At 69.9% G+C, this 55,755-nt stretch carries 59 protein-coding genes and 1 pseudogene (1 of these 60 only partly in view); 22 read left to right on the top strand and 38 right to left on the bottom strand.

Annotated features, from left to right (window positions below; genetic code table 11):
- The 6 genes and pseudogenes from MBA17_RS46405 to MBA17_RS46380 all read right to left on the bottom strand — a co-directional run.
- Positions 1-975 carry the 5' portion of an NADH-quinone oxidoreductase subunit N gene (locus MBA17_RS46405; RefSeq protein WP_238505236.1) on the bottom strand. It extends 759 nt beyond the left edge of the window, so 975 of the gene's 1,734 nt are visible here — the first part of the coding sequence; its start codon is at positions 973-975; its stop codon lies off the left edge, out of view.
- Entirely contained in the window at positions 972-2,477 is a 1,506-nt protein-coding gene (locus MBA17_RS46400; protein ID WP_238505235.1) for a complex I subunit 4 family protein, read from the bottom strand. The genes MBA17_RS46405 and MBA17_RS46400 overlap by 4 nt, the downstream gene beginning before the upstream one ends.
- Positions 2,474-4,354 (bottom strand): NADH-quinone oxidoreductase subunit 5 family protein, encoded by a 1,881-nt coding sequence (locus tag MBA17_RS46395; protein WP_238505234.1) that lies wholly within the window; start codon positions 4,352-4,354, stop codon positions 2,474-2,476. The genes MBA17_RS46400 and MBA17_RS46395 overlap by 4 nt, the downstream gene beginning before the upstream one ends.
- Positions 4,355-4,476: 122 nt before the next feature.
- A pseudogene (nuoK, locus tag MBA17_RS46390) lies at positions 4,477-4,758 on the bottom strand (NADH-quinone oxidoreductase subunit NuoK); the annotation flags it as partial.
- The gene (locus MBA17_RS46385) at positions 4,758-5,291 is read right to left on the bottom strand and encodes an NADH-quinone oxidoreductase subunit J family protein (RefSeq protein ID WP_238505232.1); all 534 of its coding nucleotides are present in this window, start codon (positions 5,289-5,291) and stop codon (positions 4,758-4,760) included. The pseudogene nuoK and the gene MBA17_RS46385, both read right to left, overlap by 1 nt.
- Positions 5,291-6,067, bottom strand: a complete 777-nt coding sequence (locus MBA17_RS46380; protein ID WP_238505231.1) for a NuoI/complex I 23 kDa subunit family protein — start codon at positions 6,065-6,067, stop codon at positions 5,291-5,293. The genes MBA17_RS46385 and MBA17_RS46380 overlap by 1 nt, the downstream gene beginning before the upstream one ends.
- Positions 6,068-6,264: 197 nt before the next feature.
- On the opposite strand from MBA17_RS46380, the gene MBA17_RS46375 reads away from it, so the two are divergent.
- Positions 6,265-7,620: a serine/threonine-protein kinase gene (locus MBA17_RS46375; RefSeq protein ID WP_238505230.1), complete on the top strand. Its 1,356-nt coding sequence runs from the start codon at positions 6,265-6,267 to the stop codon at positions 7,618-7,620.
- Positions 7,621-7,988: 368 nt separating this feature from the next.
- On the opposite strand, the gene nuoH is transcribed toward MBA17_RS46375, so the two are convergent.
- From nuoH to MBA17_RS46355, 4 genes are read right to left on the bottom strand one after another with little or no spacing between them, the layout of a single operon-like run.
- Entirely contained in the window at positions 7,989-8,942 is a 954-nt protein-coding gene (gene nuoH / locus MBA17_RS46370) for an NADH-quinone oxidoreductase subunit NuoH (protein WP_238505229.1), read from the bottom strand.
- The gene (locus tag MBA17_RS46365) at positions 8,935-9,471 is read right to left on the bottom strand and encodes an NADH-quinone oxidoreductase subunit C (protein ID WP_238505228.1); all 537 of its coding nucleotides are present in this window, start codon (positions 9,469-9,471) and stop codon (positions 8,935-8,937) included. Before MBA17_RS46365 ends, nuoH begins: the two co-directional genes overlap by 8 nt.
- Positions 9,468-9,992 (bottom strand): NADH-quinone oxidoreductase subunit B, encoded by a 525-nt coding sequence (locus MBA17_RS46360; protein WP_455432984.1) that lies wholly within the window; start codon positions 9,990-9,992, stop codon positions 9,468-9,470. Before MBA17_RS46360 ends, MBA17_RS46365 begins: the two co-directional genes overlap by 4 nt.
- A 22-nt stretch (positions 9,993-10,014) precedes the next feature.
- Positions 10,015-10,386 carry an NADH-quinone oxidoreductase subunit A gene (locus MBA17_RS46355; protein ID WP_238505226.1) on the bottom strand — a complete coding sequence of 124 codons (372 nt, stop codon included), beginning with the start codon at positions 10,384-10,386 and terminating at the stop codon, positions 10,015-10,017.
- A 108-nt stretch (positions 10,387-10,494) separates the two neighbouring features.
- On the opposite strand from MBA17_RS46355, the gene MBA17_RS46350 reads away from it, so the two are divergent.
- The 8 genes from MBA17_RS46350 to MBA17_RS46320 all read left to right on the top strand — a co-directional run bounded on the left by MBA17_RS46350 (position 10,495) and on the right by MBA17_RS46320 (position 19,806).
- Positions 10,495-11,952 (top strand): polysaccharide deacetylase family protein, encoded by a 1,458-nt coding sequence (locus MBA17_RS46350; RefSeq protein ID WP_238505224.1) that lies wholly within the window; start codon positions 10,495-10,497, stop codon positions 11,950-11,952.
- 35 nt (positions 11,953-11,987) lie between these two features.
- On the top strand, positions 11,988-12,077 hold the full coding sequence (locus MBA17_RS50865; protein ID WP_455432983.1) for a hypothetical protein: 90 nt from the start codon (positions 11,988-11,990) through the stop codon (positions 12,075-12,077).
- A gap of 246 nt (positions 12,078-12,323) precedes the next feature.
- The gene (locus MBA17_RS46345) at positions 12,324-14,165 is read left to right on the top strand and encodes a 2-oxoacid:acceptor oxidoreductase subunit alpha (protein ID WP_238505222.1); all 1,842 of its coding nucleotides are present in this window, start codon (positions 12,324-12,326) and stop codon (positions 14,163-14,165) included.
- 55 nt (positions 14,166-14,220) lie between these two features.
- Positions 14,221-15,201: a 2-oxoacid:ferredoxin oxidoreductase subunit beta gene (locus tag MBA17_RS46340; protein ID WP_455432985.1), complete on the top strand. Its 981-nt coding sequence runs from the start codon at positions 14,221-14,223 to the stop codon at positions 15,199-15,201.
- Between the two features lie 124 nt (positions 15,202-15,325).
- Positions 15,326-16,261, top strand: a complete 936-nt coding sequence (locus tag MBA17_RS46335) for an NAD-dependent epimerase/dehydratase family protein (RefSeq protein WP_238505217.1) — start codon at positions 15,326-15,328, stop codon at positions 16,259-16,261.
- An 89-nt stretch (positions 16,262-16,350) separates the two neighbouring features.
- The gene (locus MBA17_RS46330) at positions 16,351-17,274 is read left to right on the top strand and encodes a glycosyltransferase family 2 protein (RefSeq protein ID WP_238505215.1); all 924 of its coding nucleotides are present in this window, start codon (positions 16,351-16,353) and stop codon (positions 17,272-17,274) included.
- Between the two features lie 26 nt (positions 17,275-17,300).
- Positions 17,301-18,617, top strand: a complete 1,317-nt coding sequence (locus tag MBA17_RS46325; RefSeq protein WP_238505213.1) for a nucleotide sugar dehydrogenase — start codon at positions 17,301-17,303, stop codon at positions 18,615-18,617.
- Complete coding sequence (locus MBA17_RS46320; protein ID WP_238505211.1) at positions 18,607-19,806, top strand: glycosyltransferase family 4 protein; 1,200 nt, start codon at positions 18,607-18,609, stop codon at positions 19,804-19,806. Before MBA17_RS46325 ends, MBA17_RS46320 begins: the two co-directional genes overlap by 11 nt.
- Positions 19,807-19,816: 10 nt before the next feature.
- Here the strand turns inward: MBA17_RS46320 and MBA17_RS46315 are convergent, their stop codons facing one another.
- Complete coding sequence (locus tag MBA17_RS46315; protein ID WP_238505209.1) at positions 19,817-20,659, bottom strand: glycosyltransferase family 2 protein; 843 nt, start codon at positions 20,657-20,659, stop codon at positions 19,817-19,819.
- A gap of 65 nt (positions 20,660-20,724) precedes the next feature.
- On the opposite strand from MBA17_RS46315, the gene MBA17_RS46310 reads away from it, so the two are divergent.
- The 3 genes from MBA17_RS46310 (at position 20,725) to MBA17_RS46300 (ending at position 24,115) form a co-directional block, all read left to right on the top strand.
- Positions 20,725-21,282, top strand: a complete 558-nt coding sequence (locus MBA17_RS46310; protein ID WP_238505207.1) for a dTDP-4-dehydrorhamnose 3,5-epimerase family protein — start codon at positions 20,725-20,727, stop codon at positions 21,280-21,282.
- Positions 21,283-21,346: 64 nt separating this feature from the next.
- The gene (locus MBA17_RS46305; protein WP_238505205.1) at positions 21,347-22,207 is read left to right on the top strand and encodes a right-handed parallel beta-helix repeat-containing protein; all 861 of its coding nucleotides are present in this window, start codon (positions 21,347-21,349) and stop codon (positions 22,205-22,207) included.
- A gap of 174 nt (positions 22,208-22,381) precedes the next feature.
- A complete protein-coding gene (locus MBA17_RS46300) occupies positions 22,382-24,115 on the top strand; it encodes a DUF4082 domain-containing protein (RefSeq protein ID WP_238505203.1) in 1,734 nt (577 codons plus the stop codon).
- Here the strand turns inward: MBA17_RS46300 and MBA17_RS46295 are convergent.
- Positions 24,073-25,398 carry an O-antigen ligase family protein gene (locus MBA17_RS46295; RefSeq protein WP_238505201.1) on the bottom strand — a complete coding sequence of 442 codons (1,326 nt, stop codon included), beginning with the start codon at positions 25,396-25,398 and terminating at the stop codon, positions 24,073-24,075. The two genes, MBA17_RS46300 and MBA17_RS46295, sit on opposite strands and share 43 nt — an antisense overlap.
- A gap of 15 nt (positions 25,399-25,413) precedes the next feature.
- Positions 25,414-26,169 (bottom strand): hypothetical protein, encoded by a 756-nt coding sequence (locus MBA17_RS46290; protein ID WP_238505199.1) that lies wholly within the window; start codon positions 26,167-26,169, stop codon positions 25,414-25,416.
- Positions 26,170-26,336: 167 nt separating this feature from the next.
- Here MBA17_RS46290 and MBA17_RS46285 point away from each other — a divergent pair, with 167 nt between their 5' ends.
- The gene (locus tag MBA17_RS46285; protein WP_238505193.1) at positions 26,337-27,215 is read left to right on the top strand and encodes a DUF6492 family protein; all 879 of its coding nucleotides are present in this window, start codon (positions 26,337-26,339) and stop codon (positions 27,213-27,215) included.
- 257 nt (positions 27,216-27,472) lie between these two features.
- Here MBA17_RS46285 and MBA17_RS46280 read toward each other — a convergent pair whose 3' ends face one another.
- The 10 genes from MBA17_RS46280 to MBA17_RS46235 form a co-directional block, all read right to left on the bottom strand.
- A complete protein-coding gene (locus MBA17_RS46280; protein WP_238505191.1) occupies positions 27,473-28,321 on the bottom strand; it encodes a hypothetical protein in 849 nt (282 codons plus the stop codon).
- A 197-nt stretch (positions 28,322-28,518) separates the two neighbouring features.
- Positions 28,519-29,409 carry a glycosyltransferase family 2 protein gene (locus MBA17_RS46275; protein ID WP_238505190.1) on the bottom strand — a complete coding sequence of 297 codons (891 nt, stop codon included), beginning with the start codon at positions 29,407-29,409 and terminating at the stop codon, positions 28,519-28,521.
- A gap of 16 nt (positions 29,410-29,425) precedes the next feature.
- Complete coding sequence (locus MBA17_RS46270) at positions 29,426-30,916, bottom strand: oligosaccharide flippase family protein (RefSeq protein ID WP_238505187.1); 1,491 nt, start codon at positions 30,914-30,916, stop codon at positions 29,426-29,428.
- Positions 30,917-30,927: 11 nt separating this feature from the next.
- A complete protein-coding gene (locus tag MBA17_RS46265; protein ID WP_238505185.1) occupies positions 30,928-31,908 on the bottom strand; it encodes a hypothetical protein in 981 nt (326 codons plus the stop codon).
- A 6-nt stretch (positions 31,909-31,914) separates the two neighbouring features.
- Positions 31,915-33,213 carry a DUF4910 domain-containing protein gene (locus MBA17_RS46260; RefSeq protein WP_238505183.1) on the bottom strand — a complete coding sequence of 433 codons (1,299 nt, stop codon included), beginning with the start codon at positions 33,211-33,213 and terminating at the stop codon, positions 31,915-31,917.
- Positions 33,210-34,247: an NAD-dependent epimerase/dehydratase family protein gene (locus tag MBA17_RS46255; RefSeq protein WP_238505178.1), complete on the bottom strand. Its 1,038-nt coding sequence runs from the start codon at positions 34,245-34,247 to the stop codon at positions 33,210-33,212. The genes MBA17_RS46260 and MBA17_RS46255 overlap by 4 nt, the downstream gene beginning before the upstream one ends.
- 5 nt (positions 34,248-34,252) lie before the next feature.
- Positions 34,253-34,903: a PIG-L deacetylase family protein gene (locus MBA17_RS50085; RefSeq protein WP_455432982.1), complete on the bottom strand. Its 651-nt coding sequence runs from the start codon at positions 34,901-34,903 to the stop codon at positions 34,253-34,255.
- Complete coding sequence (locus tag MBA17_RS46245; protein WP_238505176.1) at positions 34,900-35,694, bottom strand: sugar phosphate nucleotidyltransferase; 795 nt, start codon at positions 35,692-35,694, stop codon at positions 34,900-34,902. Before MBA17_RS46245 ends, MBA17_RS50085 begins: the two co-directional genes overlap by 4 nt.
- Positions 35,691-36,896, bottom strand: a complete 1,206-nt coding sequence (locus MBA17_RS46240; protein ID WP_238505174.1) for a methyltransferase domain-containing protein — start codon at positions 36,894-36,896, stop codon at positions 35,691-35,693. Before MBA17_RS46240 ends, MBA17_RS46245 begins: the two co-directional genes overlap by 4 nt.
- Before the next feature lie 5 nt (positions 36,897-36,901).
- Positions 36,902-37,795 carry a phytanoyl-CoA dioxygenase family protein gene (locus MBA17_RS46235; protein WP_238505173.1) on the bottom strand — a complete coding sequence of 298 codons (894 nt, stop codon included), beginning with the start codon at positions 37,793-37,795 and terminating at the stop codon, positions 36,902-36,904.
- A gap of 59 nt (positions 37,796-37,854) precedes the next feature.
- On the opposite strand from MBA17_RS46235, the gene rfbC reads away from it, so the two are divergent.
- Positions 37,855-38,448: a dTDP-4-dehydrorhamnose 3,5-epimerase gene (gene rfbC / locus MBA17_RS46230; RefSeq protein ID WP_238505171.1), complete on the top strand. Its 594-nt coding sequence runs from the start codon at positions 37,855-37,857 to the stop codon at positions 38,446-38,448.
- Here rfbC and rfbD read toward each other — a convergent pair.
- From rfbD to MBA17_RS46210, 4 genes are read right to left on the bottom strand one after another with little or no spacing between them, the layout of a single operon-like run.
- Entirely contained in the window at positions 38,442-39,293 is an 852-nt protein-coding gene (rfbD, locus tag MBA17_RS46225; protein WP_238505169.1) for a dTDP-4-dehydrorhamnose reductase, read from the bottom strand. The genes rfbC and rfbD overlap by 7 nt on opposite strands.
- Positions 39,290-40,273: a dTDP-glucose 4,6-dehydratase gene (gene rfbB / locus MBA17_RS46220; protein ID WP_238505167.1), complete on the bottom strand. Its 984-nt coding sequence runs from the start codon at positions 40,271-40,273 to the stop codon at positions 39,290-39,292. Before rfbB ends, rfbD begins: the two co-directional genes overlap by 4 nt.
- A complete protein-coding gene (locus MBA17_RS46215) occupies positions 40,270-41,337 on the bottom strand; it encodes a glucose-1-phosphate thymidylyltransferase (RefSeq protein ID WP_238505165.1) in 1,068 nt (355 codons plus the stop codon). The genes rfbB and MBA17_RS46215 overlap by 4 nt, the downstream gene beginning before the upstream one ends.
- Before the next feature lie 2 nt (positions 41,338-41,339).
- Positions 41,340-42,791, bottom strand: coding sequence for a sugar transferase (locus tag MBA17_RS46210; RefSeq protein ID WP_238505251.1), 1,452 nt, complete (start codon positions 42,789-42,791; stop codon positions 41,340-41,342).
- A 212-nt stretch (positions 42,792-43,003) separates the two neighbouring features.
- On the opposite strand from MBA17_RS46210, the gene MBA17_RS46205 reads away from it, so the two are divergent.
- The 3 genes from MBA17_RS46205 (at position 43,004) to MBA17_RS46195 (ending at position 44,915) form a co-directional block, all read left to right on the top strand.
- Positions 43,004-43,768 (top strand): crotonase/enoyl-CoA hydratase family protein, encoded by a 765-nt coding sequence (locus MBA17_RS46205; RefSeq protein ID WP_238505163.1) that lies wholly within the window; start codon positions 43,004-43,006, stop codon positions 43,766-43,768.
- Positions 43,769-43,896: 128 nt separating this feature from the next.
- Positions 43,897-44,361 (top strand): excisionase family DNA-binding protein, encoded by a 465-nt coding sequence (locus tag MBA17_RS46200; RefSeq protein WP_238505161.1) that lies wholly within the window; start codon positions 43,897-43,899, stop codon positions 44,359-44,361.
- Between the two features lie 2 nt (positions 44,362-44,363).
- Positions 44,364-44,915: a PIN domain-containing protein gene (locus tag MBA17_RS46195; RefSeq protein WP_238505160.1), complete on the top strand. Its 552-nt coding sequence runs from the start codon at positions 44,364-44,366 to the stop codon at positions 44,913-44,915.
- 28 nt (positions 44,916-44,943) lie between these two features.
- Here MBA17_RS46195 and MBA17_RS46190 read toward each other — a convergent pair whose 3' ends face one another.
- The 5 genes from MBA17_RS46190 to MBA17_RS46170 all read right to left on the bottom strand — a co-directional run bounded on the left by MBA17_RS46190 (position 44,944) and on the right by MBA17_RS46170 (position 47,648).
- The gene (locus MBA17_RS46190) at positions 44,944-45,294 is read right to left on the bottom strand and encodes a hypothetical protein (protein WP_238505159.1); all 351 of its coding nucleotides are present in this window, start codon (positions 45,292-45,294) and stop codon (positions 44,944-44,946) included.
- 46 nt (positions 45,295-45,340) lie between these two features.
- Positions 45,341-45,964: a GntR family transcriptional regulator gene (locus tag MBA17_RS46185; RefSeq protein WP_238505157.1), complete on the bottom strand. Its 624-nt coding sequence runs from the start codon at positions 45,962-45,964 to the stop codon at positions 45,341-45,343.
- Complete coding sequence (locus tag MBA17_RS46180) at positions 45,961-46,875, bottom strand: EamA family transporter (RefSeq protein ID WP_238505155.1); 915 nt, start codon at positions 46,873-46,875, stop codon at positions 45,961-45,963. Before MBA17_RS46180 ends, MBA17_RS46185 begins: the two co-directional genes overlap by 4 nt.
- Positions 46,876-47,005: 130 nt before the next feature.
- Positions 47,006-47,293 carry a hypothetical protein gene (locus MBA17_RS46175; RefSeq protein WP_238505144.1) on the bottom strand — a complete coding sequence of 96 codons (288 nt, stop codon included), beginning with the start codon at positions 47,291-47,293 and terminating at the stop codon, positions 47,006-47,008.
- Between the two features lie 127 nt (positions 47,294-47,420).
- The gene (locus MBA17_RS46170) at positions 47,421-47,648 is read right to left on the bottom strand and encodes a hypothetical protein (protein ID WP_238505143.1); all 228 of its coding nucleotides are present in this window, start codon (positions 47,646-47,648) and stop codon (positions 47,421-47,423) included.
- A 192-nt stretch (positions 47,649-47,840) separates the two neighbouring features.
- Between MBA17_RS46170 and MBA17_RS46165 the strand changes: the two genes are divergently transcribed.
- Together MBA17_RS46165 and MBA17_RS46160 are read left to right on the top strand one after the other, a co-directional pair.
- Entirely contained in the window at positions 47,841-49,952 is a 2,112-nt protein-coding gene (locus MBA17_RS46165; protein WP_238505141.1) for a sensor histidine kinase, read from the top strand.
- Positions 49,949-50,308, top strand: a complete 360-nt coding sequence (locus tag MBA17_RS46160) for a DUF742 domain-containing protein (RefSeq protein WP_238505137.1) — start codon at positions 49,949-49,951, stop codon at positions 50,306-50,308. The genes MBA17_RS46165 and MBA17_RS46160 overlap by 4 nt, the downstream gene beginning before the upstream one ends.
- 138 nt (positions 50,309-50,446) lie before the next feature.
- Here the strand turns inward: MBA17_RS46160 and MBA17_RS46155 are convergent, their stop codons facing one another.
- Positions 50,447-50,695, bottom strand: coding sequence for an HGxxPAAW family protein (locus tag MBA17_RS46155; RefSeq protein ID WP_238505135.1), 249 nt, complete (start codon positions 50,693-50,695; stop codon positions 50,447-50,449).
- A 156-nt stretch (positions 50,696-50,851) separates the two neighbouring features.
- Here MBA17_RS46155 and MBA17_RS46150 point away from each other — a divergent pair, with 156 nt between their 5' ends.
- A complete protein-coding gene (locus MBA17_RS46150) occupies positions 50,852-51,034 on the top strand; it encodes a hypothetical protein (protein WP_238505133.1) in 183 nt (60 codons plus the stop codon).
- A 43-nt stretch (positions 51,035-51,077) separates the two neighbouring features.
- Here the strand turns inward: MBA17_RS46150 and MBA17_RS46145 are convergent, their stop codons facing one another.
- The 5 genes from MBA17_RS46145 to MBA17_RS46125 all read right to left on the bottom strand — a co-directional run bounded on the left by MBA17_RS46145 (position 51,078) and on the right by MBA17_RS46125 (position 54,529).
- Positions 51,078-51,905, bottom strand: a complete 828-nt coding sequence (locus MBA17_RS46145; protein ID WP_238505132.1) for a GNAT family N-acetyltransferase — start codon at positions 51,903-51,905, stop codon at positions 51,078-51,080.
- Between the two features lie 106 nt (positions 51,906-52,011).
- The gene (locus tag MBA17_RS46140; RefSeq protein ID WP_238505130.1) at positions 52,012-53,280 is read right to left on the bottom strand and encodes an RNA polymerase sigma factor; all 1,269 of its coding nucleotides are present in this window, start codon (positions 53,278-53,280) and stop codon (positions 52,012-52,014) included.
- Positions 53,277-53,675 (bottom strand): YciI family protein, encoded by a 399-nt coding sequence (locus tag MBA17_RS46135; protein WP_238505128.1) that lies wholly within the window; start codon positions 53,673-53,675, stop codon positions 53,277-53,279. Before MBA17_RS46135 ends, MBA17_RS46140 begins: the two co-directional genes overlap by 4 nt.
- An 87-nt stretch (positions 53,676-53,762) precedes the next feature.
- Positions 53,763-54,146: a YbaB/EbfC family nucleoid-associated protein gene (locus tag MBA17_RS46130; protein ID WP_238505125.1), complete on the bottom strand. Its 384-nt coding sequence runs from the start codon at positions 54,144-54,146 to the stop codon at positions 53,763-53,765.
- A 14-nt stretch (positions 54,147-54,160) separates the two neighbouring features.
- Positions 54,161-54,529, bottom strand: coding sequence for a YbaB/EbfC family nucleoid-associated protein (locus tag MBA17_RS46125; protein WP_238505124.1), 369 nt, complete (start codon positions 54,527-54,529; stop codon positions 54,161-54,163).
- A gap of 117 nt (positions 54,530-54,646) precedes the next feature.
- Between MBA17_RS46125 and MBA17_RS46120 the strand changes: the two genes are divergently transcribed.
- Together MBA17_RS46120 and MBA17_RS46115 are read left to right on the top strand one after the other, a co-directional pair.
- Entirely contained in the window at positions 54,647-54,973 is a 327-nt protein-coding gene (locus tag MBA17_RS46120; protein WP_238505123.1) for a hypothetical protein, read from the top strand.
- Positions 54,964-55,755 (top strand): WXG100-like domain-containing protein (locus MBA17_RS46115; protein WP_238505118.1); only part of this gene is annotated, 792 nt, incomplete at its 3' end. The genes MBA17_RS46120 and MBA17_RS46115, both read left to right, overlap by 10 nt.

Here is a 55,755-nt window from a genome sequence, read left to right as displayed (position 1 = left end):
CCACGAGTGGAAGGGCACCGCGGCCACCTTGAACGCGAAACCCGCTATCACCAGCACGATCGCGACGACGGCGACCGGCCGCAGCTCGGGGCCGACCGTGAGCCGGTCAAGGTAGATCGACCCGGACAGGCCGTACAGCAGGGAGACGCCGAACAGCATCACCGCCGTGGACACCACCGAGACGAGGAACAGCTTGAGCGCGGCCTCCGAGGAGGCCGCGTCGTAGCGTTTGAGCCCGGTCAGCGCGAAGACCGGGAGCGAGACGAGCTCCAGGGCCACCACGAGCATGATCAGGTCGCGCGAGGCCGGCAGGGCGACCGCCCCGACGAGCGTGCACAGCAGCAGGAAGTACCACTCCCCGACGGGGATCGCGCCACCGGCGAGCTCCGCCATCGACAGCAGCACCACGACCAGCGCCGCGACCAGCACCAGCCCCCCGATCACCAGGGTGAACGGGTCGATGACGTAGGAGCAGGGCGGTTCCCCGCCGGTCACCAGGTCGCGCGGAACGCAGAACGTGCGCCGCACCCCGCCGCTCACCGCCTGCGCCACCAGGGCCCCCAGCGCCACGAGCACCCCGGCCAGCGTCACCAGCCCCAGCACGCCGCGCCCACCGGCCCGCCACAGTCCGGCGGCCGCCGGACTGCCAGAGGCGGACCGCGCAGGCTCCGCGTCGGCGTCCCCAGCGGCGGGAAGGCCCCCGGTGGCGGCCCGCACATCCGCCGGGACGCCCGACACCGTCCCCACGCCGCCCGGGACGCCCGCCTTCACCGGCACGCCGTCCGGGTCCGAAGCCGCCATCGCGCCGGCCACGGCCGCCGGGGCCGCGCGCCCGTTGGACCGGGCCCCCGCGGCTGCCCGCGGGTCGGGCTCCGGCGCGCGTGGCAGGAAGGCGTCCAGCAGCAGGACAAGGGCCGCCGTGACCGCGAGGATCAGGGCGGGTGCGAGCGCGGCGTAGTCGATCGACTGGATCACGGCGCCCCCAGCAGGGTCTGGACGGCGGGCGTGGTGATCAGCAGGAGGGCCTTGGGCCACAGCCCGAAGAGCAGGATCAGCGCCACCAACGGCACCCAGGCGGCGAGCTCGTAGCCGCGGACGTCGGCCATGAGCCCACCGGACGTCTTGGCGGGCGGGCCGTGGGTGACCTTGGAGAGCATCACCAGGAAGTAGGCCGCGGTCAGCACGGTACCGATGCCTCCGATGGCCATGAACGTGAGATACAGCGGGCGGGACAGGCCGGCTCCCGGCTCGTAGGCGCCGAGCAGGGCGAGCATCTCTCCCCAGAAACCGGCGAGGCCGGGCAGCCCCAGGGAGGCGACGCAGGCGAAGGTGAGCAGGGAGCCCATGCGGGGCAGGCGGCCGAGCATGCCGCCGCCGAGCGTGGGCATGTCGGCCGTGCCGTACCGCTCCTTGACGGCGCCAGCGAGGAAGAACAGCAGCCCGGTGATCAGGCCGTGGGCGACGTTCCCGAACAGGGCCGCGTTGATGCCCACCGGGGTGAGCGTCGCGAAGCCGAGCAGCACGAAGCCCATGTGGCCGACCGAGGAGTAGGCGATCATGCGTTTCAGGTCGCGCTGGGCCAGGCAGGCGAGCGCGCCGTAGATGATGCCGACGACGGCGAAGGCGCCCAGCCAGGGGGCGACCGCGGCGGCCCCCTCGGGAAGCACCGGAATGGCGATCCGGGCGAAGCCGTAGGTGCCCATCTTGAGCAGTACACCCGCGAGCAGGACCGACCCGACCGTGGGGGCCTCGGTGTGCGCGTCGGGGAGCCAGGTGTGCAGCGGCCACATGGGAGTCTTGACGGCCAGGCCGATGCCGATCGCGACGAAGGCCACGATCTGCACCGAGCGCGCCATCCCGGAGCCGTGCGCCTGGGCGAGGGCGACCATGTCGAGCGTGCCGGTCTGGGCCCAGATCAGCAGCAGGCCGAGCAGGAGCACCACCGAGCCGAGCACCGTGTAGAGGATGAACTTGATCGCGGCGGCCCGGCGGCCCTGACCACCCCAGATCGCGATCACGAAGTACATCGGGATGAGCACGACCTCGAAGAACACGAAGAACAGCAGCAGGTCGAGCGCGAGGAAGGTGCCGATCATGCCGACTTCGAGCACGAGCAGCGTGCAGGACAACGCGCGTGGCCGCTCGTTCCTGGTGCCGGTCAGGTAGACGAAGCAGAGCAGGGTCAGCAGCGTGGTCAGCACGATCAGCGGGAGCGAGATGCCGTCGACGCCGAGGTGGAAGCGGAGGTCGAGACCCGGGATCCACGACTGGTCGGTGGTGAACTGCATGCGCCCGGCGTCGCCGTAGTCGAAGGTGAGGGCGAGCACCAGGGCGAGCACGAACGTGATCCCCGACACGCCCAGCCCGTACGCCCGGAGCAGCCGGGCTCGCGTCTCCGGGCGGGTGGGCCCCGGCGCGAGCAGCAGGAGCGCGCCCGCCAGCGGGACCGTGAGCAGCGCGATGGGAATCCAGCTCATCCGAACATCACCGCCCCGACCGCGATCAGCAGGACTCCGGCCAGCAGGCCGCTGACGTAGAGCTGAACATTGCCGTTCTGCGCGAATCTGAGCAGGCCGGCCGCGCCTAGGGTCAACCGGCCGGAGCCGCGCACGGCCCCGTCGACGACCCCGTCGTCGGTGCCGACGACGACGCGGGCGAGCCGGAGCACCGGTCTGACGAAGATCGCGTGGTAGGCGGTGTCGACGTAGAACGCCTGCTCGCAGGGGACCCGGAACGGGCCCAGCAGGCGCGCGGGGTCGGCGAGCGGGTCGCTGCGCCAGGCCGAGTAGGTGATCCCCGCACCGAGCAGGGCCAGGGCCACGCTGACCGCGGCCGTGCCCCAGTGCATGTCTCCCAGGCCGACGAAGCCGAACAGCAGCGCGGGCACCGCGAGCACCACGAGGGGGACGCGCATCGACAGCGGCGCCTCGTGCGCGGTGAACACGTGTGCCGTGCCCGGCTCGGGCTCGGGCAGCGCGACCACCCGTCGCTCGCCGAAGAACGTGCGCAGCCAGGCGCGGGTCGCGTAGGCCCCGGTGACGGCGACGGTCGCGAGCGCGCACGCGTAGAGCAGCCAGGCGGCGGCGTCGGTGAGCGGGCCCTCGGCGCTCGCCTGCTCGACGGCGACCAGCACCGCGTCCTTGCTGAAGAAGCCGCTCGCCGGAGGCAGGCCGACGAGCGCGGCGAAGCCGATGGTCATGGTCACGAAGGTGATCGGCATGATGCGCCGGAGGCCGCCCATGTCGCTCATCAGGTTGGAGCCGACCGCGTGGATCACGGCGCCCGCGCAGAGGAACAGCAGCGCCTTGAACGCGCCGTGGCTGACCAGGTGGAAGATCGCGGCCTCGTCGTCCCCGGCGGCCAGCGCGGCGGCCATGTAGGCGAGCTGGCTGATCGTGGAGTAGGCGAGGACCCGCTTGAGGTCGTCCTGGGCGAGCGCGGCGAGAGCGGCGCCGAGCATGCCGAGCGCGGCCAGCACCGCGAGCACGTCGAGGGTGGGACCGGCGGCCTCGAAGACCGGGAAGAGCCTGGCCACCATGAAGATGCCGGCCGCGACCATGGTGGCCGCGTGGATGAGCGCGCTGATCGGCGTCGGGCCGGCCATCGCGTCGGGCAGCCAGGTGTGCAGCGGCACCTGGGCGCTCTTGCCCGCCACCCCGGCGAGCAGCAGCAGCGTCGCCACGATCAGGGTCGCGGTGGACATCTGGGGGAACCTGGCGAGGACGTCGGCGATCCGGAAGCTGCCGGCCCCGACGCCGAGAACGAAGATCCCGAAGAGGAAGCCCACGTCGCCGAGGCGGGTGACGAGGAACGCCTTGATGGCCGCCCGCGAGTTGCCCAGGTCTTCCCACCAGTGCCCGATGAGCAGGTAGGAACACAGGCCCATGATCTCCCAGCCCGCATAGAGCACCAGGAGGTCGCCCGCGTAGATCACCAGCAGCATGGCGCTGGTGAACAGGCTGATGAACGCGCTGTAGGACGGGTAGCGCCGGTCGTCGCCGAGATAGCCGACCGAGTAGACCTGGACGGCCAGCGCCACCACCGTGACGAGCAGCCCGACCAGCACGGACAGCTCGGTGACCTCCAACCCGACCGAGATCGGCAACCCGCCCGTGTCGATGATCGTGAGCGTGCCCGCCGTCGTGTCCCGCGCCCCGCCCCACCAACGAAGGGCCAGCCACCCGGCCAGCACGGCCGAGACCGCGGCGGGCAGGATCGCGATCCAGGCCGCACGGCGGGCCGCCGCCTTGTCGGGGGTGCCGGGGGCGCCGCGCGGCCACCGCGAGCCGAGCAGGCCGGCGGCCGAGGCGAGGAAGGGCAGCAGCGTGATCGCGGCGGCCAGTGTGACGGTCACGGCTTCGCCTCCCCGCTCCTGGCGGCGGCCTCCGCGGCCACCGGGGTCGTGGCGCTCTCGGCCGCCGCGTCGCCCGGGATCCCGGCCGGCTCCGTGCCCGGGTCGGCGAGGTCGCGCATGCCGTCGAGGTCGACGCTCCGCCGGTTGCGGTAGACGCCCAGCACGATCGCCAGCCCGACGCCCAGCTCGGCGGCGGCGATGACGATCACGAACAGGGTGAGCACCTGCCCGCTGTGCAGCCGGTCTCTCAGCCACACGTCGAAGGCGACGAGGTTGAGGTTGACGGCGTTGAGCATGAGCTCGACCGACATCAGCACCAGGATCGTGTTGCGCCGGGCGAGCACGCCGTACACGCCGATGGAGAACAGCAGGGCGGAGACCACGGCCGGGTAGACGATGTGCACTACCGCCCCCTGATGTCGGTGCGAGACAGCACGATCGCCCCGATCAGGGCGGCGAGCAGGAGCACGGACAGCGCCTCGAAGGGCAGCACCCAGTTGCGGAAGATGCTGCTTCCGAGCTCCTTCGCGGCGCCTCTGCCGGGGGTCAGGTCGGCGTAGGCGGTGCGGAAGCCGTCGATCACCACGGTCACCAGCAGCGCGGCGGTCGCCAGGGCGACGAGCGCCGCCACCGGGCGGTTACCGCTGTCGAGGTCGGCCGAGCGGCCGATCGGAGCGCGGGTGAGCATGAGGCCGAAGAGGAGCAGCGCCACGACGGCGCCCACGTAGATCAGCACCTGGACCCAGGCGACGAACTCGGCGGTCAGCACGAGGTAGCAGCCGGCCAGGGCGCCGAAGCAGACGACCAGCCAGAGCGCGGCGTGGACGAGCTGTCTCGTGGTCACGACCAACAGCGCCGCCCCAACGGCCACCGCGCCGAGCAACAGGAAGACGATCTCCTGCCCGGTCGGCGACAGATAGGACGGCACCTCGGCCATCACGGCTCCTCCTCAGGCTCCCGTGGCTCGCTGGATTCCTGCGGGCGACTCTTCCTCGGCGCGGGGTCGGGCGCCGAACCCGAACGAGATTCTGTGGATAACGGGTCGTCCGCCGGCCGGCCTGTGGACGACTCCTTCTTCGGCAGCGCGCCCGGCGGCTTGATCGCCCGCACGGCCGCGTGGCCGGCGGACGGCCCCGCCGTACTGCGCGGCCGCTCCTTGGGCGGCGGGGGCTCCTCGGCGGCGGGGTCGCGCGGGGCGGCGGGCGCGGGGCGAGGCGGGCGGGCGGCCGCGGCGAGTTCCTTGGGCGGGTCGGCGGCGGCGTCGTGGGCGGGCGGCGGCGGGACGGTCTCGACCCATTCGCGCAGCCGGTCCTTCTCGTGGAGAAGGTTGCGGATGTCGTGCTCCGCGTACTCGAACTCGGGTGACCAGAACAGCGCGTCGAACGGGCACACCTCGATGCAGATCCCGCAGTACATGCACAGGGAGAAGTCGATCGCGAACCGGTCGAGCGCGTTGCGGGCACGGGGCCGGCCGCCCTCGGGCGCGGGCAGCGTCTCCTTGTGGGAGTCGATGTAGATGCACCAGTCGGGGCACTCACGGGCGCACAGCATGCAGACCGTGCAGTTCTCCTCCACGAGCGCGATCACGCCACGGCTGCGCGCGGGCAGGTCGGGGTGAACCTCGGGGTACTGCTGGGTCACCGATCTGCTCAGCATGTGCCGCAGGGTGACCGACAGCCCCTTGGCCAGTCCGACTCCTGGTATGTGCGCCACGATTCAACATCATGACGCACCTTGCCCAGAAGGTGAATGTGCGCGAGCACTTGTCCCCAGCTTTTCCACAGAATCAAGAGGTTATCCACACCCCTGTGGACACAGGTCGCCGAGTTATCCACAGGCTCGGAGATCCTTGTCCACATCGATACCGCAGCCATATGCGCAGCGGACCTGGGATCCGTATCCTTCGCGCCATGGCATCTGCGAGCGGGCCACCGGGCGGGCCGGGGCGATACCCCCCACCCGGCGCGCCGTCGCTCCCCGGCCACCCCCCGCCGACCTACCCGCCCGTCCCCACCGGGGCCTATCCGATCGCCCACCCGCCGCCCGGCACGCCGATCGTCCTGACCGTCATGTGGGCCATGGTGCCCCTGCTCACCTGCGGCGTGGGCACGCCGTTCATCATGGGCCACGCCGCCGCCCGGCTGAAGAGCGCGTCACTCGTCGCCGGCGCGGTCCTGTACGGCGCGGGCACCGTGGTCTTCTGGGGGGCCATCGCCGGATACGAGAAGGTCGAAGACGCCCCCGGCTGGCTCAACGCGCTCATGATGGTGGGCATTCTGGGCTCGGTCATCGGCGGCACGGTGCACGCCCTGCTGATCCGGTCGAGGGTCTTCCGCCCCGTGCGTCCGGCGCCCGCCCCCCTGGGCGTGCCGTACGGACCGACGGCCTCGCATGCCCCCCGCACCGCCCCGACGCTGCCGCGCGGCCCCCAGGGCGGGCCCCAGCGCGGGCCCCGTGCGGCGGGCGGGGCCGTGCAGCCGCTGCGTGCCACCGATCCCGGCCGGCTCGGTCCCTACCGCCTGGTCGGGCAGCTCGGCAGGGGCGGCCAGGGCGTCGTCTACCTGGGCGTCGCGCCCGACGGCATGAAGGTGGCGGTGAAGGTCCTGCACGACTGGTTCAGCGGTGACCCGGTCGCCAAGAGCCGGTTCGTCCGCGAGGTCGACGCGGCGCGCAAGGTCGCGCCGTTCTCCACCGCGCGGGTGCTCGACGTGCGGATGGACGACGACTCCGCCTACATCGTCAGCGAGTACGTCGAGGGCAGGTCCCTGGAGCGGCTCGTCCAGGAGGAGGGCCCGCGCGCCGCGGACGGGCTGACCCGGCTGGCCCTGGCCACCGCGGGCGCCCTGGCGGCCATCCACCGCGCCGGGATCGTGCACCGCGACTTCAAACCGGCCAACGTGCTGATCGGCCCGGACGGCCCCCGGGTCATCGACTTCGGCATCGCCCGCGCCCTCGACCAGAACAGCGCCACCTCCGGCAAGATCGTCGGCACGCCCTCCTACATGTCACCCGAGCAGTTCGCCGGGGGCGACGTGTCACCGCAGTCCGACGTGTTCAGCTGGGCGGCCACGATGATCTTCGCCGCCTCGGGACGGCCCGCGTTCGGGGACGACTCCATGCCCGCCATCGTCAACCGCGTGCTCAACCACCACCCCGACCTGGCCTGCCTCCCCCCGCCCATCCGCCCCCTCATCGCCTCCTGCCTCGACAAGCGCCCGCACCGCCGTCCCGACGCCTCCGACATCATGCTCGGCATCGTGCACTGACGGCCGGCTCTCGACCCTGCACGGCGTCCTGTCGGGATCCGCGTCCTGGGCGGCCACCGGCACCCGCCCGCCGGGCGCCGGTCACGACGGCGCAGTACGGCCCAGGCGAGGCCAGGGCCGCGGCCTGCGGTCCACCCGTCAGACGACGCCCGCGGAACGCCCACAGCCGCGTCCGTCGCGTCCGGAAGGGCGAAGTACGGCCCAGGCCAAGGGCGCGGCCTGCGAGCGCACGTCAGGCAACACCCGCAGAACGCCCCCAGCCGCGCCCGTCGCGCCCGGAAGGGCGAAGTACGACCCAGCCCAAGGGCGCGGCCTGCGAGCGCACGTCAGGCGACACCTGAGGAACGCCCCCAGCCGCGTCCGTCGGGTCAGGGGAGAAGGACGCGGACCACCCCGGTGAGGGCGAGCTGGGCGAGGGCGAGCGGGACGAGGCCCATCCAGGCGAGCTTCTGGAGCTGGTCCTCGCGCAGGCGGGGGTAGCTGACGCGGAGCCAGATGACCACGAAGGCCAGCGCGAAGACCTTGATCAGCATCCACACCGGGCCGGGCAGCAGCGGGCCGTGCCAGCCGCCGAGGAACAGCACGGCGGTCAGCGCGGAGAGCACCACGATGCCGACGTACTCGGCCAGCATGAAGAGGGCGAAACGCATGCCGGTGTACTCGGTCATCGGGCCCATGATCAGCTCCGACTCGGCGATCGGCATGTCGAACGGCGGGCGGCGCAGCTCCGCGAGCCCGGCGACGAAGAAGACGACGCCGCCGATCGCCTGCCACGGAAGCCACCACCACTGCCATGCCTCCACGATGCCGGGCAGCGACAGCGTGCCCGCGGCCATCGCGACGGAGGAGGCCGCCAGGACCAGCGGCAGCTCGTACGACATGAGCTGAGCGGCCGAGCGCATGCCGCCGAGCACGGAGTACTTGTTGCCGGAGGACCAGCCCGCCATGATCGAGCCGAGCACGCCGATCCCCATCACGGCGAGCACGTAGAACAGTCCGGCGTCGAGGTCGGCGCCGATGAGGCCGGGGCCGATCGGGATGACGACCAGCACCAGGAGGTAGGGCACCAGGGCGACGCCGGGAGCCAGGGCGAAGACGCGGCGGTCGGCCGCGGTGGGGATCACGTCCTCCTTCTGCATGAACTTCACGCCGTCGGCGATGAGCTGGGCCCAGCCGTGGAAGCCGCCCGCGTACATCGGGCCGAGGCGGGCCTGCATGTGGGCCATGACCTTGTGCTCGGTCTGTCCGACGATCAGGGGCAGGACCAGAAAGACGGCGACGATCGCCACGATCCTGATCAGGACGTCGAGCACCTCAGGCATCGCGACCCCAATCAGCGGGAACTCCGGGCGGCAGGGTCTTGCGGCGGCTCGGGGAGCCGTGGTCGGACTCGCCGGGCTCCTTCGCGCCGGGCCACGCCTTGGCGACCCTCGCGGCGAGCACGAAGTCCTTGCGCAGCGGATGCCCCTCGAAACCGTCGGGCAGCAGCAGCGGAACCAGGTGGGGATGCCCCTCGAAGATCACGCCGAACATCTCGAAGGTCTCCCGCTCGTGCCAGTCGGCTCCCCGGAAGACGCCCACGGCACTGGCCAGCCTGGGGTCGGCCAGGGGTACGGCGGTGCGGAGCAGGAGGTGCTCCCGGGTGTCCGGGTTGAAGACGTGGGCCACCACGGAGAAGCCCTCGGGCGGGTCGTCGACCCCGGTCAGCCAGTCGAAGAACGCGCAGCCCAACTCGTCGCGGGCGTAGCCGAGCAGGTCGAGCCAGGAGCCGGGCTCGACGTCAACGGTGAGCTGGCCGAAGGACTCGGAGACCCGCTGCTCGCCGTACCGGCTGGTCAGGGCGTCCTTCATGAGTCGCCGCCCTGGGAGCGGGACCAGACGTAGCGGTCGCTCAGCGTCTCGGCGGCGATCTGCTCCTGGAGTTTCATGATGCCGTGCAGGAGCGCCTCGGGTCTGGGCGGGCAGCCGGGGATGTAGACGTCGACGGGGATGATCTGGTCGACGCCCTTGGTCACGCAGTAGGAGTCCCAGTAGGGGCCGCCGCTGTTGGAGCACGCTCCGAAGGAGATGACGTACTTGGGGTCGGGCATCTGCTCGTAGAGCCGTTTCACGGCGGGGGCCATCTTGTCGGTGACCGTGCCTGAGACGATCATCAGGTCGGCCTGCCGGGGCCCGTTCGCGAACGGGATCACGCCGAAACGGATGAAGTCGTGCCTGCTCATCGAGGTGGCGATGAACTCGATCGCGCAGCACGCCAGCCCGAAGTTGAACACCCACAGGGAGTATCTGCGTCCCCAGTTGAGGATGAACCGCATGGGTTTGGGCGCTAGCCGGGAGACCGGTCCAACGGTGGGCATCGGGAGATCCGCCATGTCACGCATTCTCCATGCAGACTCACGTCCAGGCGAGTACGCGTTTGCGCCAGGCGTAGACGATGCCCAGCGCGATGAAGCCGAGGAAGAGGAACATCTCCACCAGCGTGGTCATCCCGAAGCCCGGCGCGGCGTAGACGGTGGCCCAGGGGAAGAGGAAGACGGCGTCCACCGCGAAGACGACGTAGAGGTAGGTGAAGACGTAGTAGCGCACCTGGGACTGGGCCCAGCCCTCCCCCACCGGATCGACCCCGCACTCGTAGGTGAGCAGCTTCTCGGGCGTGGGCCGGGTGGGCCGGAGCAGCCGGTTGACGAACAGCGCCCCGGCGACCACGGCCACGCCGATCGCCAGGAACACGGCGACCAGCGCGTAAGCGCCGAAGTATCCGCTCATCTCGCCACCATAACCCGCAAGCACGGGTTCCAAAAGCTCCCTCCCCATCCCCCCAAATCACCGCAAAGCCCCGTTTAAACCGATATTTCGACCCATAACCTGGCCTGCATGCTCAAACTGCGATTCACCAGCGGAATCGCGTTGCTGGCCGCCACCGTCACCGCCTGCGGCCTGGGCAACCCCCCCACCCACGACGCCCCGCTGCCCGCCGAACCCACGATGATCGGCTTCGCCGACCCCTCCCGGGTGGGCGGCCTGAGCACCCGCACGATCACCGCTAAGGCCCCCAGCCGCCGGGTCCACATCACCTACCCCACGCTCGCGGCCGATCCCGCGCTGTCGCACCAACTGCACGCCGAGGTGACCGCCCAGCTCCGCGCCTTCACCCGGGCGACCCGCGCCGCCGGCCCCACTCCTGAGCTCAACATCGACTGGCAGCTCTCCGCCGTCTCCGAAAAGATCATCGGCGTCCGGCTGCGGACCGGCGAGTTCGACGGCTCCGGTTGGAGCGACTCTCAGCGCACCGTGTGGCACGACCGGCCCGCCAACCGCCCGCTGAGCTCCACCGGCCTGCTCAACGGGCAGGCCGGCCTGACCACCCTGGCCGGTCTGGTCAAGGCCCGGCTCAAGGACAGGAAGCACGGCGTGGACGTGGACGCCGTGACGGCCGACCCGAACCTCTTCGACTCCCTCGCCTTCAACCGCAAGGGCGACCTGGTCGCCGAGTTCGACGACTTCCAGGTGGGAGCGGGTTCGCTGGGCCGGGTGGCCGTCGCCGTACCCCGGGCGCAGGCCGCGCCGCTGCTGTCGGCGGCGGGGGTCGCGGCGCGTGCCGCGGCCGAGACCCCGGCCGTCGCGGACGTGCCGCCCGTCCAGGTCCTCACCAGCAAGCGGGAGCACACGCGGAGCACAGACTTCGGTGAGACGGACTGTGCCCCGAGGAAGTGTGTCGCCCTGACGTTCAACGACGGCCCGGGCGCCCACACCCCCCGTTTGCTGTCCGCGCTGGCCGCGCGCGGTGCACGGGCGACCTTCTTCGTCACGGGCAGCAACGCCATCGCCCAGCCCGACCTGCTGCGCCGGATGCGCGACGAAGGACATGTGATCGGCAACCACTCCTGGTCGCACCGGAACCTGGCCGCGCTGTCCGCCAACCGGATCGCCGACCAGCTCGGCCGTACCCAGAACGCCGTGCACGCCGCCGTCGGCCAGACCCCGACGCTGGCCCGCGCCCCCTACGGATCCGCAGGTCCCGAGGTCGCCATGGTCGCCGAGCGGATGGGCCTCTCACTCGTACGGTGGAACGTCGACCCCGGCGACGAGTATCTCAGGGACCCGGCCGACGTCGTCCGCAGAACGGTCAAGGGCGCCAGGCCCGGCGCGATCATCGCGCTGCACGGCGTCTCCGGTTCCACCGTCGACGCGATGCCCACCGTGCTCGACGAGCTCACCAGGCGCGGCTACATCTTCGTGACCGTCCCCGAGCTGTACGGCACGCAGCCCATGATGCCCGGACAGACGTACCACGCGGGCGGCCCGACCGCCACTACGGCACGACTCCGATAACCTTCCGATTGCACGGGGACATATAGTTAGACCTCGTGACCCGAACCATCCTCTTCCAGCGCCTGCACGTGGACCTGTGCCGGCTGGCTGCGGGGCTGTGTCGCGCCTACCACGTACGGTCGTGAACACACCGCCCGGCGTGGCGCGGCACCCGTACTCACGATGGACTGAATCCCGTCCTGCCCAGCCCCCAGCCGGACACCACCGGGGTTTCATAAGCTGCCCGCAGCCCCGCGAGGATCTGCGACGGACGTCACACTCCTCCGCAGAGTGGAACGCGAACACGTACGCGTCACCCCCGAGGATCTAGCATGGAATTGAGAAACATGTCACGAGCAACGGCGCCTCAGCGCGTCGAGGAGGACTGAGCTGTGGCCAAGCAGGTTCAGCAACTCGACCGCGTGATCATCCGGTTCGCCGGCGACTCCGGCGACGGCATGCAGCTGACCGGTGACCGCTTCACGGCGGAGACCGCGGAGTTCGGCAACGACCTGTCCACGCTTCCCAACTTCCCGGCTGAGATCCGAGCTCCCGCGGGCACCCTGCCCGGCGTCTCGAGTTTCCAGCTGCACTTCGCCGACCACGACATCCTCACGCCGGGCGACGCCCCGAACGTGCTGGTCGCGATGAACCCCGCAGCCCTGAAGGCCAACCTCGGCGACCTGCCCCGCGGGGCGGACATCATCGCCAACACCGACGAGTTCACCAAGCGAAACCTGTCGAAGGTCGGCTACTCCGTGAGCCCCATCGACGACGACTCGCTGAGCGAGTGGCGGGTGCACGCCGTGCCGCTCACCTCGCTGACCGTACGGGCCCTCGACGGCCTCGGCATCTCGAAGAAGGACGCCGAGCGGGCGAAGAACATGTTCGCCCTCGGCTTGCTCTCCTGGCTCTACCACCGGCCGACCGAGGCGACGATCAAGTTCCTCGAAAGCAAGTTCGCCAAGAAGCCCGACATCGCCAAGGCCAACATCGTCGCCTTCCAGGCGGGGTGGAACTACGGCGAGACCACCGAGTCGTTCTCGGTCTCCTACGAGATCAAGCCGGCCCGGCTGGCCCCCGGCATCTACCGCAACATCTCGGGCAATCAGGCGCTCGCGTACGGCCTGATCGCGGCGTCCGTGCAGTCGAAGCTGCCGCTGTTCCTCGGGTCCTACCCGATCACACCGGCCTCCGACATCCTGCACGAGCTGTCCAAGCACAAGCGGTTCGGCATCAGGACCTTCCAGGCGGAGGACGAGATCGCCGGCGTGGCCGCGGCACTGGGCGCGTCCTTCGGCGGCGCGCTCGGCGTGACCACGACGAGCGGCCCCGGCGTCCTGCTGAAGGCCGAGACGGTGGGCCTCGCGGTCGCCACCGAGTTGCCGCTGATCCTGGTCGACGTGCAGCGCGCCGGGCCGAGCACCGGCATGCCCACCAAGACCGAGCAGACCGACCTGCTGATGGCCATGTTCGGCCGCAACGGCGAGTCCCCGGTGCCGATCGTGGCCCCGTCCACCCCGAGCGACTGCTTCCACTCGGCGATCGAGGCCGCGCGGATCGCGGTGAAGTACCGCACCCCGGTCATCCTGCTGTCCGACGGCTACCTGGCGAACGGCTCGGAGCCGTGGCAGCTCCCCGACGTCGCGGACCTGCCGGACATCTCCACCGAGTTCGCGTCGGGCCCGAACGACGGGGAGAACTTCCTGCCGTTCAAGCGCGACCCGGCGACCCTCGCCCGCCCCTGGGCGGTCCCCGGTACAGCGGGCCTGGAGCACCGGATCGGCGGCATCGAGAAGGCCGACGGCACCGGCAACATCTCCTACGACCCGAACAACCACGACCTCATGGTCCGGCTCCGCCAGGCCAAGATCGACGGGGTCGACGTGCCGGATCTGGAGGTGGACGACCCCGACGGCGACGCCAGGGTGCTGGTGCTCGGCTGGGGATCGACCTACGGTCCGATCGCCGCCGCCGCCCGCCGGGTGCGCCGGGCGGGGGGGAAGGTCGCCCAGGCTCACCTGCGGCACCTCAACCCGCTGCCCGCCAACACCGGCGAGGTGCTGCGGTCCTACGACAAGGTGCTCCTCCCCGAGATCAACCTCGGCCAGCTGGCCCTGCTGCTGCGTGCCCGCTTCCTGGTCGACATCATCAGCTACAACCGCGTGCGCGGCCTGCCGTTCAAGGCGGAGGAACTGGCCGGCGTGATCCAGGACGTGATCGAGAGTGAATGACATCGTCAACGGCAGGGGCCTGACCCTCGTCCCCAAGAGCGACACCAAGCTGGGCATGAAGGACTTCAAGTCCGACCAGGAGGTCCGCTGGTGCCCCGGATGCGGTGACTACGCGATCCTCGCGGCGGTGCAGAGCTTCGTCCCGGAGCTCGGCCTCAAGCGCGAGAACATGGTCTTCGTCTCCGGCATCGGCTGCTCCTCCCGGTTCCCCTACTACATGGACACCTACGGGTTCCACTCGATCCACGGCCGCGCCCCGGCGATCGCCACCGGTCTGGCCGCCTCGCGTCCCGACCTGAGCGTGTGGGTGATCACCGGCGACGGCGACGCGCTGTCGATCGGCGGCAACCACCTGATCCACGCGCTGCGCCGTAACGTCAACCTGAACATCCTGTTGTTCAACAACCGGATCTACGGTCTGACCAAGGGCCAGTACTCCCCCACCAGCGAGATCGGCAAGATCACCAAGTCGACGCCGATGGGGTCGCTCGACAAGCCGTTCAACCCGATCTCGCTGGCGATCGGCGCGGAGGCCTCGTTCGTCGCCCGCACCATCGACTCCGACCGTAAGCACCTCCAGTCGGTGCTCCGTGAGGCCGCCGAGCACCAGGGCACCTCGCTGGTCGAGATCTACCAGAACTGCAACATCTTCAACGACAACGCCTTCGAGCAACTCAAGGACCCCGAGGTCCGCGACGACATCACCCTCCGCCTGGAGCACGGCCAGCCCATCGCCTCGGCCTCCAAGGCGGTACGGCAGGGCCCGCGCGGCCTGGAGGTCGTCCCGCGCGCGTCGGTGCGCGAGGAGGAGATCCTCGTTCACGACATCCACAACCCCGATCCCTCGCTGGCCTTCGCGCTGTCCCGGCTCGACGAGCCCGCCTTCGAGCATGTCCCGATCGGCATCTTCCGCAGTGTCGACCGGCCCTCCTACGACGCGCTGATGGCCGACCAGCTCGACCAGGCCACCACCGACCGCGGACCGGGCGACCTGGCCGATCTGCTCTACGGCGGAGACACCTGGCGCATCGGCTGACCCGACCGAAACCCGAGGGCCGCCCGTCCTGATGACGGGCGGCTCTTCGCATGCTGAAACGAACCGGCTCACCGGCCAGATGTTCCGATAGACGTTTCCGCCGGCCGGAGAAGGAGAACCGCGGATGCCCCTGCCCGACGGCACGGACGGATCGCTGCGGAAGGACTGGCGCGAGACCCGCGTGCTGGTGACCGGCGCGGGCGGCTTCATCGGCTCGCATCTGCTCCGGAGGCTGCGTCTGCTCGACGCGGAGGTCCACGCGACCAGCCGCCGGGCGCGGACTCGGGCGACGCAAGGCGTGACCTGGCACGTCAGCGACCTCGGCGATCCCGACGCGGTCGGGGAGTTGCTCCGCCGTACCCGTCCCGACGTGGTCTTCCACCTCGCCAGCGAGGTCACCGGCAGCAGGGACGTGCGGATCGTGCCGGCCACCCTGCGCGCCAACCTGACGAGCGTGGTCAACCTGCTCACGGCGGTGACCGAGACTCCGGAGACCCGGGTGGTCCTGGCCGGCTCGCTGGAGGAGCCCCGGGAGGGCGAGCCGACCCCCTCCTCCCCCTACGCGGTGGCCAAGTGGGCCGCGAGCGGTTACGCGCGGATGTTCCACCGCCTGTACGGCGTGCCGGTCAGCACGCTGCGGATCGCGATGGTCTACGGACCCGGCCAGCCGGACACGTCGAAGCTGGTGCCCTATGTCACGTTGGCGCTGCTGCGCGGGGAGGAGCCGGCCATCGGCAGCGGTACCCGGCTGCTCGACTGGATCCACGTGGACGACGTGGTCGACGCCTTCGTCTGCGCGGCCGAGCGGGAGCGGGCGGCCGGGGGGAGCTTCGAGATCGGCTCGGGGGTGGGCACGTCCATCCGGGAGACCGTGGAGATGCTCCACCGCATCGTCGGCGGCGCGTCCCTGCCGCGTTTCGGCGCGCTCTCCGACCGGCCGCTGGACAGTGCCAGAATCGCCGACCTCCAGCTCGCCGACGAGATCCTCGGATGGCGGCCGGCCACCAAACTCGAACAGGGTCTCAGTCAAACCGTCGCCTGGTATTCGGGCCGTCTTTAATTAAATCTTTCCCGTAATACGGCCATAAGACTCACTGAAGGAGGACTAAAAGAGGTAACGGGGCTGGATACCCGTGCGATATCGAACATATGACGTCTGACAGTCCGCGAATCGCGATCGTCCTGGTGACGTATAACAGCACCAAAGTATTGGGCGACTGCCTGCGCTCACTTTCCGCCGGATCGCGGGGAGTACGGCTCGCGCAGGTGGTCGTGGCCGACAACGCCTCCAAGGACGGGTCGGTCGAGCTGGCCGAGGAGTTCACCGACCTCCCCCTGTCCGTCGTACGGCTGGGCCGCAACGCCGGGTACGCCGCCGCGATCAACGCCGGTATCGCGGCGATGGACCTCGACCGGCTCGACGCCGTCTTCGTCGCGAATCCCGACTGCCGGCTGCGGACCGGAGCGCTCGCCGAGCTGGCCGCCGCGTTGCGGGAGCCCGGCCACGGCATCGCCGTACCTCGTCTGCTGGCTCCCGATGGCACGCTCCAACCCTCGCTGCGCCGGATGCCCACCGTGGGCAGGGCGGTCGCCGAGGCGGTGATCGGCGGGCGCCTCGCGGGCCGGATCCGCACGCTGGGCGAGGTGATCACCGACCCCCGGCACTACGAGCGGCCGGGCCCGGCGACCTGGGCGACCGGCGCGGCCATGCTCATCTCGGTGGCGGCGCTGCGCGACGTCGGGCCGTGGGACGAGTCGTTCCTGCTCTACAGCGAGGAGACCGAGTTCGCGCTGCGCGCCGGCGACCGGGGCTGGACGCTGTGGTACGAGCCGGCGGCCGTGGTGGAGCACATCGGCGGCGAGTCGGGTGTCAGCCCGATGCTGGCCGCGCTGCTCGTCGTGAACAAGGTGCGGCTGTTCCGCCGTCGTCGCGGGTCGGTGGCCTCGCTCGCCTACTACCTCGCGACCGTCCTCGGCCAGACCGTGCGCGCGCTCGTCGGCAGCCGCACCTCCAGAGCCTCACTCATCGCGCTGGTCAGACCATCCCGCCGGCTCCAGACACTGCCGGGCTAGGTCCCACCCATGGAGGGAAACGCCATATGAAGATCAGCGTCTTCGGGCTCGGCTACGTGGGCTGCGTGTCCGCGGCCTGCCTGGCGACCCGCGGGCACGAGGTCGTCGGGGTGGACGTCAACCCCGTGAAGATCGACCTCATCACCCGGGGCCGCGCGCCGGTCGTCGAGGAACGGATCGGCGAGCTCACCGCCGAGGTGGTTCGCACGGGGGCGCTGCGGGCCACCGCCGACGTCGGGGAGGCGATCGCCGCCACGGAGGTCTCGCTGATCTGCGTCGGCACGCCGTCCGCCCCGAACGGCAGCCTGTCCACGGCCTTCCTGGAACGCGTGGCGGAGCAGATCGGCCACGCGCTCGCCGGGCTGAGCCACCGGCACACGATCGTCTTCCGCAGCACGATGCTGCCGGGCACCTGCGCCGACCTGCTCATCCCGATCCTGGAGCGGGCCTCCGGGCTGCGCGCGGGGGTCGGGTTCGGCGTCGCGGTCAACCCGGAGTTCCTGCGCGAGGGGACGAGCATCCGCGACTTCTTCGAGCCGCCCAAGACGGTGATCGGGGAGTTCGACCCGGAGAGCGGCGACGTGGTGGCCGCGCTGTACGAAGGGCTGCCGGGCGAGGTGTTCCGGGTGCCCCTAGAAGTAGCCGAGATGACGAAATATGCGGATAACGCGTTTCATGGGGTGAAGATCAGCTTCGCCAATGAGCTGGGGGCGATCTGCCAGGCGCTCGGCCTCGACTCCCACCAGGTCATGGACGTCTTCCTCGCCGACCGCAAGCTGAACATCTCCCCCGCCTACCTGCGGCCCGGCTTCGCGTTCGGCGGCTCCTGCCTGCCGAAGGACCTGCGCGGCCTGGTCTACGCCGCGCGGCGGGCCGACGTCTCGGTGCCGCTGCTCTCGCACGTGCTGCCCTCCAACGACGAACACCTGCGGCGCGCCTTCGACCTGGTCACCGCCAGCGGCCGGCGCCGGATCGGGCTGTTCGGGCTGTCCTTCAAGCCCGGCACCGACGACCTCAGGGAGAGCCCCCTGGTCGAACTGGCGGAGCGTCTCATCGGCAAGGGCTACGACCTGCGCATCTATGACGCGAACGTGACGATGTCCCGCCTGATGGGCGCCAACCGCGACTACATCGAGAGCAGGCTGCCGCACCTGGGCGACCTGCTGAGCAACTCCGCCGACGACGTGCTCGCGCACGCCGAGGTGTGCGTCGTCGGCTGCAAGGACACCGCCGTGCTGGACGCGCTCGACGGCGCCGGCGACCGCACGATCATCGACCTCGTCCGACTCCCCGACGCCGCGGCGCGCCGGACCGACCCGGGATACGTGGGCCTTGGCTGGTAACGCAGGTAACAGGCGCAGAAGAGCGCTGATCCTCGTCGAGAACCTCTCGGTGCCCTTCGACCGGCGGGTGTGGCAGGAGAGCACCACGCTGCGCGACGCCGGCTGGGAGGTCCACGTCATCTGCCCGCAGGGCACGAAACGGGACACCGAGCGCGAGGCCGTGATCGACGGCATCAAGATCCACCGCTACCCGCTGCGCCCCGCGACCGGCGGCCCGCTCGGCTACGCCAAGGAGTACGGCTCGGCGTTGTGGCACACCTTCCGGATCGCCCGCCGGATCGGACCCGTCGACGTCGTGCACGCCTGCAACCCGCCCGACCTGTTCTTCCTGGTCGCCAGGATGCTACGACGACGCGGCGCCCGGTTCGTCTTCGACCAGCACGACCTGGTGCCCGAGCTCTACCTCTCCCGCTTCGACCGGGGGCAGGACTTCCTCTACCGCGCCGTGTGCCGCCTCGAACGGCTCACCTACCAGGCGGCCGACGTGGTCATCGCGACCAACGAGAGCTACCGGGAGGTCGCGCTGGGCAGGGGGCGCAAGCGGCCGGACAAGGTGTTCGTGGTGCGGAGCGCGCCGGTCGTCGAGCGGTTCCACGAGGTTCCCGCCGAGGAACCGCTCCGGCGCGGCAAGCCGTACCTGCTGTGCTATCTGGGGGTGATGGGGCCGCAGGACGGGGTGGACTACGCGCTGCGGGCGCTGGCCAAGCTGCGGGACGAGCTGGGGCGTGACGACTGGCACGCGGTGTTCGTCGGGGGCGGGGACACGTTCGACGACATGGTGGCGTTGTCGCGGCGGCTGGGGCTGGCCGACGTGGTGGAGTTCACCGGGCGGATCCCCGACGAGGATCTGCTGCGCTACCTGTCCACGGCCACGGTCTGCCTGTCGCCCGATCCGCTGAACCCGCTCAACGACGTCTCCACGATGAACAAGATCATGGAGTACATGGCGATGGCCCGCCCGGTCGTCTCCTTCGACCTGCGCGAGGCCAGGGTGTCGGCCGGGGAGGCCGCGCTCTACGCGCCGGCCAACGACGAGTCGGCGTTCGCGAAGCTGGTCTCCCGGCTGCTCGACGATCCCGACGAGCGCCGCCGGATGGGCGAGATCGGCCAGGCCCGGGTCAGCGGGCCGCTGTCGTGGGAGCACTCGAGGACCGCGCTGCTCGCCGCCTACGAGGCCGCGTGCTCCTGACAGGTCGTGGTCAACCGTGCTGATCCGCTCGGCTGCCCGCGTCGCGTCCCCAGCCGACCTGGTCGCCGCGCAGCGTCCTGAACCGGGTCACCACCCGGTCCAGGGCGAGGACGGCCAGGTAGCACGCCGCGTCGAGCGGGCTCACCCGGCGTCGCCGCAGCAGGGCGCCGAGCGAGCCCAGCCGCAGCCGGCTCCCGGCCGCGGGCCTGCCGAGCGCCACGAGTTGCCTGTTGCCCCGCCGTACCCTGACCCGGCGGTCGAGGTGGGCCGCGACGGTCCGGGCCGGGCGGACCGTCGACGTGGCCTCACGCACCACGACGCGCTCGCCGGCGGTGAAACTGCCCTGCACCCAGCCGTCGTCGGAGATCAGGTCCGGCAGGGGGAACACCCGGCCGTGGCCCTCCTCGTTGAGCACGTAGACGCCCACCCCGGCCAGACTGCGGACCGGGGCGATGAGCTGCTCGTGCACGTGGTGCAGCCGTCTGGCGACCCGGCCCGCCCCGCCGAGGTCCAGCACCGGGACGGGCGCGCAGGCGAGCACCCCGGGACGGCCGCAGGCCGCGACCAGCCGCCGCACCGACTCCGCGGTCAACTCCACGTCCGCGTCGAGATAGACCCGCGGAAACGTACGGCAGGCGGCGTCGCCGAGGCGCAGGGCGTTGGCCTTGCCCGGCACCGGCGTCTCGATCACGCGCACCCCGGCCCGCTCGGCCACCTTCGCGGTGCCGTCGGAGCAGGCGTTGGCGACCACCACCACGTCGAACTCCCCCGGCGCGGTCCCGGCCAGCAACCGGCCCAGTCCCGCGCCGATCACCGCCTCCTCGTCGTGTGCCGGAATCACGACACTGACCATCGGCCACCTGACCGAGACTGGGAAATCCTGGCCCATTGGACCGCCCTCATGAGAGAAATGACGAAATGAGAGTAGAACGTGCCGCGCTCGATGGAGTGCTGTTGTTCATTCCGACTCCGCACCGTGACGATCGTGGCCTGTTCACCCGGACCTTCGACGCGGCCGTCTTCACGGCGGCCGGGTTGGACCCGACCTCGTTCATCCAGGACAGCCAGTCCCGCTCGCGGGCGGGCACCGTGCGCGGGATGCACGGGCGGTCCGGCAGGGGCGAGGCCAAACTGGTGCGCTGCGCCCGGGGAGCGGTCCACGATGTGCTGGTGGACGCCCGGCCGGGTTCGGCGACATTCGGGGAGTGGATGTCGGTGGTTCTCGACGATGAAAAATTCGTCACACTATACGTGCCGCAAGGCATATTGCATGGGTTTCAGGCGCTGACCGAACAGACAGATGTTTGTTATCGCATCGACAGAGAGCATGATGCCTCAGAGGATCTGTCTGTCCGTTTCGACGATCCTGAATTGAACATCCACTGGCCGTCACCCGTCACGGCGATCAGCGACCGCGACCTCGCGGCCGGGTCCTGGGCCCGGCTGAGGACCCGCCTCGCCGACCGGACCGGCTGAGCACGAGAGAGTTTCGGGGGCGACCGCGATGCGGCGATGGGTTCGGACGGCATTACCGCCGACGATGGCAGGCGTACTGGCGGCCTCCCTGGCCGCCTGCACCCAGACACCACCACCACCCGTGAAGACGGCGGCGCCGACTCTTACCGCCGCCGTCGCCGAGTGCCACGACCACCCCACCCCGGCGTGCACCGGGGTCCCGCCGGGGACGAAGCTGACCAAGCTCAAGACGAACTTCTACACCTCCTACCGGATCACCGAGCCGGACACCGTGCTCGACGGCGTGCACGTGCCCGGCGACCTGCTGATCACCGCGAAGAACGTGACCATCAAGAACAGCCAGATCGACGGCACCGTGATCGATTTCTACGACGGCAAGACGTACTCCTTCACGATCACCGACTCGACGGTCGGCCCGGAGAAGGGCTGCATCTCGGTCCCCGGCATCTCGACCGCGCAGTTCACCGCCACCCGGGTGCACGTCCGGGGCCATGGCGACGGGTTCAGCGTGTCCGGCGACAACGTGAAGATCCAGGACTCCTACGTGATGCTCTGCTCGAACCCCGGCGACCACTCCGACGGCATCCAGACGTACGGCCCCGGCCGGGGCCTGACCTTCCACCACAACACCGTCGACCAGCGCTACGCCAAGGACATCACCGCGCCGATCTTCCTCGTCGACAAGGGAAGCGTCGACGTGATCGTGACGAACAATCTGGTGATGGGCGGCACTTACAGCATCCGGGTGCGCAACGCCAAGGGAAAGCAGATCGTTCGCGACAATAGGGTCGTTGACAAAACCTGGGTTTATGGTCCGATCGAAGCCGACTGCTCGGCCATCGACTGGTCAGGGAACACGATCGTGACCATCGACGCCGACTATCGCATCACCTCGACCGTAGCCCCGCTGCCCTGCGATGTCTGAGCATTACTTGCGGCGTTCACCGGGTTGACGCCGGTGGGATAAACCCAGTTGATATCAAGAAATATCGTTCAAATTCATGCATACCGGCAGCCACATCCGTCACAATTGCCTGCGCACCATGGGATCGGTCAGGAAAGCGATTAAGCCAGGCGCGGAAGCGCGGAGGTCGCCACTATGACTCGCAGGCACCACTCACACCGTGGCACGAACGCCGGACAGTTCCGCGCGCGCCGCCTCCACAGGCGCCTGATCCCGGTGCTCACCGCCGCCGTCGTGGCGGCGGTGCTACCGGTGGCCTGGCTGTCGGTCCGGAACCAGCCCGCCCCTGTGACCCCGGCCGCGGCCGAGCCGGAGTTCACCACCGAGATGAAGGAGGTGAGCTTCTGGACCCCGGCCACCAAGGTCTCCGCGCGGTCGCACGCCGACCGGGCCCCGATCGAGCTGGGCGTACGGTTCACCGCCACGGAGAACGGGTGGATCGACGGGGTCAGGTTCTACAAGGCCAAGGGCGAGAAGGGGCGGCACACCGGCACGCTCTGGAACGCCGCGGGCCGGAAGCTGGCCACGGTCTCCTTCCGCGGAGAGACGGCCTCCGGCTGGCAGGAGGCCCGTTTCGCAAAGCCGGTCCGGGTCCTCGCGGGACGCGGCTACACGGTCTCCTACCACAGCCGCCACGGCACCTACGTCGGGCAGCCGAACGCCCCCGAACTGCGCTCCGGCCCACTGCGGACCTCGTCCACCAGGACCGGCGTCTACTCCTACGGCGAGAGCAGGTTCCCACAGCGGTGGAACTCCCGTAACTACAACTACTACGTGGATCCCATGTACCGCTGGCTGCACCGTTTCCTCCGGACGAAGCCGACCCCGAAGCCGCCGATCACCCCGAAGCCGGCCTCCCCCACACCGACCTCCCCGAAGCCGACACCGACGAGCCCGTCCACCAGTCCCACGCCGCGCGTGACCCTCACCCCGACCCCGTCCGCCACCCAGCCCACCCTGGAGCCGACGAAGTCCCCCACACCGACGCCCACGCCGACCACCACCCCGAGCCCCAAGCCGACGCCGACACCCACCCCCACTCCGACGCCCACGCCGACCCCCACCGTGTCGACGTCCCAACCCGGCTCCGACCCCGGCGACCGTAAGTGCGCGGACCACCCCACTCCCGACTGCACCGGAGTCCCGCCCGGCGTCAAGCTCAAAGAGCTGAAGACCAACCTCGGCGGCGACACCTACCGGGTGACCGAGCCGGGAACGGTGCTGGACGGCGTGCACATCCCGGGCAACCTGCTGATCACCGCGCATGACGTGGTCGTCAGGAACAGCCAGATCGACGGCACCGTGCTGGACGAGTACGAGCGGAAGACGTACTCCTTCACCATCACCGACTCGACGGTCGGCCCCGAGGACGACTGCATCACCGACCCGGGCATCTCCAACTCCGACTTCACCGCCACCCGGGTGCACGTCCGGGGGCACGGCGACGGGTTCAGCGTGTCCGGCGACAACGTGAAGATCCAGGACTCCTACGTGATGCTCTGCTCGAACCCCGGCGACCACTCCGACGGCATCCAGACCTACAACGCCGGCCGGGGCCTGACCTTCCACCACAACACCGTCGACCAGCGGCACGCCAAGCACATCACCGCGCCGATCTTCCTGGTGGACGAGGGCAGCGTGGACGTCGTCGTCACCGACAACCTCGTGATGGGCGGGACCTACAGCATCCGGGTGCGCAACGCCAAGGGCAAGCAGGTCGTGCGGGGCAACAGCGTGGTCGACAAGTCGTGGGTCTACGGCCCGATCGAGGCCGACTGCTCGGCCATCGACTGGTCGGGGAACACCCTGGTGACCATCGACGCGGACTACCGCGTCACCTCGACCGTGGGGCCGCTGCCCTGCAAGTGACGTTCCTCCCGGGCGATGCGCAGCAACGCGCCGACCGCGCCGACCAGGAGGAACGTCAACCCGGTGACCATCGTGAAGGACAGCAGGTCGAAGGTGGCGGCGCCGATCAGCGGGATGACCAGGCAGCCGCCCAGGGTCAGGGCGAGGTCGCGGGTGACGGGGTCGGTGCTCAGGTAACGCGCGCGGATCGCGGCGTAGAACACGCACAGGAAGATGCCGACGAACGCCACCAGGCCGACGATCCCGGCCTCCACCAGCGTCAGGAGGTACTGGTTGTCGAAGATCTGGTGCTTCGGGGCGTACCATGTGCCGACGCCGCGGCCGAACCACGGGTGCATCGAGATCTCCAGCACGGCGTTGTCGTAGTCGTGGGTGCGGTAGCGGATGCTGTCGTCGGAGCCGAGGTTGGAGAAGAGGCCGTAGAACGTGCCGAGCAGGCCGGGGGCCACCAGCCGCATCCCGATCAGGAACGCGACGGCGGCACCCAGCGCCTGCAACCGCCGCCTGGCCGGCCAGCCGAGGAGCAGTACCAGGCCGACGCCGGCCATCCCGAGTACGGCCGAGCGCGAGACCGAGAACATCAGCCCGGCGCCGATCAGCCCCGTGCACAGCCACCAGCGGCCGGCGGGCTGCCCGCGATCACGCGCGTGGAACCCGAAGTGCGCCGCGATCGGCAGCGTCATCGAGCACAGCACGCCGAACTCGATGGGATGACCGGTGGTCGCGCCCACCCGCCGCAGGGTGGAACGCTCCAGCACGAACATCTCCTCCGAGCTGTAGCGCAGCCCGGGGAACACCATGTACTCGGTGAGATCGAAGTCGACCAGGAACTGCAGCGCGCCGATGACCGCCAGGATCGCCCCGGCGACCACCACGGCCTTCAGCACGAATTCGAGCCGCTCACGGCCACGGACCCCGTCGCACATCGCGAGGGCCACCCCGACGTGCGCCACGATCAGCACCGCCGAGTGGTCGGCGAGGTTGAGCTCGTCCGACGGCAGGTAGGCGTAGGTCGTGTAGCCGTAGACGATCAGCATCACGATCGCGTAGACGAAGATCCCGGTGCGTACGGCGTTCGGCCCCTTCGCCATCCCCAGGGAGTTGGTGAAGTGGGCGCACAGCCAGCACAGGGCGATGGCGAGCCCGACCACGTCCGCGGCGGTGAGCGACAACGGCAGCCCGCGCAGGACGAGCCGGGCCGGGATGATGAACAGCGCGCACAGGAAGATCGCCACCAGCGTGGCGCCGTCGGCCCGCCGCGGCGGCCGGAGTTGATCGATCATCGTCACCATGGCCGCTCAGCGGGGCAGCGGCGACGTGGGCGCCGCCGCCGGGGTCGGGAGGGACGCCGCGGCCGTGCCGGGCTCCAGGGACGCCGGCGGGGCCGTGGACGGCCCCCGGCGGCGGGCCCGACGGCCGTTGACGACGCTCTCGAAGGCGAAGGCCGAGCCGAGGCTCATGATGAAGCCGATGCCGACGGCCGCGGCGGCGGCCCTGAGTTTGCTGCCGCGCTTGGCCTCGGGCGTGGTCGGCGGCATCAGCCGGGTTATCGCGATGTAGGTCTTCACCGGCGCCCCCACCATCCGCTGGCGCCGGGTCAGCTCCTTCTGGGCCTGGGCGGCGACCCGCGTCACGATGTCGCGGGCCTGCTCGGCCGTACGGGCCTCGCCCTCGATGAACACGAACGGGCCGCTCATCAGCAGCTCGGGGTTGGTGCTTCCGTTGGTCACCTTGTAGGTCGTCTCGCTGCCGGCCGGCGCGCCCAGTTCCGCGGCCGTCTCAGCGGTGCCGAGCGCCTGGATGACGATCGAGGCCGACATGCTCAGCCCGTCGTTGAAGTTCAGCAGGGGGTTGACCGGCCAGTTGGGCGCTTCCTTGTCGAGCGGAAGGGTGCCGCCGCTGGGCGGGATCGTCAGCACGAGGACGGACCTGGACACGTAGGTCAGCGGGACCGAGGTGTAGATCGCCGCCACCCCGCCGAGTGCGAGCAGGAACGCCGGAACCGCGACATACCACCGCCGGAAGAGAACGAGGACCGTCCCCCAGAAGTCCATGCGTTCCCCTCCCCGGCGCGTCGGCGGACAAGCCCCCAGCCGGTGTCTCCCCTTGGGAATCGCCCCATCACCTGCCCGCGTTACGCCCCGGCGCGTAACGCTCCGGGAGGTACGGGCCGATACAGAAGTTGCGTCGGTAGTGCGCACGACTGGAGGGGGCACCGGCCATGACTGAACTCGCGGTCGTCACACCGACCTACGGGCCGGACGCCGAACTGTTCGCCGGGCTGCACCGCTCGGTGCTGGAATACACATCCGACGACACCGTCCACCACGTCATCGTGCCCGCCGCGCACAAGGCGGCGTTCGCCCGGTACCGGAGCCGCCGCTGCCGTATCTGGACGCACCCCGAGCTGATCCCCCGCAGATACGTGCGGCTCCCGTTGCCGGGGGGCATCTGGGTCAACGGCCTGCGCCCGTGGCCGCCGGTCCGCGGCTGGGTCATGCAGCAGGCCGCCAAGATCGCCGCCGCGACCGTGGTGGACGCCGACGCGGTCCTGCTCGCCGACTCCGACGTGGTGCTCGTACGGCCGGTCGCCGCTGAGAACTTCACCGTGGACGGACGGCTGACCCTGCTCCGCGAGGAGGGCGCGGTGACCGCCTCGATGGAGCGGCACGTCCGCTGGCACCAGGTGGCCCGCGACCTGCTCGGCCTCCCGCCGTCGCCGCCGCCTCCGCTGCCCGACTACGTCGGCCCCCTCGTCCTCTGGGACCCGGTGATCGTCGCGGCCATGCGCGACCGGATCGCCGAGACGACCGGCCGGAGCTGGCTGGAGGCGTTCACCACCCAGCTCCACGTCTCGGAGTTCATCGTCTACGGCGTGTTCGCCGACGGCGTCCTCGACGACGACACCCGTCCGGCGACGAGCCCGCCGATCTGCCACAATAACTACGACCGGACCGCGATGGACCACGACGCGGCCATCGCCTTCGCCGAGCGCCTCGACCCCGGCGCGGTCGGCATGATGATCTCCTCCCACTCCGGCACCCCCCCGGAGGTACGGCAGGCGGCCATCGACCGCTGCGTCCGGCTCGCCGCGGAGTGAACCGGCTGCCCCAGGGCAGCCACCACCCTCATCCACCTCCAGCCGGCCCGCCCGAAGCGAGCCGGCGTCACTCGCGGGCGCCCGCCACGACGGACCACCGCGTCCACCGCGCCAAGGGACGATGCCGCAGCCACAAGCGGGCACCACGCGTCTATCCCGCCGGGAGGGCCGCACCCACGACCGACCACCACGTCAGACGGAAAGCCGCACCAACGAGCGGCCACCACGACCGCCACCACGCCAAGGGTGAGCCGGCGTCACTCGCGGGCGGGCGTCGCGCCGTTCCGGGAGGCCGGGATGGTCCTGACCTCCCAGGTGACCACGTCGTGGCCGCCGGGATCAGGCCGGTCCTCCTCCCCGCCCGGGTCGTCGCCGCGGCGGGCCGGGCCGGGCGGCGGCCGGTCCTCGGGGTCCTCGTCCGGCCCGGCCGTACTCGTGTACGGGGGGTAGGTGCCGCCCGCGACGACGAGGATCTTCTGCACCGGGGTGTCCGGGAAGGGCACCGGCGCGGCCAGGACCGCCGCCCGGTGCCGCCGGACGATGCGGGAGCGCTCCCTGGCGTACGCGAGGGCGAAACCGGCGATGAGGGCCAGCACGAACGTCACCCCGGCCGCCTGGTATCTGTCGCTCTGCACCGCCACGGGACGTGACCCGGGGACCACGTCGGCGAGCATGATGAAGGTCTCGACGGGCGCGCCGAGCGCCTTCTGGCGGCGTACCAGCTCCTGGCGGACCCGTTGCTGGGCGCGGATGACGACGGAGTACGCCTCGGCGGCGGTCCTGCTGTCCGCCTCGATGTAGACGAAGGGACCGCCGAGGTCGATCAGGGTGGTGCTGCTCCTGCCGTCGTCGATGACGAGCGTGGTCGTGCCGCCCTCCTGGACGCCCAGCTCCTTCAGCGCCTGCGGAGTGGTCATCGACTGGATCAGGATGGCGGCCGTGGTCTTGAGGCCGTCGTTGAACGCGAGCAGCGGGTTGGTCAGCCCGGCCGGCTTCTCCGGGTCCTGCGCCACCTCCCCACCCCGGACCGAGGTGGTCAGCACCATGAAGGCGCTGGACGTGTAATGCACCGGGACCAGGAAGAACGTGGTCACGGCTCCGGCCAAGGCAAGAATGATCAACGGTGGCCCGATGAACCTCTGACGGAGGAGGCTGAGGATGACCTTCCAGAATTCCATGAACTTCCCGCCCATTACTGTGCGCACCGGAGCGTCTCGGGCGGCCCCGACCTACATATGGGCATCGCAGGGCACGCGTGGACCGTTACAGCTGTCCCGTCGGATGACCGACGGCGAAAGGCGCGTCACCGGCGCAGGACGTGCCCCGCCACCAGCCGCGTCAGCTTGCGGCCACGGTGCGCCGCGGTGACCCGATGCCGCCGAAGATACATCCCGAGTACGGCGAGCCGGGCCCGGCGGTGCTGGTCGGCGGTGAGACCGGCGTGGGGCAGCCAGCTCAGAATCTCGCGATACTGCAGGAACGTGGCGAACCGGGCCTGCCAGGGGGCCACTCCGAGGCTGCGGGCCAGGGCGGGGAGCCGGCGCTGGGCCAGGCTCCGGTGACCGAGCACCTCCGGCACGTGGCCCCACGGCCCGGCCAGCGCGAGCTTGGCCGCGAACACCTCGTCCTCGCGGAGCATGTTGCGGCGCGAGATGGCGGTCAGCGGGGCACGGCGGATCATGCTGTAGAGCGGGTCGATCCGCAGGCCCGTCTCGGTGAGCAGCCGCAGCATCTCGGTGAGCCGCTCCACCGGGTCGTCCGAGCGCAGCGCGTCGCCCTCGTACGCGCCGGTCAGCGGCTCGCCGTCGACACCGGTGTACGCCATGTGGGAGCCGACCAGGAAGAGCCGGTCATCGGCCGTGAACTCCGCGAGCGTCCTGGTGACGTAGGTGGGGGCGAGCCAGTCGTCGTCGCCGATCCAGCGGAAGTAGTCGCCGCCGGCGAGCCGCATGGCGTGCACGAAGTTGTTGAGGATGCCGACGTTCTCCGGCTGCCGGTGGTAGACGATCCGGCCGTCGGCGGCGGCCAGCCCGCGGCAGAGCTCCTCGGTGTCGTCCGTGGAGGCGTTGTCGCAGATCACCAGTTCCAGCCGTTCGTGGTCCTGGGCCAGCACCGCGCGCACGACGTCTTCCATCCGCCCCACGCCGTTGCGTACGGGGAGCCCGATGGACACCAGCGTGTCCTTCGTCGGCATCAGGTCCTCCACAATCTCAACGCGAACGGATGGGAAGCAGTGCGCCGGCCCGCGCGCTCAGCATCTTGAGCTGCGCCGCCGGAACCACGACCGAAACGAAGGTGACCAGGCCCGCGGTGCCGCCGAACAGGAGCTGCAGGAACGGGGTTCCCGCGAACAGGGTGGACACCCCCCAGGTGACCCCGCAGGCCAGGACGCCGCCCACACTGGGCCGCACCAGGGCGGGCAGCAGCGGGGCCAGCCGTACACCGGAGTGGCGCAGGGCCAGTACGGCCAGCGGGAGGGCGACCAGCAGGGCGGCCAGGGCGTGACCGGTCGCCGCGCCGCGGATGCCGCCGAGGTGGGTGCCGATGATCACCATGGGGAAGAGCGCCACGCCGTAGCCGACGTTCATCCACATGGTGGCCTTGGTGGCTCCCTGCGAGGTCAGGATGTCGAGCGCGATCGAGGTCAGCATGCGTACGACCATCAGCGGCATGAGGAGGCGGAGCACCCCGGCGGCCTGGTCCCAGCGCTCGCCGTACAGGACCGCCACGAGCGGGTGCGCGAGCGTGCCGATCAGGATCGCGATGGGCAGCACGAAGGCGTAGAGCAGCGGGACCGAGCGCTGGACGCCGAGCGACAGCGCCTCGCCCTTCTCCTCCGCGAGCCGCGAGAAGCTGGGCAGGGAGACGTAGCGTACGGCGGTGCCGATCAGGCCGGGCACCCAGCTCGACACGTTGAACGCGAGCAGGTAGAAGCCGAGCGCGACGGTGCCCATGATGTTGCCGACGATGATGTAGCCGGCGTTGAGGAGCACGGTCTCCAGGCCGATGCCGACGGCCGACGGCAGCCCGAAGCGCAGCAGCTTGCCGGCGATCTCCCGGTTCAGGCCCAGCCGTACGGGGACCTTCGCGGAGAAGAACACGATCACGCCGGTGACCACCGCGGCCGAGACCTGCCCCCAGGCGAAGCTGTAGGGGCCCGCGCCGTTCATCGCCAGGGTGATCGCCACCAGCGCGTTGACCGCGAAACCGGCCAGCAGCGCCTTCGTCAGCTTGTCGTGCTCGAACCTGCGCAGCAGCGCCGCCGCGCGCACGGCGGTGAGCGCCTCGACCAGGATCACGGCGGTGAGCAGCCGGACCACCGGTGTGGCGGTGGTGCTGCCCGCCAGTTCGGAGAACCACGGGGCGCCGAACCAGAACACCGCGTAGAGGCCGACCGCCGAGCTGAGCGCCAGCAGCGAGGCGGTCGGCGACATCTCTTCCAGCTTGCCGCGCCACTGCACGGTGGCGGCCATGACGCCCAGGTCCTTCATGACCATGACGAACTGGGTGGCCGCCAGCGCGATCGCGTAGATGCCGAAGTCGGTCGACGTGAGGAGTCGTGCGAGCACGAGGCCCATCACGAACGAGCCTGCCTTGGTCACCAGATTTCCGAGCAGGCTCCAGCGAAGCCCGCGGCCGGCTTTCTTGCCGATCGAATCGATGTTCGCCGCCGCCGCCGAGCTCGCCGTTTCCTCTGTCAAAAGGGGGCCTCCTAGACCCTTTCCAACCAGATCTCACGCCAGAACGGTACGAACTCGCGAGGACAGTTGGCTTTGTACACGCCGGAGCACACGATGTCCTCCAGGATGATGCAGGAGTTCTTCATTTCAAGTAGCCGGCCGGTCTTCTCGTCGATGCACCGGTCGACGCGGGCGCGCACGCGCCCGGTCTGGCCGCAGTAGCGGGCCATTTCTTCCTCAAAGCCCATACCCCGGTTGAGCAGGTCCTGGTTGAGCGTGTTGAGGATCTCATCTTTGGACTTGATCCGGACGAGTTCTCCGGGTTTCAGATCCAATTTCGTTACCGGAGTCGGCCCGGTGACACGGCCTTTGACGAATCCCCAGGCGAGGCCCTCCTTGATGCGCAGCCGGGGCGGCAGTAATCGCTTACTCGCGTGCTGGAAACGATTGAACAGCCCGAAGAGGACCGTGCGCAGCGTGGCGAACACGCCCGCGTTCCCGGAGCGCACGTCCGTGACGAACTGCCCGGTGGAGCGCAGCGGCAGGCAGGTCGGCGCCGCGCGCAGCAGTTCGGTGGCCTGGCAGCGAAAGCGTTCCTCACCGTCCGGCCCCGGCTCGCGCCGGGTGCTGATCTGGAGCAGGAGCGGAGTCGCGCCCTTGTGGGGGTCGCCGTCGCCGCCGCCGGGCTTGACCTTTCTGAGCCAGGCCTCCTTCCAGTAGAGCGAGCAGGCGGTCTGGCAGCCGCCGTGCGCCCCTCCGTCGCAGCGCGCCCCCGTGAGGTGCACCGCTCGTTCCATCCGCCGCAGGCCGGTGCGCGTCTGCGTGTCGCAGAGCTTGTGCGCCACCTTGTGCACGGTCATCCGCCGCCCGCAGTAGCGCAGCATCTCCGGCATGAACGGCAGGTTGTCCAGTTCTCCCTTCTCGTCGAGCGTGGCCATGATCTCCTCTGCATCGAGGACTTGCACGAGGTCTCCGACACGCAGGGTGGGCGTGCCGTTGATGGAGATCGTCATGCGGATCTACTCCCTGATGAGGTGGGCGGTGTGAAGGGCCTGTGCGACGTCCGCCACCACGGCGAACGGCAGACCTGATCGCTCGGCGATGTCGAGGAGGGTGTGGGAGCCGTCCGAGAGGTTCAGCACCCACAGCATCGCCATCTGGGTTTGTTCGGTGTCGCTGCGTCCGCCCAGTGAGCCGTAGAGCCCGCGCCTGCCGAGCTGCGGCTCGCCGTACGGGCTCTGGTTCACGTATGGGCGGTTGCGTTCCAGCACCCTGGTGACCTCCCAGCAGGTCGATAAGGTGTCGGCCATCGCCTCGGGTGAGACGAAGTCGGGGTTGTCCGCCGAGGTGTGATACTCGGGGTAGCCGGCGTACGGGGTCCTGGTCAGGGAGCCGACCGGGAGGTCGAAGCCGGGTGAGCAGAACTGCCGTTCGTCGTAGCCGTACGGGGAGAAGTCCACGAGGGTGTGGTCGCGGCCGGAGGATCGCAGGACGTGGGCGACGGCCCGGTCGATCTCGGCGTCGCCGCGCCTGCTGCGCTTGTAGGTCAGCGCGCCGGAGTCTCCCGCGCAGGCCAGCACCAGCCCGTGCCTGATCCGGTCGGCCCGCGCCGCGTCCAGCTCGGAGCCGCGCATGAGGTTGCGGGCGAGCCAGGTGATGGAGCCGATGGTGCCGGGCGCGAACAGGAAGCGGTAGGTGAACCGGGGCTCGGTCGCCGCGAGCCGCCGCGCCAGCGAGACGGCCACGGCGACGCCCGCGAGGTTGTCGTTGGCGAGCGAGGGGTGGCACACGTGACAGGAGACGAGCACCTCCTCACTGGTCCGCCCCGGCACGACGTACTCGCCGTAGGTCAGGTGCCCGTCGGCCAGCGTGGAGTCGATCAGCACCTCGTACCGTTCGTCGGGCAGCTCCGCCAGCGTGTCGGCGCGCAGGCAGAAGCCCCAGGTCTCGCGGTAGTAGCTGGTCCGGTAAGGGATCAGGTCCGGCTGCTCGGGGAGCGTGTGCAGGTGGCCGCGCAGCTCGTCGAGGGTCATGGTGGCCGACACCGGCACGCTGTAGCCCACCACGTGCAGGTTGGAGTCGGCGAAGTCGACCACCCGCTTGCCCTGGGAGTCCTTGATGTAGGCGTCGCGGATGTTCCATTCCCTCGGCACGTTCCAGTCGAGGACCTCGGTCCCCGTCGGCACCTCGTGGATCTCCAGCGGGACACTCTCCCCGATGATCTCCAGTGTGCGGCGCACCCCGTCCCCGGTGATGCTGCGGCACAGCGGGTAGAGGCGTTTCACCAGAGCGTGCATCTCGGCGCCGGCATCGGTCATCGGGTGGCCGCCCCGGTGGGACGCAGGGAGCCGTCGAGGCCGCCCGACGCGCGGTGGTCCGACAGCCAGGCGAGCCGGGTGAACCGGCGCTCGAAGTCGTGCTTGGTCAGCCCGTGCAGCCGGTACGCCTCGACCAGCTCGACCGCGCCCGCCTGCACGCTCCACCGGGCGTGGAAGTCGGGCAGCGCAGCGCGGATCCGGGAGAAGTCGACCCGGTAGGAGCGCGGGTCGCCGCCGGACTCGCCGGTGATCAGCAGCTCGGACCCGGGAACCGCCGCGAGGACCTCGGCGGCGATCTCCGCCACGGTCACGTTGTTCCGCTCGGTCCCGACGTTGAACGCCCGCGCGTGCACGGCTTCGCGGGGTGCGGTGAGCACGGCGGCGAAGGCGGCGGCGATGTCCCCCGCGTGGACCAGCGGACGCCACGGGGTGCCGTCGGAGAGCACCCGCACCTGGCCCGCCAGGTAGGCGTGGCCGACCAGGTTGTTCAGCACGATGTCCGCGCGCAGCCGGGGCGAGAAGCCGAACGCCGTGGCGTTGCGCAGGAACACGGGGGTGAACCAGTCGTCCGCCAGCGCGAGCAACTCGTCCTCGACGCGCACCTTCGACTCGGCGTACGGCGTGACGGGCCGCAGCGGGGCGTCCTCGTCGAGCAGGTCGTCTCCGCCGGAGGCGCCGTAGACCGAGCAGGTGGAGGCGTAGAGGAACCGGCGCACACCGGCCTCGCGGGCCAGGCGGGCCAGCCGTACGGAGGCGTGGTGGTTGATGTCGTAGGTCAGTTGCGGGGCCAGCGCGCCGAGCGGGTCGTTCGACAGGGCGGCGAGGTGGACCACCGCGTCGAAGCCCGCGAGGTGCTCGGCCTCGACGTCGCGCAGGTCGATCCGATGGCCCTCGGGGTCGTCCGGCGGCGGGCCGAGCACGCAGTGGGCGAACAGCCCGTGATCCAGGCCGACCACCTCGTGACCCGCGTCGACGAGCACGGGGGCCATCACGGTGCCCAGATATCCCTGGTGCCCGGTCAGCAGCACGCGCATCCGGTTCATCCTCCAGCCAAGTCGAGAGTCAGCTTGTTCACGTGGAACGCCTCGGCGTAGCGCGCCTGGCATTCGATGCCGCGGATCCGGGCGAGCCCGAGGAACGCCTCGCGGTCGTACCAGGGGCGGTGCCGTTGCGAGGGGTAGTGCTGTTGCAGCAGGGACACCTTCGCCTCGGCGACGCCGGGCGCGAGGGGCTGGTAGACCGACGGGCGGGCCAGGTCGCCGTCCCATTTGACGATCTCGTAGCCGAGGGTCAGGTGGTCGCGGAAGGCGGTCGGCACCAGCTTCGCCAGGCCGCGGTGGTCCTGGTGGGCGTCGCCGGGGTGCGGCGCGAACAGCAGGTCGGGGTCGGTCCGGGCACGGAGGTCCTGCAGTGCGTCCTTCGCCTCGTCCCAGTGCGCGGGCAGCCGTCCGTCGGGCAGCTTGAGGACGGTGAGCCGCAGGTCCGCGCCGGGGCAGAAGGCGGTGAGCGCGGCGTGCTCCTCGTCCTCCCGATCGGTGCCGCCGCCGGCGAGCACCAGCGCGTCGACCTGGGTGCCGGGGTGGGCCGAGCAGATGGTCAGCAGGGCCCCTCCCGCGCCGATCGCGATGTCGTCACAGTGCGCGCCGAGGACCACGATCCGGTTGATCCCGCCCGGTGAGAGCCCGATCACGCGGCTCCGGCCTTCGCCGCCGTCTCCCACAGCGCCCACGGCCGTTCGCCTCGCGCGTACGCCTCGTCGAGCGCCACCCGCTCCTTGACCGTGTCGGTGGGCCGCCAGTATCCGCGGTAGGGGTAGGACAGCAGCCGGCCTTGTTTGGCCAGCTCGGCGCAGCCGTCGGCGACGAGGTCGCCGTTCTCCGGGATGTGGTCGAAAATCTCCTGGCGTAAGACGAAATATCCGCCGTTGACCCACAGGGGCATCTGACTCACCGGAGTGATCCCCCCGACCAGGCCCTTCTCGCCCAGCTCGATGCAGTGGAAGGTCTCGGCCGGCGGGACGACCATCATCGACGCGCCCGCGCCCGAACTCGCGAACCGGTCGACGATGTCGTCCAGCGGCGCGTCGGTGAGCACGTCGGCGTAGTTGGCCAGGAACACCTCGTCGCCGTCGAGATGGTCACGGACCCGGCGTAACCTCTCCCCGATCGGCGACGCCGTCCCGGTGTGCACGAACGAGATCGACCAGTCGGAGATGTCGGTCGACAACAGCTCCATCCGCCCGCCGCGCAGGACGAAATCGTTGGACGTCGTCTCCTGGTAGTTCAGGAAGAAGTCGGTGATGTGCTGCGAGCCGTACCCGAGGCAGAGCACGAACTCCGTGTGACCGAAGTGCGCGTAGTAGCGCATGACATGCCAGATGAGCGGGCGCGGGCCCACGAGTTGCATCGGCTTCGGCACGTCGCCGGCGGTGCCGCTGCGCATGCGCGTGCCGTACCCGCCGCAGAAGAGGACGACCTTCACGAGACGATCTCCAAGCTCGGAATGGGGAAGACCAGGCGGCCGCCCCAGGCGTGGACGTAGGAAAGCTGGCCGGTGAGCTCCTCGCGGAGGTTCCACGGCAGGACCAGCACGTAGTCGGGCCGGTCTTCGGCGATCCGCTCGGGCGGCAGGATCGGGATCCGGGTGCCGGGGGTGAACCGGCCGTGCTTGTACGGGTTCCGGTCGACGGTGTACGCCAGCAGGTCGGTCCGGATGCCGCAATGGTTGAGCAGCGTGTTGCCCTTGCCCGGGGCTCCGTAGCCGACCACGGTCTCACCGCGCTCGGCCGCGTCGACGAGGAAGCGGAGCAGGTTGCGCCGTACCTTCGCGACCCGGCCCGCGAACTCGGCGTAGCCGGACAGCTCGTGCAGGCCGGCCGCCTTCTCACGGGCCAGCACGTCGGTCACCCGCCGGCTCGGCTCGCCCGAGACGCCCGCCCACAGCCGGATCGAGCCGCCGTGCGTGGGCAGCAGCTCGACGTCCAGCAGCCGCAGCCCGCCGGCGTGCAGGGCCCGCTGTGCCGAGGCGACCGTGTAGTACTGGAAGTGCTCGTGGTAGATCGTGTCCCACTGGTTGAGCTCCATCAGGGTGAGCAGGTGCTGCACCTCGATGGAGACCAGGCCGTCGTCGGCCACCAACGCCCGCAACCCCTTGGTGAACCCGATGATGTCGGGAATGTGGGCGTACACGTTGTTCGCCACCACCAGGTCCGCGGGCCCGTGCTCCGCCCGTACGGCCGCGCCGACCTCGGGGCCGAGGAACTCCGTCAGGGTGGGCACGCCCTTGTCCCTGGCCGCCTGCCCCACGTTGGCCGACGGCTCGATGCCCAGGCAGCGCACCCCGCGCTCGACGACGTGCCGCAGCAGGTAGCCGTCGTTGCTGGCCACCTCCACCACGAACGAATCCGGGCCGAGCTTCCGCTCCGCCACGAACTCCCGGGCGTGCTCCACCCAGGAGGAGGAGTAGGAGGAGAAGTAGGCGTACTCCGTGAAGGTCTCCTGCGGCGTGATCAGCGGCGGCAGCTGGGCGAGCCAGCAGGCCGTGCAGACGCGCAGGTGCAGCGGATACGTCATCTCGGGCTCGTCGAGCCCCGCCTCGGTGAGGAACAGCTCACACGGCGGGGTCGCGCCCAGGTCGACGACGTCGGCGAGACTCGTCGAACCGCACAGCCGGCAGGTCGTCATCGGCGTCACACCCGCGCCAGGGCGGCGGACTCGTACCGCTGGGCCAGCTCTTCCGGCATGGCGTCCAGGTCGGAGCAGCGGACGAAGTCGCGCAGCGTGGTGCCGGTGCACTCGGCGTCCACGTTCGGCGCCCCGCGCCCGGATCGCACGTCGTCGATGTCGACCGTGCGGAAGTCGATGCTGAACCTGGTCCGGCCGGAGGTGTTGGGCACGGTGGAGTGGAGCTGGGCGCCGGAGAAGATCATCACTCCGCCGGGTTCCGGCACCACCCGCACCTGCGGCTCCAGGTCGATCGGCTCCTCGGGCCTGGGCTGATCCCTGGTGTCGCCCCGCACGTGCTGCGCGGCGGTCTGCCGGCTGGTGCGGTTCCATTCGCCGTAGTCGTAGCGGGCGCTGCCGTTGCGCACCGGCTGGTCGAAGTAGCCGGTGTGGAAGGCCATCACGTTCTCCGGCACCACGTCGTATACCGGGATCCACCAGTTGACCTGGTTGAACGGGGCCGAGTACCAGCAGTCGCGGTGCGGGTGGAAGGCGTAGGAGATGCCTGAGGTGAGGTAGTCGTTGGACGTGGACGTGCGCAGCCGGGGGACGTCGAAGTAGGTCTGGCCGAGCGTGCAGCCGAACTCCTCGATCACCCGGGGCAGTAACTCCTTACACCGCGGATGGTGAATGAATCGCGGCTTGAGATCGGCCAGTAACGCGGCGAACTCCTCCACCGCCATGTCGAACTGGGCGGTCTCCGGGTCCCGGCCGCCGAACGCCTCGGCGATCAATTCGCGGGCGAACCCGACCAGCTCCGCCGAGGCGGGCGAAGCGGAGTAGACGAACACCTCGCCCTGGAACAGCAGGTGACGACGTGTGTCGTCGTCCACCCGGCTGTTGGAGAAGACAGAGGTCATCGGAATTGTCCCTTCCGCGCAGCAGGCGCGACTGATAATCCTGTGGAATTCTTCGGCTCATGGATCGCCTTGGTATCGACGGAGCCTGGTGTCACACGCCGCGAATTCACGCGGACTCGCGTGGCGCGTTCCTTGAGAGTTTCCGGGCAGCCGACCTGCGGGAGGCCACCGGACAACAGCTGGACCTCGCGCAGGTCAACTGCTCCGTGTCGCAGCGGGGCGCACTGCGCGGCCTGCACTTCGCCGACGTGCCGCCCGGCCAGGCGAAGTACGTCATGTGCGTGTCCGGCGCGATCCTCGACGTGGTCGTGGACCTCCGCGTCGGCTCGCCCGGCTTCGGCCGCTGGGAGACCGTCCTCCTCGACGACGTGACCCGGCGCGGGCTCTACGTCGCCGAAGGGCTCGGCCACGGCTTCCTGACGCTCAGCGAGCAGGCGACCGTGGTCTACCTGTGCTCCCAGCCGTACGCGCCCGGCCGTGAGCACGGAATCCACCCACTGGACCCCGGGCTCGCGATCGACTGGCCCGCCGACGTGCGTCCCCTGCTGTCGGACAAGGACGCCGCCGCCCCCTCCCTGAAGGAGGCGATCGACAGCGGGCTGCTGCCCGACTACCAGGCGTGCCTGGCCCACTACGAGACACTGCGTCACTGAACGTCCCCCAGCACCGGCCACGCGTCGCGGAACGCCTCCCGCCAGTCACGGCAGAGGGCCAGCCCGGCCCTCTGCCACGCGTCGTGACCGAGCACGCTGTACGAGGGCCGCCGCGCCGGGCTGGGGAACTCCAGCGAGGAGATCGGCCGGACCCGCTCGGCGTCGGCGCCCAAGGCCGCGAAGATCTCGCGGGCGAAGTCGTACCACGTCGTCTGGCCGCCGTTGGTGCAGTGGTACACACCGGGCGGGGCGGCGCTCTCGCCCAGCCGCAGGAGTTGCTCGGCCAGGTCGACGGTCCAGGTCGGCTGGCCGTACTGGTCGTTCACCACCGAGACGGTGTCGCGCTCGGCCGCCAGCCTGATCATCGTACGCACGAAGCTGGGCCCGCCCGCGCCGTACAGCCAGGCCGTCCTGACCACGTGGTGGCCGTGGTCGAGCGCGGCCCGCTCCCCCTCCAGCTTGGTGCGCCCGTAGGCGTTCAGCGGCTTCACCTCCCCGCCCTCCTCGTACGGCATGCACGCGGAGCCGTCGAAGACGTAGTCGGTGGAGATCTGGATCAGCCGGGCGCCCCGCTCGGCGCACCGCTCGGCCAGGACGCGGACCGCACGGCCGTTGACCGCGAGCGCCTCGTCCTCGTGCGACTCGGCCCCGTCCACGTCGGTCCACGCGGCGCAGTTGACCACCACGTCGGGCCGGTGGCTGTGGACGGCCTCCGTGACGGCCGTCGCATCGCGTACGTCGAGCCGCGCCCGCGCCGGCGCCACGACATAGCTCCCCCGGCGCCGGAGCAACGCGACCAGGTCGGTGCCCAGCATGCCGTGCGCACCGGTGATCAGCCATCTCATGGTCGCCCCTCCGCTCCACTCGGACCGCCCTTGACCAGCGCCTTCCACCAGGAGGGGTTGTCGGAGTACCAGCGGACCGTCTCCGCCAGGCCGTCCTCGAACGCGACCGACGGCCGGTAGCCGAGGGCCCGCAGCCTGGCGTCGTCGAGCGAGTAGCGGCGATCATGGGCCTTGCGGTCGGCCACCCGCTCGACCATGCTCCAGTCGACGCCCAGCGCGGCGAGCAGCCGGCCGGTCAGCTCGTTGTTGGTCACCTCGGCCGTGCCCGCGATGTGATACACCTCGCCGGGCTCGCCCACCTCAGAGACCAGCCGGATCCCCCGGCAGTGATCCTCCACGTGCACCCAGTCGCGGACGTTCTGCCCGTCGCCGTAGAGCGGGATCTTCAACCCCTGGAGCAGGTTGGTGACGAACCGCGGAATGGCCTTCTCCGGGTGCTGGTACGGGCCGTAGTTGTTGCCGCACCTGGTGATCGAGACGGGTAACCCGTGCGTGATCGCGTAGGCGCGCGCCACCAGGTCACCCCCCGCCTTCGCCGCCGCGTACGGCGAGCGCGGCGCGATCGGCGACGACTCCCCCCACGAACCGTCGTCGATCGACCCGTAGACCTCGTCGGTGGACACCTGCACCACCCTCGGTGTGCCGGCGTCGAGACACGCCTGCATCAGCGTCTGGGTGCCGAGCACGTTGGTCCGCACGAACGTCTCGGAGCCGTCGATGGACCGGTCGACATGCGACTCCGCCGCGAAGTTGACGACGAGGTCGTGCCCGGGCACCACCTCGGCCAGCAGCTTGTCGTCGCAGATGTCTCCGTGCACGAAGGTGTACAGGCCGTCCACGGGCGCGAGGTTGGCCATGTTCCCCGCGTAGGTGAGCCTGTCCAGAACAGTTATCTCGGCGCCGTCGCCGGCCAGCGAGCGCACATAGTGGGAGCCGATGAACCCGGCCCCCCCGGTGACCAGAACTCTGTGTTCCCTCATGTGCTGATCTGCACCTTGCTGTGATCGCCCAGCACGAGACGGTGGGCTCTGGGGGTGGCGGGGGCAGGGGTGATCTCCACGTCGTGACCGATGAGCGACGCCTCGATCCTGCGTACTCCCGAGATCGACGCCCGGGGCAGCACGATGGAGTACTCGATCTCGCTGTGACTGATCGTGCAGGCGGCGGCGATCGAGGTGAACGGCCCGACGTAGCTGTCGAGGATCCGGGTCCCCGCGCCGATGACGACCGGCCCGACGATCCGTGACCTCTCGACCTCGGCGCCGGGCTCGACGACCACCCGGCCGATCAGCTCGCTCTCCGCGTCGACCCGCCCGTCGACGCGTGGCGTCAGGGACTCCAGGACCAGCCTGTTGACCTCCAGCATGTCGGTGACGTTCCCGGTGTCCTTCCAGTAGCCGGAAATGACGGTGGACTCGACCCGGTGCCCGGCGTCGATCAGGCCCTGGATGGCGTCGGTGATCTCCAGCTCGCCCCGGGACGACGGTTCGAGCTTGGCCACCGCCTCGTGGATCGCCGGGGTGAAGAGGTAGACGCCGACGAGAGCCAGGTCGCTCTTGGGCACCTGCGGCTTCTCCTCCAGGCCGATCACGCGTCCCGAGGCGTCGAGTTCGGCGACGCCGAACTGGCGCGGGTCGGGCACCTGGGTGAGCAGGATCTGGGCGGCGGGCCGGTCGGCCGTGAACCTGCCGACCAGGTCGTCGATGCCGCCGACGATGAAGTTGTCGCCGAGGTACATGACGAAGTCGTCTTCGCCGAGGTAGTCGCGGGCGATGGCGACCGCGTGGGCCAGCCCGAGCGGCGCCTCCTGCCGCAGGTAGGTCACCCGCAGGCCGAAGGCGGAGCCGTCGCCGACGGCCGCCTGGATCTCCGCCTGGGTGTCGCCGACGACGATCCCGACCTCGGTGATCCCGGTGGCGGCGGTGGCCTCCAAACCGTAGAAGAGGACCGGTTTGTTGGCCACCGGAACGAGTTGCTTGGGTGAGGTGTGCGTGATGGGCCGAAGCCGGGTGCCCGATCCGCCGGCGAGCACGAGTGCTTTCACAGCTAGTACGCTCCTTCTCCGCCTGTCACAGCGGACCAGGTCTTCCAGAGGATCTGGAGGTCGAGGACGAGCGACCAGTTCTCGACATAGCGCAGGTCGAGCCGTACCGACTCCTCCCAACTCAGATCGGACCGGCCGCTCACTTGCCACAGTCCGGTCATACCAGGCTTGACCACCAAGCGGCGGCGCACATCTTCGCCGTACTGTCTGACCTCTTCGGGCAGCGGCGGGCGCGGGCCGACGAGCGACATCTCACCGCGCATCACGTTGAGCAGTTGTGGCAGCTCATCGAGGGAGTACCGGCGCAGGAACGCGCCAACGCGGGTGATCCGGGGGTCCTTCCGCATTTTGAACAGCACGCCGTCGAACTCGTTGTTCTCCAGCAGTTCGATCTTGAGCCGCTCGGCGTCATTCACCATCGTGCGAAATTTCAGGACCTGGAACTCGACGCCGCCCTTGCCCACCCTCGCCTGCCTGAACAGCGCAGGTCCCGGGCTGGTGCTCCTGATGATCGCCGCGATCACCAGCATGGGCGGCGCGAGCGCGAGCAGGACCAGCCCGCCGACCACCCGGTCGAAGAGCACCTTCACGAACTGCTTCGCACCGTTGAACTCGGGATGCTCGACATGGAGCAGCGGCATCCCCGCCACCGGCCGGATGCTGATCCGCGGTCCCGCCACGTCCAGCAGCGCGGGCGCGACGAACAGGTCGGTCCTGCCCTCCTCCAGACTCCAGGCGAGGCGCCGCAGCGCCGTGCCGTCGAGCTCGGGACAGGCCAGGATCGCCACCGAGTCGGCCTGCACCTTGGCCACGGCCAGGGCCACCTCGCCGAAGTCGCCGAGCACCTCGATCCCGTCGATGTCCATCCCCCGTCCCTCCGGCACGCAGGCGGCGACGACCTGCATCCCGTGGTGGGGCTGGCGCCGGAATTGCAGCACCAGATCGAGGACCGCCTCACGATGGCCCACCGCGACCATCTGACGGACGTATTCACCTTGTTGGCGCAACCTGTGCAAGCGTTTACGCAGCCGATATCTGAAGAACAACGTCAGAAGCAGGGCCAGCGGAAACATCGCCATGACAAAACTTCTGGCGATGGTCGTCTGCGTGGCATAAGCACCGATCGCCACAGCAGCAGTCAGCCCTAAACCTCCGTTGAACACCACCCGGAATTCTTCCGTGCCCTCCCCGTGGACCCGCTTGCGGTAGGCGCCCCCCAGCGCCATCGCCGCCGGCCACGCGAGTGCGAGAACAAGTCCGAGCAGTGCCTCTGACCCTGGGATGTACGCACCGAACCAGAGTCGTGTCCCGATAACCGTTTCGCAGGCGATCACCGCACACGCGAGATCTCCCGCCAGCAGGTTCCGCACATAGGAGCGTGTCCAGATGCTCGGAGCCGTGCGTGAAACACCATCGAGGAGCGCTACAGCGGGCTCCTCAATCCCCACCCTCATTCCACTCCCACCCCTGCTGAATTTAGTTAGCAGAAACGAGACGCGCATTGCGCCCCGGCGGTTGACACATTTCCCTCATGTATCAAGAGCGGCGGGTACCCACGGGAAAGCCTAAAGATCGGCTGTCTTGAGGGGAATAAGGCACGCTGTCCACATTCGGCCTAAATGCAAGACAGGTGGGCACTTGACGGAACGGTCCAAATGGTGTTGCCGTGGACCCCGTGACTCTACGCATCGAACGCTCCGGCCCGGTCACGACGGTGATCCTCGACCGTCCCGACGTGCGCAACGCCGTGGACGGACCGACGGCCGCCTCGCTCGCCGCCGCCTTCCGTGCCTTCGACGCCGACCCGGCCGCCTCGGTCGCCGTCCTCTGGGGAGCCGGCGGCACCTTCTGCTCCGGGGCCGACCTGCACGCCATCGGCACCCCCCGGGCCAACCGGACCGATCCGGCGGGCGACGGCCCGATGGGGCCCACCCGCCTGCGCCTCGGCAAACCCGTCATCGCCGCCGTCGAGGGCTACGCGGTCGCGGGCGGGCTCGAACTCTCCCTCTGGTGCGATCTCCGCGTCGCCGCCGAGGACGCGACCTTCGGAGTCTTCTGCCGCCGCTGGGGCGTGCCGCTGATCGACGGCGGGACGGTACGGCTGCCGCGCCTCATCGGAGCGGGCCGGGCGATGGACCTCATCCTCACCGGCCGCCCCGTCGGAGCCGCCGAAGCCCTGGACATCGGCCTCGTCAACCGAGTCGTCCCGCCCGGCACCGCCCGCGCCGCCGCCGAGGAACTCGCCGCCACCCTGAGCGCGCTCCCCCAGACCTGCCTCCGAAACGACCGGCTCTCGGCCCTGGAACAGGAGGGACTGGACGAAGAGGAGGCCCTCGCCACCGAGTACCGGCACGGCACCGCCTCACTCCGCGCGAACGTCCTCGACGGCGTCACCCGCTTCCGCGACGGAGCCGGCCGCCACGGCCGGTGAACCACCATCCCCGGCCAAGGCGACGACGCACGGCAGACCAACGAGAAGGTCGCCACAGACCGACTCGATCCGACAGGCTTGCGTTGACATCGAATATTGCGGATACTTCGAATAGGAGGTTGATGACCATGACTCCCACAGCACATGTCGGATCTGTGCCGCCGGGCGCCGTGGACCCCGAGAAGGCGGCGCGAGCTCTCCGACGCATCAACGACTACCTTGCGCACAGCCCGAGCGTCGGCGATGAGTTCGAGGTCCTCGTCGAAGGTGGCGGCGAACAGGCGTTGGTGCTGCCACGCCAGGCGGTCGAGATGTTCACGTACATCCTCGGCGCGATGTCCCGGGGGCAAGGAGTTCAGGTCTATCCGCTCAACGCCGAGCTCACGACCCAGCAGGCGGCCGACCTGCTCAACGTCTCCCGCCCTTATCTCATCGGCCTGCTCGAACGCGGCGAGATCGACTTCCGCCTTGTCGGCCGCCACCGGAGAGTCCGGTTCGACGCCGTGATGGACTACAGGCGTCAGGACGACCTGAGGCGAAGGGGCGTGGTGGACGAGCTGTCCCAGCTCGGCCAGGACCTCGGCGACGACTGACCATGACGCCGATCGTGGTCTACGACGCATGCGCACTGTACGGAAACACCGTACGCGACCTGCTCATCCGAGTCGGCCGCGCACGGCTCGTACAGCCCAGATGGACACATCAGATCCTCGACGAACTCGACCGCGCACTGGCCAAGCGCCCCGCCGCGACAGAGGCCAAACGCAAACGTCTGCGAGCTCTCATGCTCCAAGCGGTAGCCGACTGTCTCATCGTGGACTTCGAGCCTCTGATCGAAGGTCTCAAGCTGCCCGACGCCGATGACCGGCACGTTCTGGCCGCCGCGATCAAGGGCGGAGCGGAAGTCATCGTCACATCGAATCTCGTGGACTTTCCCGCCGACGTGCTTGGCCCCTGGGGCATCGTCGCCAAGTCTCCCGACGAGTTTCTCCTCGACCTCGTCGATGTCGCAGACAGGGTCGTCTTCTCCTGCGTGCAGCAAATCGTCGACCAGCGGGTCAACCCGCCGGAAACTCTCGACGAAGTGCTGAAACAGCTGGAGCGAAGCGGGTTGGTGGAGACCGCGGCGGCATTGCGTTTCGATTGACGACGTGGACGCTCGCCATGCCGTGAACCTAGTCGTATTCGAGGTCGGGCAGGGGGGACGGGGGGTCGGGGCTGCGCCAGACGACGGTGTAGCCGTCGCGGGGGGTGGCCGTGGCGGAGGCGAGGCGGTCGAGGTCGAAGTCGGGGAGGTAGCGGAGCCTGGTGAGGAAGGAGGCGTCGGTGGCGGACTTCGGCACGACACATCCCTGGCCGTCACGATCGAGTAGGACATAGAGGACATCAGCCGCCGTGTCACCTTCGACACGCACTTCGACGACGTCCTCCCACGCGAGAGCCTCGACACTGCCGTCCGCGTAGTGGCGGGTCACGCCCTCTTCGGTGACGTACACGTAGGTGTCCGGCACTGAGTTGCCGTGCATGGGCGCGATTCTGACGACTCCAGGGTGCCGCGTGCAAGTGAACGGGCTAAGAGGTGCCCCATGAGTGATCTAGATGGGACATGACGGCGACCCGGGCGGCGTCGGGCGGGCCGGTCTCGATGGCGTCGAGGAGGTCTCGGTGCTCGGCGACGAGGACGTCCCTGTCCTCGTACACGTTGCGGAGCCGTACCAGGCCGAGGCGGGTTTCGGCGGCCAGGGAGGTGTAGAGGCGTTCGAGGCGCGGGCTGCCGACGGCGACGACCAGCGCCTGGTGCAGTGCCATGTGCTCGGCGACGACCTGCGACCAGGGTGAGTCGCCGGGCAGGGCGGCCAAGCGGGTCAGCGCCTCGTCGGCGGCGGCGACCCGGTGGCCGGCGAGCGCGGTGGCCATCAGGTCCTCCAGGGGACGGCGGACGAACATGAGGTCGGCCAGGTCGGCGGGGCTCACCTCGGGGACGTAGGCGCTGCGGTTGCGCTCGCGCCGCAGGAGTCCCTCGTGGACGAGAGCGGCGAGCGCCTCGCGGACGGTCGGCCTGGCCACGCCGTACGAGAGGGCGAGTTCCTGTTCGGGCAGGGCGGTGCCCGGGGCGAGCTCGCCCGAGAGCACACGGTCGCGCAGGGCGTCGGTCAGGGCGGTCACCGCGGAGACGGGACGCAGGGGAATGCTCACACCGACGATTCTGCCGCCTGCCGCCGGACCGCGCCGCCGGGAAGGGCGACCACGACCAGGCTCGCGCCGAGCAGGACGAGCCCGGCGAGCGAGGTGACGACCAGCCGTTCGCCGAGGACGAGCACGCCCAGCAGGGTCGCGACGGCCGGTTCGGCGAGGGCGAGGGTGGCGGCGACGGTCACGGGGGTGGTCCGGAGGCCCCTGCCGTACAGGAAGTAGGACAGGGCGGTGGTGGCGCAGCCGAGATAGACGGCGGCGATCAGGCCGCCGGGGGTGGCGAGCCAGGCGGTGTCGGTCAGCAGCAGGATCGGCAGCATGATGAGGGCCGAGCCGCCGAACATGGCACCCATGACGGCACCCGAGGGAACGCCCGTGCGGATCACCCGGGAGGCGATGACGGCGTAGAGGGCGTACAGCAGACCGGCCAGGAGGGCGAGGGCGATCCCGGCCGTGACCTGGCTGCCGGCCTGGGTGCCGGCCTGGCTGCCCGTCTGGGTGCCGCCGCCGACGACCAGTGCGACGCAGCCGGCGATGGCGGTGGCGGTGGCGGCCGTCCAGCGCGGGGTGGGGCGGGTGCCGTCGAACAGCCAGGTGAGCAGGCCGGTGAAGACGGGGCCGCTGCCGATGGCGACGACGGTGCCGATCGCCACGCCGGTCCGGGTGATCGAGGCGAAGAAGGCCAGCTGGAAGCCCACCACGGCGAGCGTGGCGAGCAGGATGAGACCGCGTGAGGGCACGCGCAGGATCGCGGTCCCGGCGGCCAGCGCGAGGACCGCGCCGCCGATCACCAGACGGGCGGCGGTGAGGGAGACGAGGGAGACCTGGGAGTCGATGGCGAGTACGCCCGCCGTACCGGAGGTTCCCCACAGCGCGGCGGCTCCGACCACGGCGAGCGGTCCGTTTTGCTTCACAAGTGCCGATTGTCTGACAACCAGACAGTCGCTGTCCAATTGATATACGAGGACCGCCCGGCACCCACTCCAGGTGCCTTCACCCGGGTACGGCACCGCCCGCCGGATCAGCCGAGGATCCGGCGCTCGATCACTTGGGAACCGGCACCCGCCGCGTCGTCGCCAGAGCCGTGGCCACGCAGTGCGCACAGAAATCGCCCGTACGGCCGGCCGCGCACGTGCAGTAGCACCGGAGGGAGTCGTCCACGATCGTGAACTCCACGTGCGCCGCGCAGTCGTCCACCTCAGCGGTCACCACCTGGGGAGCGAAACGGACAAGCTGCACCGCACCCGCCGCCTCCAACTCGCCCCCGCGGGCACGCACCGCCGGGGCCACCTGGGCTACCTGTGTTTCGGCCAGTTCCGCGACTCGTCTCACGGCCGCCTCCCCCTGTCGCCTTTACCAATGACAGACGTGCCCGGAGTGCACAAGGTTCCGCCGTTACCGCATGGCTACACAATGGAGACATGGCGCCCAGTGAACGTCCCGTTCCCGCCCGAGCAGATCACTTGAGGACGCGGGCGCGGATCAGGGTCTCCACCGCGGCCGCCGAGACGGGTGATCGGCGTCGCGACCATCCGGCTTGGAACGTTCCCGGCCGGTCGCCGCCGAGCCGCAGAAGTTTTCCGTCAAGACCGGTCACGACGGCGCCTGCGGACGGATACGGCTCCTTCTCGCCGCCGTGCAGGTAGACGAGTTGACCGAACCCTTGACCGCGACCTGGCACCCTCAAGGCCCCAGGCGTCCCGGCGGCACCATGGGCTGACTTCGGCAAATTGTGCCCCTAGTGGCACGTGCCATCCGTTGCTAGTGTTTCGCCACTATTAACGTGCACCACCCGGAATGTGAGGGTCTCGTTATGGGCCGCCAACATTCAATTCGGGGAAAGATCGCTGCATTACTCCTCGTTCCCATCGTATCTCTGGTGGCGATCTGGGCCTACGCCGCGACCTCCACCGTCAGCAGCGGCCAGGAGTTGCTGCGGATCGGCTCGGTGTTCGACGAGGTCATCGTCCCCGCCAGAACAGTGACCACCACCCTGCAGCAGGAGCGGCTCGGCTCCTCCGCCTACGTGGGCCAGGACGCCAACGACCGCGGCGAACTCGACAAGATGCGGGCCGCCACCGACCGCGCGCGGAGCGCCCTTGAGCGGCGGGCGCTGGCCGACGGCGTCAGCGCCGACACCCCGCCGATCCTCCGCCAGCGCGTCGGCGAACTGCTGGTCCACCTGGAGCGCCTCGCCGACATCCGGGTCAGGGTCGACACCCGCAACTTCACCCGCCTGCAGATCCTGGAGGCGTACAACGCGATCGTCGACTCCGCGTTCCGCGTCTTCGACAAGATGCGGGTCTCCGCCGACATCGACCTGATCGACCAGGCCCGCGCGATCACCCTGATGGGCCACAGCCGCGAGCAGCTCAGCCGCCAGGCCGCACTGCTGAACGGCGTGCTGACCTCAAAGAAGATCACCGGCGAGGAGCTCACCGAGTTCACCAGACTGGTGAACAACCGCCGGATGCTGTACGCCATGGCCTTCGAGCAGCTCGACACCGGGCTCCGCGCGCCGTACCTGGAGCTGCAGACCTCCCCGGCCTTCCGCGAGTTCCAGGAGATCGAGGGAACGGTCATGGCGGTGCGGGCGGGCCGTCCGCTGCCCGCCGAGGCGTCCTCCTGGGCGAAGAGCGCCCGATCGCTGTCGGACACCTTCGACCGGGTCGGGGGCGAGATCAGCAAGGTGAGCGCCGACCGCGCGGCCCCGCTCGCCGTCAACGTGCTGATCGAGATCATCGCCGCGGCCGGTCTGGGCCTGCTGGCCATCGCATTGTCGATCTTCCTGTCCGTGCGGTTCGTCAGGCGGATCGGCGTGGAGCTCGGCGGGCTGCAGGAGGCCGCGCTGAACCTGGCGCACAAGCGGCTGCCGGACGTGGTCGACCGGCTCCGGCGCGGCGAGCGCGTCGACGTCGCCGAGGAGATGCCCCGGCTGGCGGCCGGCACGACCGTGGAGATCGCCAGCGTCGGCGAAGCGTTCGTCTCCGTCCAGCGCACCGCCATCCAGGCCGCGGTCGGGCAGGCCGAGCTGCGCAAGGGCGTCGGCAAGGTCTTCCTGAACCTGGCCCGCCGCAGCCAGTCGCTGCTGCACCGCCAGCTCGCCATGCTGGAGACCATGGAACGTCGCGCCACCGACGCCGAGACGCTGGACGACCTGTTCGCCCTCGACCACATGACCACCCGCATGCGCCGCCACTCCGAGGGCCTGATCATCCTGTCCGGTGCGCAACCCGGCCGCGGCTGGCGCAATCCGGTGACCATTTTCGACATCATCAGGGCGTCGACCGAGGAGATCGAGGACTATCTTCGTGTGTCCATCGACATCCACTCGGGCCCGGCGCTGGTCGGCACCGCGGTGACCGACGTGGTCCACCTGATCGCCGAACTGGTCGAGAACGCCACCATCTTCTCCCCGCCGCAGACCCAGGTCCACGTCCGCGGCGAGATCGTCGCACGCGGCTACGCCCTGGAGGTCGAGGACCGCGGCCTCGGCATGGGCCCCGCCGAGTACGCCGCGATCAACCACCGGCTGACCCATCCGCCGGAGTTCGACCTCGCCGACAGCGACCGCCTCGGCCTCTTCGTGGTCGGCAGGCTGGCCGCGCGACAGGGCATCCACGTCTCGCTCCGCCCTTCCCCGTACGGCGGGACCACCGCGATCCTGCTCATCCCCGGCGAACTGGTGGTGCAGGCGCCCGAACTGCCCAACCCGATGTTCACGCCCGCCACGTCCACCTTCTCGGTCGAGCGGGTGCCACCCGTCCCGCCCGCCGCCGCACCGCCCCCTCCGCCCGCCGCCACCCCACCGGCCGACCTCCCCCGGCGCGTACGGCAGGCGAACCTGGTCCCGCAACTTCGTGAACCGGTGGAGGCACGCCGAGAACGCCCGCGGGTGGAAGAACCGGTCACCGAGGAGCCCGTCTCGGCGACCCTGCTGGCATCGTTCAGGTCCGGCTGGCGCAGGGCCGAGGAGGGCCATCGGCCATGACCGACCGCTGGCTCGACCAGGACGCGGGCCCGATCGTCAGGCCGTACACGATGACGCGCGGCCGTACCCGTCCCACGGGTGCCGACTTCGATCTCATCGCCATCGTGACCGCCGTCCCCGGCGAGATCTCCGACGGGCTCGCTCCCGAGCACGTGCGGGTGCTCGGGACCTGCCAGGCGCCCGTCTCGGTGGCCGAGATCGCCTCGGACACGCGCCTGGCCGTGGCCGTGGTCAGGGTGCTGCTCGGCGATCTGCGCGACCGCGGCCTGGTGTCCTTACGCCCGCCGGCGACCGTGGCGAGGCTGCCGCAGGAGCACCTCCTCCGCGAGGTGCTCCAAGGGCTTCAGGCGCTGTGAGACCCGGCGGCGAGAAACGGGAACGGCGTGCCGCGACCCGGTCAGGGGATGTCGTGCGGCGAGGATGCCCACGCGACGATTGAATCTCCCTCCGCGGCGATTCCCTCCGGGGCGATTCCCGGAGGGCATGACCGGAGGTCAGTTGCCGCTGGTCACCGGCTCCCGCTGCTCGGCGCTCATCTGCCGGGGGGTGTCGAGGACCACGTCGGAGAAGATGTCGACGACCATGGCGATCACCCCGCCCACCGCGATGACGCCGGCGCCGACCCAGACGACGAGCCACTGCGGGCCCATGGTCAGGCCCACTCCGCTGACGGTGAAGCCCGCCAGAATGACGATCACCGCGAGCCAGGAGGACGGACGGCCTCCGTGTCCCTTCCCTGCCATGCTGTTGCCCCTTCCTCGTCGAACGGTCCCTCGCGAGACACCTGACCCCGCATATCGGATATACCGGATGCCCTCGTCGCCCGCTCCACCGGCCCTTGGCTGAGGGCCCCTGACATAGAGTGGGAGAACGATCCGCCCTCCAACGATAGAGGTCGAATGTTCGGCCGCAAGCCTCTCGAAGAACGCATCGCCGACCGCCAGGCGAAGCTGCCGCCGCCCGAGGAGGGCAAGCACTTCGAGCACGGCCCCGCGAAGTTCCTGTTCGTCTCCCTGCTCGTCATTCTGGTGCTCGCCCACTTCATCGGCCTGTTCATCCTGATGGGCCTGGGGCTGCACTGATCGCGCCGGTCATCCTGATGGGCCTTGGGCCGCACTGATCGCGTCAGGAAAGGGCCTGCATGACCGGGTTGAAGAGTCGGGTCGCGTCGCAGGGCAGCGGCTTGCCGCACTCCATCACGACGGTGGAGAAGCGGTTGACCAGGCCGTGATCGGCCGCCCAGGCGATCAGGGCCGGGTGGCGATGGTCGAGTTCCAGCCGCACCGGGCCGTCCACCGCGGCGGACAGGTCGCTGATCAGCGCCAGCGCGGTGGCCGTGTCCTGGGCGATCACCGGGCCGATGACCGCCTCGTCGATGTTGCGCCAGGCGGCCCCGTAACCGGCGATGCCGTCGGCTCCGTCGGCCACCCAGATCTCCTCGGCGAAGTCGGGCAGCCTGGTCAGCAACTCGGTACGCGGAGCGCCGAAGACCTCGGCGTCCAGGGCGAAGATCTCGGACAGGTCGGACGCCGTCGCGGGGCGGGAACCGTCCACCGGCTCCCGACGGAGTTGCCCGCTGTAGGTCGTGCACCGGCTGATCCCGCGAAAGCCCAGCCGCTCGTACAGCGTGCGGCCGTACTCCGTGGCCGTCAGGCAGATGGTCGCCGTCCCCGCGCGTTCCATGGCGTGGCTCATCAGCCGGCCGCCCAGGCCGCGCCGCTCGAAGCGCTTGGCCACGAGCATCATGCTGATCGCGGCCACCTCGTCGCCGTACGGCGTGCAGATCACCGTGCCCGCCAGGCCACCGTCCGGATCGTCGATCCCGTAGACGTCACCGATCTCGAAGAGCAACCGCCACTTGTGCTCTTCGGGACGCCACTCGCGTTCCACGGCCAGCCGCAGGCACGCCGCCAGGTCCCCTGTATCAAGCCGCCGCACCGGCAATTCGCGCATAAGGCACAAGTATCTCAATTACCCCGACAAGCTGTCGAACCGTTTTCCGGCCCTCCCACTCCGGTGAACCGGGCGAACTCCGCCGCCCGCCGCGCTGCGACAACGGTCACGCGTGCCTTCCGGGCCGGTCCGCGGCGGCGAGCTGGGCCGCGCGGGTGGTGAGGTGGTCCCGCTCGGGAGCACTGGTCGTACGGCTCGCCGCGACGCGGTAGTCGTCGATGGCCGCCTGCCGGTCGCCGGCCATCTCCCGCAGGTGGGCCCGGGCGGTGTAGAAGCGGTGATGACCGGCCAGGCGGCCGTCGGCGTCGAGAGCCTTGAGCATGTCGAGGCCGGCCGCGGGACCGTGCACCATCGCGGCGGCGACGGCGCGGTTGAGCGAGACCATCGGATTGTCGGACATGCGCTCCAGCAGGCCGTACAGGGCGAGGATCTGCGGCCAGTCGGTCTCCTCGGCCGTCGCCGACTCGTCGTGGACCGCGGCGATGGCCGCCTGGAGCTGGTAGGGGCCGACCGCGCCGGCGGCCAGGGCGGCGGTGATGAGGGCGACCCCCTCGGTGATGGCCTTGCCGTCCCACAGACCGCGGTCCTGGTCGGCCAGCGGGATCGGGGCGCCGCCGGGGCCGGTCCGGGCGGGGCGGCGGGCGTCGGTGAGGAGCATCAGCGCGAGCAGGCCGGCCACCTCGCTCTCGCCGGGGAGCAGGTCGTGGAGCATCCTGGCCAGGCGGATCGCCTCGTGGGACAGCTCCACGCGTTGCAGGTCGGGCCCGGTGCTGCTGGCGTAGCCCTCGTTGAAGACGAGGTACAGCACGTGCAGCACGGAACCGAGCCGCCGCGCCCGTTCCTCGGCAGCCGGCATGCTGAACGGGATTCCGGACGCCTTGATGCGCTGCTTGGCCCGGCTGATCCGCTGCGCCATCGTCGCCTCGGGCACCATGAACGCCTTGGCGATCTCGGCGGTGGTCAGACCGCCCACGGACCGCAGGGTGAGGGCGATCGCCGAGGCGGGGGTCAGGGCGGGATGGCAGCAGAGGAACAGCATGATCAGCGTGTCGTCGCGGCCTGACTCGGCGGCGACGTCCGCGGGCGGCGCGGCCCGCCGATCCTGCGGGGCCTGCGTGGCCACCAGGTCCTCCCGCCTGCGCCGCGCCTGCTCGTTGCGGAGTTGCTCGGTCATCCTGCGGTACGCGACCTGGATGAGCCAGCCGCGCGGGTTGCCGGGCACGCCCTCCACCGGCCACTGGGCCGACGCGTCGAGCAGCGATTCCTGGACCGCGTCCTCGGCGGCGTCGAAGTCTCCGAAGCGCCGGGTGAGCACGCCGACGACCTGCGGCGCGAGTTCGCGCAGCAGGTCGTCGACGGACGCTCCGGCGGTCACAACTCCTCGGCCGGTCCCGACATCACCTGGCGTACCTCGATCGGCATGTTCAACGGCTCGCCGCCGGGCCCGGGCGCGGTCGAGGCGTACGCGGCGATGTCGACCGCCCGCTCCGGGCTCTCGCAGTCGACGATCCAGTAGCCGACCAGGAACTCCTTCGTCTCGGGAAACGGACCGTCCGTGACGACGGCGGCTCCGCCGTCCCCGGCCCGCACGATCTTGGCCTGGTCCGGCATCGCCAGCCCCTGCGCCTCGACGAGTTCCCCGGCGTCGACCAGCTTCTGGTTCATCCCGCCCATGAACTCGATGTGCGCCTTGACGTCCTCCGCGGGCCAGGTGTCCATCGGCGGGAGGGCGCTCTGCGGGCCGAACTGCATCAGCAGCATGTACTTCATGTCGTGGCTCCTTGTTTCCCGGGTGCTCTCACTTGTAGGTCGAAGCACGCCGCCACGTTCTCGACATCCTCACGAGACTTTTGGAGATCACCCGTCGAGCGGAGCCCGCAGCACACGGTCGAGCTGCGCCTGAGTCTCGACGGGGTCGAAACCGGGCAGCGCCACGCGCATCAGCTCATGGGTCTGCCGCTCGGCGTCGCCCTGTGCCTCCTGGACCGCCGACAGCACCTCCGCGGCCAGCGTCCGGCTGTCCAGACGCAGGGCCCTGGGTTCGAACGTCACCGCGAGGACCTTGCCGTCGGCCGCCGCGGTCGCCTTGACGTGACCGGACTCCCCGGCCCCGACGCCGACGATCTCATCGACCTCGTCCTTCGCCGTCTCGATCCACGCCAGCATCTCCGCCGCCTGGTCCGCGGACCGCTCCAGGTCTTCGTCGCGGATGTCGCCTGGCTCCATGCGCGAGCCGTACATTTCCTGCCTCCTGGCTAGTAGAGCTGACGAGCCACTTCCTCGACGCGCTCGCGGACGAAGGTCTCGTCCGGCGGTTCCGGCATCGCGGCGGTGAGGGCCAGAACCTCACTCATGATCTCTTGTGACTGACGCTCCGCCTGCTGCTGGGCCGCCTGAATCGCCGCCGTCACCTCCTGACCGAGAGTCGTGCTGTCGAGCCGCATGATACGAGGATTGAAGTGGATCTTCTTGATGCCGCCTTGGCCATCGGACGCGACCTTCACGAGGCCGTCGGCGCCTTCGCCGTCTCCGACGACCCGCAGGATCCTGGCCTGGGCTTCCTCCAGCTTGAGCATGATCTTCTGGGCCTGTTCGAGAGTCCGCTCCAGATGCTGGAGCTCCACTCCTGACATGTCCTGACTCCCCTGGGTGGAATTCGACCGAGTCGTCCAGTCTAGGCAGGCCCCGGACAGACGGAACGCAACATGCGAATCCACAGACCCGCGCTAGAGTCAATAGCCATGACATCCGGCTTTGAAATGTCTTCGGATGTTATGTCCGAAAACGCCACACGGGTGCGGGCAAACGGCGAAGACTACGCAGCAGCCATGCAACGGCTGAGCGAACGCGGAGCCGGCGGCGGCGCGTGGGGCGACGATGGCCTCCTAGGCCTGTTCACCAGCGCGTACGCCGAGTGCACCAGGATGGGGGTCGAGGCCCTCACTGGCTTGGCCGACACGATCGGCACGACCGGCGACAGCCTGAACACCGTGGCCAGCCGCAGCCGCGCGGCCGAGGAAGTCAGCCTGGGCGACACCGGAAAGCTGCACGGCGAAGCATGGGGGTGACACTGCCGCCCGACCTCAAGGCGGTGCTCGACCTGCTCGGCATCCCGTGGCCGAACATCGACGAGGACGAGATCAGGAAGGACGCGGCCGCGTGGCGAACCGTGCTCGCGGGCACGGACCCGGCCGGGGCAGCGGCCGATTCGGCGCTACAGGTGACGCAGCAGACCTACAAGGGCGGCTCCGCGACCGCCCTCGCCGAGCACTGGGAGCAGACGGGTGCCAACGGCGGACACCTGTCCCAGGCTGCCAACGCGGCCAAGTTCGCCCCGGTCGTGCTCGACGGCACCGCCACGGTGGTGACGGCTACCAAGGTCGCAGTGGCCACGTGGGCGGCGGTCACCACGGTGCGGGTCAGCCAGGCGCTTCTCACGGGCGGCCCGCTCGGCGTCGGCGCGGCGTCGGCGACGATGCTCTCCGCCCGCTACGCGATGGGGAAGATCCTGCGCGAGGCGAGCGAGGGAACCGGCCGGGTGATCGCCCCCGCCCTCGGCCGCCGGACCACCGAGCCGTTCGAGCGCATCCTGCGGAACCTGCGTTCTCCCGGCGGCGGGAGTCCGGCACTCGCCGGAGCCGGAGCCGGACCCGGCATCCCGTTCCGAGCGGGCGGCGGTGGCAGCATCTCGGACACCTCGAGGATCTTGTTTGCGTGGGGCACGAAGGACAACACCGGGAAGTTTCATGGCGACATTCCCGACACCACCATCGGCACGACGGCTGCTGAGAGGAGACGGCTGGCCAAGGAACTCCGCGACAGTATCAAGACAAGGGAGGAGGAGGACGCG

It is taken from the genome of Dolomitihabitans soli, from assembly GCF_022213955.1.
GTDB classification, from domain to species: domain Bacteria; phylum Actinomycetota; class Actinomycetes; order Streptosporangiales; family Streptosporangiaceae; genus Streptosporangium_A; species Streptosporangium_A soli.
Note: the sequence above shows the minus strand (reverse complement) of the source record. Positions and strands in the feature narration are given on the sequence as shown.

Coding starts and splice junctions, on each gene's coding strand:
- MBA17_RS46335 (WP_238505217.1), top strand. CDS start 15,326: ATGCCCCTGCCCGACGGCACGGACGGATCGCTGCGGAAGGACTGGCGC.
- MBA17_RS46195 (WP_238505160.1), top strand. CDS start 44,364: ATGACGCCGATCGTGGTCTACGACGCATGCGCACTGTACGGAAACACC.
- MBA17_RS46190 (WP_238505159.1), bottom strand. CDS start 45,294: ATGCACGGCAACTCAGTGCCGGACACCTACGTGTACGTCACCGAAGAG.
- MBA17_RS46325 (WP_238505213.1), top strand. CDS start 17,301: ATGAAGATCAGCGTCTTCGGGCTCGGCTACGTGGGCTGCGTGTCCGCG.
- MBA17_RS46275 (WP_238505190.1), bottom strand. CDS start 29,409: ATGCCGACGAAGGACACGCTGGTGTCCATCGGGCTCCCCGTACGCAAC.
- rfbC (WP_238505171.1), top strand. CDS start 37,855: ATGGATCGCCTTGGTATCGACGGAGCCTGGTGTCACACGCCGCGAATT.
- MBA17_RS46355 (WP_238505226.1), bottom strand. CDS start 10,386: ATGAGCGGATACTTCGGCGCTTACGCGCTGGTCGCCGTGTTCCTGGCG.
- MBA17_RS46235 (WP_238505173.1), bottom strand. CDS start 37,795: ATGACCTCTGTCTTCTCCAACAGCCGGGTGGACGACGACACACGTCGT.
- MBA17_RS46200 (WP_238505161.1), top strand. CDS start 43,897: ATGACTCCCACAGCACATGTCGGATCTGTGCCGCCGGGCGCCGTGGAC.
- MBA17_RS46240 (WP_238505174.1), bottom strand. CDS start 36,896: ATGACGACCTGCCGGCTGTGCGGTTCGACGAGTCTCGCCGACGTCGTC.
- MBA17_RS46135 (WP_238505128.1), bottom strand. CDS start 53,675: ATGAAGTACATGCTGCTGATGCAGTTCGGCCCGCAGAGCGCCCTCCCG.
- MBA17_RS46400 (WP_238505235.1), bottom strand. CDS start 2,477: ATGAGCTGGATTCCCATCGCGCTGCTCACGGTCCCGCTGGCGGGCGCG.
- MBA17_RS46350 (WP_238505224.1), top strand. CDS start 10,495: ATGCTCAAACTGCGATTCACCAGCGGAATCGCGTTGCTGGCCGCCACC.
- MBA17_RS46385 (WP_238505232.1), bottom strand. CDS start 5,291: ATGGCCGAGGTGCCGTCCTATCTGTCGCCGACCGGGCAGGAGATCGTC.
- MBA17_RS46150 (WP_238505133.1), top strand. CDS start 50,852: ATGTTCGGCCGCAAGCCTCTCGAAGAACGCATCGCCGACCGCCAGGCG.
- MBA17_RS46265 (WP_238505185.1), bottom strand. CDS start 31,908: ATGACGATCTCCATCAACGGCACGCCCACCCTGCGTGTCGGAGACCTC.
- MBA17_RS46305 (WP_238505205.1), top strand. CDS start 21,347: ATGGCAGGCGTACTGGCGGCCTCCCTGGCCGCCTGCACCCAGACACCA.
- MBA17_RS46155 (WP_238505135.1), bottom strand. CDS start 50,695: ATGGCAGGGAAGGGACACGGAGGCCGTCCGTCCTCCTGGCTCGCGGTG.
- MBA17_RS46330 (WP_238505215.1), top strand. CDS start 16,351: ATGACGTCTGACAGTCCGCGAATCGCGATCGTCCTGGTGACGTATAAC.
- MBA17_RS46295 (WP_238505201.1), bottom strand. CDS start 25,398: ATGATCGATCAACTCCGGCCGCCGCGGCGGGCCGACGGCGCCACGCTG.
- MBA17_RS46210 (WP_238505251.1), bottom strand. CDS start 42,791: ATGAGGGTGGGGATTGAGGAGCCCGCTGTAGCGCTCCTCGATGGTGTT.
- MBA17_RS46290 (WP_238505199.1), bottom strand. CDS start 26,169: ATGGACTTCTGGGGGACGGTCCTCGTTCTCTTCCGGCGGTGGTATGTC.
- MBA17_RS46360 (WP_455432984.1), bottom strand. CDS start 9,992: ATGGCGGATCTCCCGATGCCCACCGTTGGACCGGTCTCCCGGCTAGCG.
- MBA17_RS46315 (WP_238505209.1), bottom strand. CDS start 20,659: ATGGTCAGTGTCGTGATTCCGGCACACGACGAGGAGGCGGTGATCGGC.
- MBA17_RS46260 (WP_238505183.1), bottom strand. CDS start 33,213: ATGACCGATGCCGGCGCCGAGATGCACGCTCTGGTGAAACGCCTCTAC.
- rfbB (WP_238505167.1), bottom strand. CDS start 40,273: ATGAGGGAACACAGAGTTCTGGTCACCGGGGGGGCCGGGTTCATCGGC.
- nuoH (WP_238505229.1), bottom strand. CDS start 8,942: ATGCCTGAGGTGCTCGACGTCCTGATCAGGATCGTGGCGATCGTCGCC.
- MBA17_RS46300 (WP_238505203.1), top strand. CDS start 22,382: ATGACTCGCAGGCACCACTCACACCGTGGCACGAACGCCGGACAGTTC.
- MBA17_RS46145 (WP_238505132.1), bottom strand. CDS start 51,905: ATGCGCGAATTGCCGGTGCGGCGGCTTGATACAGGGGACCTGGCGGCG.
- MBA17_RS46120 (WP_238505123.1), top strand. CDS start 54,647: ATGACATCCGGCTTTGAAATGTCTTCGGATGTTATGTCCGAAAACGCC.
- MBA17_RS46310 (WP_238505207.1), top strand. CDS start 20,725: ATGAGAGTAGAACGTGCCGCGCTCGATGGAGTGCTGTTGTTCATTCCG.
- MBA17_RS46160 (WP_238505137.1), top strand. CDS start 49,949: ATGACCGACCGCTGGCTCGACCAGGACGCGGGCCCGATCGTCAGGCCG.
- rfbD (WP_238505169.1), bottom strand. CDS start 39,293: ATGAGATGGCTGATCACCGGTGCGCACGGCATGCTGGGCACCGACCTG.
- MBA17_RS46285 (WP_238505193.1), top strand. CDS start 26,337: ATGACTGAACTCGCGGTCGTCACACCGACCTACGGGCCGGACGCCGAA.
- MBA17_RS46375 (WP_238505230.1), top strand. CDS start 6,265: ATGGCATCTGCGAGCGGGCCACCGGGCGGGCCGGGGCGATACCCCCCA.
- MBA17_RS46255 (WP_238505178.1), bottom strand. CDS start 34,247: ATGCGCGTGCTGCTGACCGGGCACCAGGGATATCTGGGCACCGTGATG.
- MBA17_RS46340 (WP_455432985.1), top strand. CDS start 14,221: ATGAAGGACTTCAAGTCCGACCAGGAGGTCCGCTGGTGCCCCGGATGC.
- MBA17_RS46365 (WP_238505228.1), bottom strand. CDS start 9,471: ATGAAGGACGCCCTGACCAGCCGGTACGGCGAGCAGCGGGTCTCCGAG.
- MBA17_RS46130 (WP_238505125.1), bottom strand. CDS start 54,146: ATGTACGGCTCGCGCATGGAGCCAGGCGACATCCGCGACGAAGACCTG.